General features: G+C 48.1%; 57 protein-coding genes and 1 pseudogene (1 of these 58 running past the window's edge). 22 read left to right on the plus strand and 36 right to left on the minus strand.

Annotated elements, in window-relative coordinates:
- Positions 1-119 precede the first annotated feature (119 nt).
- Positions 120-602 carry a hotdog fold thioesterase gene (locus KF839_RS03815; protein ID WP_292916509.1) on the plus strand — a complete coding sequence of 161 codons (483 nt, stop codon included), beginning with the start codon at positions 120-122 and terminating at the stop codon, positions 600-602.
- A gap of 71 nt (positions 603-673) precedes the next feature.
- Here the strand turns inward: KF839_RS03815 and KF839_RS03820 are convergent, their stop codons facing one another.
- Entirely contained in the window at positions 674-1,771 is a 1,098-nt protein-coding gene (locus tag KF839_RS03820; protein WP_292916510.1) for a C13 family peptidase, read from the minus strand.
- Between the two features lie 560 nt (positions 1,772-2,331).
- A complete protein-coding gene (locus KF839_RS03825) occupies positions 2,332-4,110 on the minus strand; it encodes an SLC13 family permease (protein WP_292916511.1) in 1,779 nt (592 codons plus the stop codon).
- Positions 4,111-4,350: 240 nt separating this feature from the next.
- On the opposite strand from KF839_RS03825, the gene KF839_RS03830 reads away from it, so the two are divergent.
- On the plus strand, positions 4,351-4,830 hold the full coding sequence (locus KF839_RS03830) for a DUF3617 domain-containing protein (RefSeq protein WP_292916512.1): 480 nt from the start codon (positions 4,351-4,353) through the stop codon (positions 4,828-4,830).
- Positions 4,831-4,991: 161 nt separating this feature from the next.
- On the opposite strand, the gene KF839_RS03835 is transcribed toward KF839_RS03830, so the two are convergent.
- Positions 4,992-5,591 (minus strand): hypothetical protein, encoded by a 600-nt coding sequence (locus KF839_RS03835; protein WP_292916513.1) that lies wholly within the window; start codon positions 5,589-5,591, stop codon positions 4,992-4,994.
- 18 nt (positions 5,592-5,609) lie between these two features.
- Positions 5,610-7,634, minus strand: a complete 2,025-nt coding sequence (locus tag KF839_RS03840) for a CopD family protein (RefSeq protein ID WP_292916514.1) — start codon at positions 7,632-7,634, stop codon at positions 5,610-5,612.
- 338 nt (positions 7,635-7,972) lie between these two features.
- Here KF839_RS03840 and KF839_RS03845 point away from each other — a divergent pair, with 338 nt between their 5' ends.
- Together KF839_RS03845 and KF839_RS03850 are read left to right on the plus strand one after the other, a co-directional pair.
- Positions 7,973-8,671 carry an SDR family oxidoreductase gene (locus KF839_RS03845; protein ID WP_292916515.1) on the plus strand — a complete coding sequence of 233 codons (699 nt, stop codon included), beginning with the start codon at positions 7,973-7,975 and terminating at the stop codon, positions 8,669-8,671.
- Positions 8,672-8,806: 135 nt separating this feature from the next.
- Complete coding sequence (locus KF839_RS03850; protein ID WP_292916516.1) at positions 8,807-9,667, plus strand: PEP-CTERM sorting domain-containing protein; 861 nt, start codon at positions 8,807-8,809, stop codon at positions 9,665-9,667.
- Positions 9,668-9,834: 167 nt separating this feature from the next.
- Here the strand turns inward: KF839_RS03850 and KF839_RS03855 are convergent, their stop codons facing one another.
- The 4 genes from KF839_RS03855 to KF839_RS03870 all read right to left on the minus strand — a co-directional run bounded on the left by KF839_RS03855 (position 9,835) and on the right by KF839_RS03870 (position 12,769).
- Positions 9,835-10,239, minus strand: coding sequence for a hypothetical protein (locus KF839_RS03855; RefSeq protein ID WP_292916517.1), 405 nt, complete (start codon positions 10,237-10,239; stop codon positions 9,835-9,837).
- Between the two features lie 147 nt (positions 10,240-10,386).
- On the minus strand, positions 10,387-11,016 hold the full coding sequence (locus tag KF839_RS03860; protein ID WP_292916518.1) for a phosphoribosyltransferase: 630 nt from the start codon (positions 11,014-11,016) through the stop codon (positions 10,387-10,389).
- Positions 11,016-11,627, minus strand: a complete 612-nt coding sequence (locus tag KF839_RS03865; RefSeq protein ID WP_292916519.1) for a PHP domain-containing protein — start codon at positions 11,625-11,627, stop codon at positions 11,016-11,018. Before KF839_RS03865 ends, KF839_RS03860 begins: the two co-directional genes overlap by 1 nt.
- Positions 11,591-12,769: a helix-hairpin-helix domain-containing protein gene (locus tag KF839_RS03870; protein WP_292916520.1), complete on the minus strand. Its 1,179-nt coding sequence runs from the start codon at positions 12,767-12,769 to the stop codon at positions 11,591-11,593. The genes KF839_RS03865 and KF839_RS03870 overlap by 37 nt, the downstream gene beginning before the upstream one ends.
- 132 nt (positions 12,770-12,901) lie before the next feature.
- Here KF839_RS03870 and KF839_RS03875 point away from each other — a divergent pair, with 132 nt between their 5' ends.
- From KF839_RS03875 to KF839_RS03895, 5 genes are all read left to right on the plus strand, one after another.
- The gene (locus KF839_RS03875; protein ID WP_292916521.1) at positions 12,902-13,309 is read left to right on the plus strand and encodes an archease; all 408 of its coding nucleotides are present in this window, start codon (positions 12,902-12,904) and stop codon (positions 13,307-13,309) included.
- Positions 13,310-13,627: 318 nt separating this feature from the next.
- Positions 13,628-14,131: a BCAM0308 family protein gene (locus KF839_RS03880; protein ID WP_292916522.1), complete on the plus strand. Its 504-nt coding sequence runs from the start codon at positions 13,628-13,630 to the stop codon at positions 14,129-14,131.
- A gap of 32 nt (positions 14,132-14,163) precedes the next feature.
- Complete coding sequence (locus KF839_RS03885; RefSeq protein ID WP_292916523.1) at positions 14,164-14,613, plus strand: CBS domain-containing protein; 450 nt, start codon at positions 14,164-14,166, stop codon at positions 14,611-14,613.
- A gap of 137 nt (positions 14,614-14,750) precedes the next feature.
- Positions 14,751-17,126 (plus strand): endopeptidase La, encoded by a 2,376-nt coding sequence (gene lon / locus KF839_RS03890; protein ID WP_292916524.1) that lies wholly within the window; start codon positions 14,751-14,753, stop codon positions 17,124-17,126.
- Positions 17,127-17,312: 186 nt separating this feature from the next.
- Entirely contained in the window at positions 17,313-17,609 is a 297-nt protein-coding gene (locus KF839_RS03895) for a hypothetical protein (protein WP_292916525.1), read from the plus strand.
- A gap of 124 nt (positions 17,610-17,733) precedes the next feature.
- Here the strand turns inward: KF839_RS03895 and KF839_RS03900 are convergent, their stop codons facing one another.
- The 7 genes and pseudogenes from KF839_RS03900 to msrB all read right to left on the minus strand — a co-directional run bounded on the left by KF839_RS03900 (position 17,734) and on the right by msrB (position 23,431).
- A complete protein-coding gene (locus tag KF839_RS03900) occupies positions 17,734-18,348 on the minus strand; it encodes a PEP-CTERM sorting domain-containing protein (RefSeq protein WP_292916526.1) in 615 nt (204 codons plus the stop codon).
- Between the two features lie 206 nt (positions 18,349-18,554).
- On the minus strand, positions 18,555-19,016 hold the full coding sequence (locus tag KF839_RS03905) for a methyltransferase family protein (protein WP_292916527.1): 462 nt from the start codon (positions 19,014-19,016) through the stop codon (positions 18,555-18,557).
- A gap of 8 nt (positions 19,017-19,024) precedes the next feature.
- Entirely contained in the window at positions 19,025-19,423 is a 399-nt protein-coding gene (locus KF839_RS03910) for a lysophosphatidic acid receptor (protein WP_292916528.1), read from the minus strand.
- Positions 19,424-19,557: 134 nt separating this feature from the next.
- Complete coding sequence (locus tag KF839_RS03915; RefSeq protein WP_292916529.1) at positions 19,558-20,556, minus strand: PEP-CTERM sorting domain-containing protein; 999 nt, start codon at positions 20,554-20,556, stop codon at positions 19,558-19,560.
- A gap of 229 nt (positions 20,557-20,785) precedes the next feature.
- Positions 20,786-20,878 (minus strand): annotated as a pseudogene (locus KF839_RS03920) (PEP-CTERM sorting domain-containing protein); the annotation flags it as partial.
- A gap of 660 nt (positions 20,879-21,538) precedes the next feature.
- Positions 21,539-22,960 carry a Na+/H+ antiporter NhaC gene (gene nhaC, locus KF839_RS03925; RefSeq protein ID WP_292916530.1) on the minus strand — a complete coding sequence of 474 codons (1,422 nt, stop codon included), beginning with the start codon at positions 22,958-22,960 and terminating at the stop codon, positions 21,539-21,541.
- A gap of 9 nt (positions 22,961-22,969) precedes the next feature.
- The gene (msrB, locus tag KF839_RS03930; protein ID WP_476739066.1) at positions 22,970-23,431 is read right to left on the minus strand and encodes a peptide-methionine (R)-S-oxide reductase MsrB; all 462 of its coding nucleotides are present in this window, start codon (positions 23,429-23,431) and stop codon (positions 22,970-22,972) included.
- A gap of 191 nt (positions 23,432-23,622) precedes the next feature.
- Between msrB and KF839_RS03935 the strand changes: the two genes are divergently transcribed.
- From KF839_RS03935 to KF839_RS03950, 4 genes are all read left to right on the plus strand, one after another.
- Positions 23,623-24,840: a class I SAM-dependent RNA methyltransferase gene (locus tag KF839_RS03935; RefSeq protein ID WP_292916531.1), complete on the plus strand. Its 1,218-nt coding sequence runs from the start codon at positions 23,623-23,625 to the stop codon at positions 24,838-24,840.
- A 202-nt stretch (positions 24,841-25,042) separates the two neighbouring features.
- Positions 25,043-25,357, plus strand: coding sequence for a hypothetical protein (locus tag KF839_RS03940; protein WP_292916532.1), 315 nt, complete (start codon positions 25,043-25,045; stop codon positions 25,355-25,357).
- Positions 25,358-25,552: 195 nt separating this feature from the next.
- The gene (locus KF839_RS03945; protein WP_292916533.1) at positions 25,553-27,040 is read left to right on the plus strand and encodes a protein adenylyltransferase SelO; all 1,488 of its coding nucleotides are present in this window, start codon (positions 25,553-25,555) and stop codon (positions 27,038-27,040) included.
- A 36-nt stretch (positions 27,041-27,076) separates the two neighbouring features.
- Entirely contained in the window at positions 27,077-27,460 is a 384-nt protein-coding gene (locus KF839_RS03950; RefSeq protein ID WP_292916534.1) for a VOC family protein, read from the plus strand.
- A gap of 40 nt (positions 27,461-27,500) precedes the next feature.
- On the opposite strand, the gene KF839_RS03955 is transcribed toward KF839_RS03950, so the two are convergent.
- On the minus strand, positions 27,501-28,115 hold the full coding sequence (locus KF839_RS03955) for a response regulator transcription factor (protein WP_292916535.1): 615 nt from the start codon (positions 28,113-28,115) through the stop codon (positions 27,501-27,503).
- Positions 28,115-29,599, minus strand: a complete 1,485-nt coding sequence (locus tag KF839_RS03960; protein ID WP_292916536.1) for a PAS domain S-box protein — start codon at positions 29,597-29,599, stop codon at positions 28,115-28,117. Before KF839_RS03960 ends, KF839_RS03955 begins: the two co-directional genes overlap by 1 nt.
- Positions 29,600-30,041: 442 nt before the next feature.
- Between KF839_RS03960 and KF839_RS03965 the strand changes: the two genes are divergently transcribed.
- The 8 genes from KF839_RS03965 (at position 30,042) to KF839_RS04000 (ending at position 40,188) form a co-directional block, all read left to right on the plus strand.
- Complete coding sequence (locus KF839_RS03965) at positions 30,042-30,185, plus strand: hypothetical protein (RefSeq protein ID WP_292916537.1); 144 nt, start codon at positions 30,042-30,044, stop codon at positions 30,183-30,185.
- A gap of 26 nt (positions 30,186-30,211) precedes the next feature.
- Positions 30,212-31,204 (plus strand): sodium-dependent bicarbonate transport family permease, encoded by a 993-nt coding sequence (locus tag KF839_RS03970; protein ID WP_292916538.1) that lies wholly within the window; start codon positions 30,212-30,214, stop codon positions 31,202-31,204.
- Positions 31,205-31,405: 201 nt separating this feature from the next.
- Positions 31,406-31,705, plus strand: coding sequence for a P-II family nitrogen regulator (locus KF839_RS03975; RefSeq protein ID WP_292916539.1), 300 nt, complete (start codon positions 31,406-31,408; stop codon positions 31,703-31,705).
- 498 nt (positions 31,706-32,203) lie between these two features.
- Positions 32,204-33,709, plus strand: a complete 1,506-nt coding sequence (locus KF839_RS03980; RefSeq protein WP_292916540.1) for an alginate export family protein — start codon at positions 32,204-32,206, stop codon at positions 33,707-33,709.
- A gap of 462 nt (positions 33,710-34,171) precedes the next feature.
- Positions 34,172-35,545, plus strand: coding sequence for an HD-GYP domain-containing protein (locus KF839_RS03985; RefSeq protein WP_292916541.1), 1,374 nt, complete (start codon positions 34,172-34,174; stop codon positions 35,543-35,545).
- A 75-nt stretch (positions 35,546-35,620) separates the two neighbouring features.
- Positions 35,621-36,787, plus strand: coding sequence for an efflux RND transporter periplasmic adaptor subunit (locus KF839_RS03990; RefSeq protein WP_292916542.1), 1,167 nt, complete (start codon positions 35,621-35,623; stop codon positions 36,785-36,787).
- Positions 36,784-39,852: an efflux RND transporter permease subunit gene (locus KF839_RS03995; RefSeq protein ID WP_292916543.1), complete on the plus strand. Its 3,069-nt coding sequence runs from the start codon at positions 36,784-36,786 to the stop codon at positions 39,850-39,852. The genes KF839_RS03990 and KF839_RS03995 overlap by 4 nt, the downstream gene beginning before the upstream one ends.
- Before the next feature lie 9 nt (positions 39,853-39,861).
- Entirely contained in the window at positions 39,862-40,188 is a 327-nt protein-coding gene (locus tag KF839_RS04000; RefSeq protein WP_292916544.1) for a P-II family nitrogen regulator, read from the plus strand.
- Between the two features lie 4 nt (positions 40,189-40,192).
- Here KF839_RS04000 and KF839_RS04005 read toward each other — a convergent pair whose 3' ends face one another.
- The 9 genes from KF839_RS04005 to KF839_RS04045 all read right to left on the minus strand — a co-directional run bounded on the left by KF839_RS04005 (position 40,193) and on the right by KF839_RS04045 (position 47,866).
- Positions 40,193-41,065, minus strand: coding sequence for a F0F1 ATP synthase subunit gamma (locus tag KF839_RS04005; protein ID WP_292916545.1), 873 nt, complete (start codon positions 41,063-41,065; stop codon positions 40,193-40,195).
- Positions 41,066-41,072: 7 nt separating this feature from the next.
- The gene (locus tag KF839_RS04010) at positions 41,073-42,563 is read right to left on the minus strand and encodes a F0F1 ATP synthase subunit alpha (protein ID WP_292916546.1); all 1,491 of its coding nucleotides are present in this window, start codon (positions 42,561-42,563) and stop codon (positions 41,073-41,075) included.
- Complete coding sequence (locus tag KF839_RS04015) at positions 42,553-43,302, minus strand: F0F1 ATP synthase subunit delta (protein WP_292916547.1); 750 nt, start codon at positions 43,300-43,302, stop codon at positions 42,553-42,555. Before KF839_RS04015 ends, KF839_RS04010 begins: the two co-directional genes overlap by 11 nt.
- 15 nt (positions 43,303-43,317) lie before the next feature.
- Positions 43,318-43,584, minus strand: a complete 267-nt coding sequence (locus tag KF839_RS04020; protein ID WP_292916548.1) for a F0F1 ATP synthase subunit C — start codon at positions 43,582-43,584, stop codon at positions 43,318-43,320.
- Positions 43,581-44,258 (minus strand): F0F1 ATP synthase subunit A, encoded by a 678-nt coding sequence (locus KF839_RS04025; protein WP_292916549.1) that lies wholly within the window; start codon positions 44,256-44,258, stop codon positions 43,581-43,583. The genes KF839_RS04020 and KF839_RS04025 overlap by 4 nt, the downstream gene beginning before the upstream one ends.
- Positions 44,258-44,530, minus strand: coding sequence for an AtpZ/AtpI family protein (locus tag KF839_RS04030; protein WP_292916550.1), 273 nt, complete (start codon positions 44,528-44,530; stop codon positions 44,258-44,260). Before KF839_RS04030 ends, KF839_RS04025 begins: the two co-directional genes overlap by 1 nt.
- 5 nt (positions 44,531-44,535) lie before the next feature.
- A complete protein-coding gene (locus tag KF839_RS04035) occupies positions 44,536-44,943 on the minus strand; it encodes a F0F1 ATP synthase subunit delta/epsilon (protein WP_292916551.1) in 408 nt (135 codons plus the stop codon).
- Positions 44,940-46,337, minus strand: a complete 1,398-nt coding sequence (gene atpD / locus KF839_RS04040; protein WP_292916552.1) for a F0F1 ATP synthase subunit beta — start codon at positions 46,335-46,337, stop codon at positions 44,940-44,942. Before atpD ends, KF839_RS04035 begins: the two co-directional genes overlap by 4 nt.
- Positions 46,338-46,555: 218 nt before the next feature.
- The gene (locus KF839_RS04045) at positions 46,556-47,866 is read right to left on the minus strand and encodes a porin (protein ID WP_292916553.1); all 1,311 of its coding nucleotides are present in this window, start codon (positions 47,864-47,866) and stop codon (positions 46,556-46,558) included.
- 174 nt (positions 47,867-48,040) lie between these two features.
- Here KF839_RS04045 and KF839_RS04050 point away from each other — a divergent pair, with 174 nt between their 5' ends.
- Positions 48,041-48,211 (plus strand): hypothetical protein, encoded by a 171-nt coding sequence (locus KF839_RS04050; protein WP_292916554.1) that lies wholly within the window; start codon positions 48,041-48,043, stop codon positions 48,209-48,211.
- Between the two features lie 144 nt (positions 48,212-48,355).
- Here KF839_RS04050 and KF839_RS04055 read toward each other — a convergent pair whose 3' ends face one another.
- The 10 genes from KF839_RS04055 to KF839_RS04100 form a co-directional block, all read right to left on the minus strand.
- Complete coding sequence (locus KF839_RS04055) at positions 48,356-48,544, minus strand: DUF3330 domain-containing protein (protein ID WP_292916555.1); 189 nt, start codon at positions 48,542-48,544, stop codon at positions 48,356-48,358.
- A 42-nt stretch (positions 48,545-48,586) separates the two neighbouring features.
- On the minus strand, positions 48,587-49,090 hold the full coding sequence (locus KF839_RS04060) for a hypothetical protein (RefSeq protein ID WP_292916556.1): 504 nt from the start codon (positions 49,088-49,090) through the stop codon (positions 48,587-48,589).
- Positions 49,091-49,108: 18 nt separating this feature from the next.
- Positions 49,109-49,513, minus strand: coding sequence for a hypothetical protein (locus KF839_RS04065; protein ID WP_292916557.1), 405 nt, complete (start codon positions 49,511-49,513; stop codon positions 49,109-49,111).
- Positions 49,514-49,642: 129 nt separating this feature from the next.
- Positions 49,643-50,080: a GNAT family N-acetyltransferase gene (locus KF839_RS04070; RefSeq protein ID WP_292916558.1), complete on the minus strand. Its 438-nt coding sequence runs from the start codon at positions 50,078-50,080 to the stop codon at positions 49,643-49,645.
- Positions 50,081-50,197: 117 nt separating this feature from the next.
- Positions 50,198-50,914 (minus strand): eCIS core domain-containing protein, encoded by a 717-nt coding sequence (locus KF839_RS04075; protein ID WP_292916559.1) that lies wholly within the window; start codon positions 50,912-50,914, stop codon positions 50,198-50,200.
- Positions 50,915-50,996: 82 nt separating this feature from the next.
- The gene (locus KF839_RS04080) at positions 50,997-52,655 is read right to left on the minus strand and encodes a hypothetical protein (RefSeq protein WP_292916560.1); all 1,659 of its coding nucleotides are present in this window, start codon (positions 52,653-52,655) and stop codon (positions 50,997-50,999) included.
- 211 nt (positions 52,656-52,866) lie between these two features.
- Positions 52,867-53,421 carry a hypothetical protein gene (locus tag KF839_RS04085; RefSeq protein WP_292916561.1) on the minus strand — a complete coding sequence of 185 codons (555 nt, stop codon included), beginning with the start codon at positions 53,419-53,421 and terminating at the stop codon, positions 52,867-52,869.
- A 32-nt stretch (positions 53,422-53,453) separates the two neighbouring features.
- Entirely contained in the window at positions 53,454-54,101 is a 648-nt protein-coding gene (locus tag KF839_RS04090; protein ID WP_292916562.1) for a class I SAM-dependent methyltransferase, read from the minus strand.
- A 28-nt stretch (positions 54,102-54,129) separates the two neighbouring features.
- Complete coding sequence (locus KF839_RS04095; protein ID WP_292916563.1) at positions 54,130-56,763, minus strand: hypothetical protein; 2,634 nt, start codon at positions 56,761-56,763, stop codon at positions 54,130-54,132.
- Between the two features lie 7 nt (positions 56,764-56,770).
- A protein-coding gene (locus KF839_RS04100; RefSeq protein WP_292916564.1) for an ATP-binding protein crosses the window boundary here: on the minus strand, positions 56,771-57,671 show its 3' portion. The gene runs 446 nt beyond the window's last position; 901 of the gene's 1,347 nt are visible here — the last part of the coding sequence; its start codon lies beyond the right edge, outside the window; the stop codon is at positions 56,771-56,773.

Raw genomic sequence — 57,671 nt, forward strand, 5'->3', positions numbered from 1 at the left:
GATGAGTAATTCGGATACATTCTGTGCTAGTTACGTTATGTCATTCCATGATGTTGTGAATTAGTTATACAATTTTAAGTTTCTCTCTTTAAGCATGCGATATTTAAGGAAAAAACACTATGAGCAATATTTGGTTTAAGGAATATTCCGTTGACTATTTAGAGGGTTTAAGAAATGCCAATATGGGCGAGCATATCGGTATCCGTTTTATTGAACTGGGCTCCGATTTCTTGAAAGGAAGAATGCCGGTAGATAAACGGACAACACAACCTTTTGGTATCCTACATGGCGGTGCTAGTTGCGTGTTGTCTGAAACATTGGGCAGTGTTTCGGGATGGATGACCATTGATCCCGAAAAATATCGCGCAGTTGGATTGGAATTGAATATCAACCATATCCGCGCAGTAACTCAGGGTCATGTAATTGGCATCTGTACACCATTGCATACAGGCCGTCGAACACAAGTCTGGCAAACCGATATTCTGGAAGAAGCTACCGGAAAACGCGTAGCTATTTCACGGTTAACACTAGCGATTATTGATCAAGGAACATTAAGTGCTCAAAAAGAACATGTGATTGTTGATAGGGTGTCACAAACATAACTACCTTAATGATTTGCCGTACTTCAGTGCATAATCGAATAGGCACCAAAGAAACTCATCTCAGTATTCCGTTAATAGGCGGCAAACCTTTCAGGTGCATATCGAACCATATCCTGTTCTAATAGTTTCAATTTCTCTTTCATTGAACTGCCGACAAATAACTGAGGGTCGGAAGGAGTCAAATTCTCAGATTGCTCACGCTGCCGTATTTTCTCAATGGCCTCGCTAAAATTCTCAATAAACTGATAGGGTCTATCTTCTATGCTCCTAAAAAGCGCTTCGCCAAAATAAGTATATTCGTTCTCATGAGTGCACCCAAAAGATGCTTTATCAGCAGCAGCTGCTGTAAGAATTAAACTATAATCATCCTGCAATGCATCGATAAACCCTCCCGAGTAACATGCCGAAATCAAAATGATACGCCACCGAATACCGGCATCGTCCAGGTAAGCCTTGATATCTTCAGGCCGCACATCATTGAGTTCGAGCGGCCACATATTGACTGAAAGTTCATGATTAATTGAGCCATGACTCGTCAGGTACAAAAGCACCACATCCTCTTCACGGTTCATCTTACTGCCTATATGATTCAAAGCGATTCTCAGATTTGAAGAAGATGCAAGCGGTATGGTATCAATGGTTTTCAGGTTATTGATTAACACCACTGAACGCCCTGATGCTCCCAGGCTCTTATTCATAGCACGCTGCACATGGCCGATTTCTTTCATAAAGACATCCTGAGCCGCATCGGAACCAAATCCCACAAAAAACAAATCTGTCACACCAACTTTACCAGGCTCGATAGGACTCAAGACGTTATTCAGTAATCTATATTGACTGTAATAAACATCTTCTTGATTAAGATAGTTCAAGTCGGCATTGATATAAGCATCCATTGTTCTTGAGTAATCAAAATCTTCATACCAAAAACTGAACGGTATATTGACCAAAGGATACGTTGCCCCCATCCAAAAGATGGCTATTAGAAATGCTCTGATTTTGCGATGATCCAACAATTGCAGCGCAAGATAAAAACAAACGAAAAAACTCCAGATGGCATAAATTGTGTACCCCATCTCCAGGAAAGAATCGGGCAACAGAGGCAAACCAACATAAGAAATCAGATATAGAAAAGGCAGAATGCTGTAGGCAAGCACCAGAAACAACAACAAATGCTCCCGATTATGCGTAATCTTTGACACCACGAACCCAACGAAAAGCACAATCAATAACTCGATACTGAGATAACTTAATCCAAACAAATCGAATATCGGTTGAGGGGTCAGCACATAGGAAAAAACCAGCGCGATTAAGCTGTAAAAAACCACGAGAAGAACCAATTGATTGTGCGTAACAATCGCTTGCGCTATTGCATCCCGGCGAAAGCCAAGCAATCGAATCCCGCAGAAAAGATTTTGAATGAATCCTTGAAATTCTCTAACGAATGTGGATTGTTTTGATTCTTTGGTGACACTGGCATATAAATCCATTTCAAACTCCGGCTCTCAATCTGCGAATATAGCTTGTTTGCTATTAACGACAAAAAAATCGATTGATAAAGTCAGCGAAGACACAATTGGTTTCTTATTGAATATTGAACAACTTCACCAACAATTCCAATCTTACGATTGGACCATGAAACAAATCTAAAGTTAATTCGGAATAAAAAAACAGAGATCTCTATCCAAAAGAGAAATCGATTCAACTTACTTCAGAAAAACTATTAAAACTATTTGGTCAATGGCCAGCCAATCAAAAGCACGGTAATAGTAACAATCCCTGCGACAATATTCATAGGTACCCCAACTTTCAAGAAATCGATGAAACGGTACTCGCCAGGACCATAAACCATCATATTGGTTTGGTAACCAAGTGGCGTAGCAAAGCTTGCGGAAGCAGCCATCATGATGGCCAATACAAAGGGAATATTGTTTAAATCCGCTTTTGCAGTGATTTCCAACACAATCGGCAGCATCAGCAGTGCTGCCGCGTTATTGGTAATCACCTCGGTTAAAAGTGAAACGGCAAGATATGTAAGAATTAACAGCAGCCAAGGCATTCCTCCACTAAATTCCACGATACCGCCAGCCAAGTATTTAGCCACACCGGTTTTTTCCAGCGCCACACCTAGCGCAAACGATGCCGCTATCGTCAGAATAACTGTCAAATCAAGACTCTTCTCGGCCTGGCTGGCTGAACAGCAACCGGTAACAATCATTAAACAAGCTCCGATCAAAGCAGCGTTGAGCATGGTAATCACCTCGAAACTGGCCAAAGTGACAATCCCTAAAAGGATGGCCCATGCAATAAAAGCCCGATCATGGCGTGGTGCTTCGGTATTCAAATCATTGATCAGTAAAAAATCCTTGTTGTAACGCTGACGCGTAACAAATGCCGGTCTGGCTTCTAGCAGTAACGTGTCACCCGGTTGCAGGATAATATTGCCAAGATTCCCCTTTATACGTTCACCATTGCGCGCCACGGCTAACACCGCTGCACCGTAGCGGGCACGAAAACGAGCCTCGCGAATCGCATACCCGATTGCCGAGCAATGCGGGGATACGACTGCTTCAACCAATCGCCTTTCAGGGTGCCTTTCGGCAAATGTCTGCACCTGTTGCCCCTCATCACTGGATGGAATAACACCGTTAATACGCAACAGATCGGAAATCGCATCGGTATCCCCCGCAAATACCAACCGATCTCCTCCTCTGAGGATTTCATCTGGAGAAGCCACCGCAAGTGTAGTGCCGTTTCTTTCGATTTCAACCAGATAAACTCGCTGCAAATGCCGGAGTCCGGCTTGTTCAACCGTTTTACCGACCAAAGGACCGTTGGGATCAATGGATACCTCGAGTGTAAATTCTCGCAAATTTGAGAAAACTTCGCCTTGTTTACGCTCGGGCAGCAATTTTGGAAAAAATAACCACATGAACAAGAAACCGGCAATCACCACAGGCAAGCCAACCGGTGTAATCGAAAACAAGGAAAAACCGGCTTCTCCGGTTAACATTTGATACTGACCGTTCACAATCAGGTTGGTACTGGTGCCGATCAACGTCACGGTGCCGCCTAGAATCGCTGTGTAGCTGAGCGGTATCATCAGCTTGGAAGGTGAAACTCCGATTTTGCGTGACCAACTGTAAATCGCCGGAATCATTGTCGCAACAACCGGTGTGTTATTAAGAAAACTACTTAAAAATGCAACCGGCCAGAACATCCGGTTCAACGCGGCACGCGATGTTTTGGGCCGGCCTAGCAATATATTGACCAGCAAATCGATTGCGCCGGAAGCATGCATACCGGCAGCAACCACGAACATCCCTGCAACCGTAATCAAGCCTGAATTGCTAAAGCCGCTGAGTACATCACCACTTTCTAATATTCCAGTTACACTGATGATCATCAACGCACCGATCATGATTAAGTGTGGGCCGATTCGGGTAAAAACCAATGTCGCCAATACCGCGCCGCACAAACTCAATGTAAACCAGCCTTGCCATTCCATAGTCTTACATTCCGCGCAAAGGTACCGAATATACAACAAACACCATATAACCAGAAATAATAATTTATTATAATGATATAGAAACTGATTATAGATATATCACGTCCCCAATGGATTTATGCAGATTTTCTTGGCAATCCGGTAAACTGATACGATAAATTTTTTGAAGCATTCAATATCACCCAGAAATATTTAGAAATCATGCGAAAAATACTCTGCACCCTGTTACTTGGCTTCATCATGATTCCTGCATACGCGCATCAGCATATCCGTCCCGGATTATGGGAAGTCACTACCCGCTCCGATCTGCTTGCACTGGTGCCGCACATTCCCGCAGAACATATGCAACAGCTCAGCGAGCTCGCCCGGCGCTATGGACTAAAACTACCCAAAATTGAAAATGGCGCCGCCACTTCGCACATTTGCATCACCGAAACAATGGCCAACGAAGAAGCTCCTGGGTATTTCTTCGAACAACGTTCCGGCTGCACCGTGCAAAATGCCACCCGTATGGGCAATCGTTATCGATTGGAACTGATTTGTAATAACCAGCATTTCCAAGGAAATGGAACCGCCGAAGGTACTTTCATCAACCCGGAAAATTTCACTGGCAGCACCGAATTTGATAGCACCGTTAGCGGCACACCGGTACATGCATCGGCACAAACCGCCGCACGTTGGATCGGCGAACGCTGCACCACAACCAAATCATTACTGTGAAATTTAATTTCATCGGAATAATAAGCAAATCGCTGCGGACGTAAAACAGCCTATCATTGTTGCTTTCGTTTGGTTAACTGAGAGGTGAACACAAAGCGTCTGCCATGGACCGATACCGTTCTATAAGAGAACACTAACAGGCATTCCCGTTGATTGATGTTTTATGGATTAGCTCTATTCTGTTTAATCATCAAAGACGTACTCGCATCCGATGCTTTCAGCAATACCGAATAATTCGCGTCCACGGTCAGCATCATGCCGTGGTTGACCATCACGCTGGCGGGTTGCGGCGGCGCGCATTTACGTTCACTTTGCAAATCCTCGTCGACGTTACACACGACGTCGTAGAGTTGCCGTACCATCGCAGCTTCTGTTTCGGGAATTGCTGCATCACGCGACGATGGGCTTTTGTTGCGGCCGCCGGTCAGACTGCGGAAGTAACCCAATTCACGTGAAACTACGGTATCGTCGATTTCAACCCGGTAAACGATGCTTCGGCCATTGGGCGCTGCTTCGCTTTTGGTATACAACGACGGATTGACTTGGGTGTAGCCTTGCGCTTGCAATATTTCCGGAATCTTGTTCGGCGAGGTATTGAGCGAAATGCCGACGATCTTGATTTCAGCCAGCAAAGCAGTTTTCGAACCGGCGGCGGCTGCGATGCCATGCGCCGCCATTAAGCAAATCGCCACAATCATCAAGACACTCATTGATGTTACCCTCGTTTTATAGCCGCTATATTGCAGTCGCTGTTTTTTCATGATCGACTCCTGAATTCATTAATGCGCATGTTCTCCCGGCGGCGGCATGATTTCGCCTTCCTGATTCAGTTGCGTGATTTGCAAAGTCAACGCACTGATGTTTTGCCAGCCGAATCCCTCGAATTGTGCCACCCAGCGCGCACGCAGATAACCGAAACGATCGGTCAGAAATTCCATGTGCTGCGGGAACATCCCTTTACCCGATAAATCCGGCACGACACGGACGCGCCGGTACCACCAATAAGTATCCTTAATCTCCTGCCAGCCTTCGGTGATGATCGGGAACGGCGCGATCGCGGTGATCTGCTGCAATTGCTCGTCGGTCAACGGATGAATCGGTACCGCCAGCAGTTCGGTATTGAGCTCGCGGAGCTGGTCATACGCGGCAGCGAGCTGAAAAAAGCGGTCTTTCGCTTGCGGCCAGGCGAACAGCACCAGCAGCACATTTTTTTGCAGACGGAAATCCTTCAGATTGCCGCTCGAACCGTCGCTGGCGGAGTAATTAAAAACCGGGGATGCAATGGAAGGTGTCTCCGGAACGATCATAGTGCCCAGCAAACGTGCATCAAAGCCGCGCGACATGGCATGCAGAAAATTGATTAAATCCCAGCGATCTTCTTCGGATAATTTGTCCGCGAATCCCGGCATCTCGGTCCCCGGTATGCCATGCGTCAACTGATGATACACATTACCGATCGTATATTCCGCGGTATGTTCTTGAGTCAACAAATCGGTCGGATCGCGCATATCGGGATCGGAAACCGGCTTGGTACCTTTACCTTGCGGACCGTGACAGCTGCTGCAATGCTCCGCGAATAATTGCGCACCGGCGGCAATGGAAATCACATCAATCGGCACTGTCGATTTCTTATACGTTTCCGGATATGCCTTGACTGCCAATGGCGGCAATGCCAGCACAAGCGCACTGATTCCCAGCACACCCGGCATCAGGATTTTCAAGGAATAACCACCGATATTTTCCCTAACCGAAAACCAAGCTATCGCAATCGCAAGCGTAAGCAATGCCAGACCGAACCATACTTTTTCCTGCACATCCGGTAATTCCCAAGTCGCATCTATCGAAAAACGGAAGGGATACGGCCAATTCTCAATCATTGTATGCTTGGCTGGCAGTGTATTTGCCAAAATTGTCGCTACCAGCACCAAGATCAACGCCAATATAAACTCGATACGCACCCACCGATCTAAATGCACGATGCTATCGTTACGCTGTTGCTTCTGCTCGGATGTCAGCTTCGGAAGCCAATGGCTGCGCGCCTGATTCGCAATGATCAGAATAACAAAAAGAATCATAATCTTGCCATTCAGCAACCAGCCGTAAGGACTGGATACCAACGTGTAGTATTTCTCATCGACCAAACGGTCAGTCACGATCAAGCCGGTAAACACAATCAAAACCATCACAGGCAGCGCAACTACAGAAAATTTTTTTAAATACTCGATCGCAGTTTGCATTGCAGTTCTGCCAAGATCTTGGTGCAAATTCAACAGTATCAGCAAGAACGCCGGCAACGCGCCAAACCAAATCCCTGCCAGCAAGATATGAATGGCATATGGCGCGACCGCTTCAAACGACATCTCATCGGCGCTTGAATGACTCATCAGAGTACCGGCGACAAGCGGTAATGCCGCAATCAACGCACACAGCATATAGTGCCAGCGGGTGCGATCCACGCGCTGTATCGCTATCACCGCACATAACAGAATAATGGCAAACAGTTCCCTGGCTGCCCAGATATGACCAATTTGCGTACGCTGCACGATTTCCATCCATGCGGCAGGATTCAGCACATTACCTGCATCACCGGTAGCCTCGCCGGCAGTCGTCGCCAAAATACCGATCAGCCCTACAACGGTAACCCCGGCCAGCCACGGAAAAAGATTTTCCAGTTTTGCCATCCAGGGTGTTTCCTGAATGTTTTTTGCTTGCCAAATCATGGCAAGAAATACACAACTGCCAAAAACAATTAAATTGGCCGTTAATTGTGACCAGCGAGCTATTGCAGCAATGATTTCAACCATAGTTACTCGATAAAAACATTAAGGTTATCTCGATAATACTTGTGAGGTTGATTGCAACTGGAAATGAACACCAACCAAACCAGCGGAATATGCAGGATTTTCCTTTTCGGAATCACGTTCGAAAGACATTTTACCTTGCACCCGCAGATATTAAAATCACCGATCCACAATTAAATGATGATACGCTGAGAACAAACTACGTGAAGTCCGAGTAACGCACAGCCACGCATTTTGAAATACTCAAAGCTACAATCAGCCCGGCAATTCACTAAGCGCTAGCGCCACAGTCGCAGTAAAATAACCGCAACAAATCTGATTACTCAACTCAAGGAGCACCTATGAAAACTGCGTTAGTCACTGGCAGCAACCGCGGAATCGGACTTGAATTCGTGCGCCAATACGCCAGCATCGGCTGGCGTGTTTTCGCTGGCTGCCGCAATCCAGCGGCTGCGGATGCGCTTAATCGCCTTGCAACTCAATTTCAGGAACAGATTCAAGTATATACACTGGATGTCGCCGATCACCGGCAAATCGAACAATTATCGCAAACACTAGCCGATCAGCCGATTGACTTGTTGATCAACAATGCCGGTGTCTATCCACCGGATCGCGGCGATACTTTCGGTAAAACCGATTATGAAGCTTGGCGACACGCATTTGAAGTCAATACCATGGCACCACTGAAAATGACCGAAGCGTTTATCCGGCACGTATCTCGCAGCAAACTCAAAACCATCGTCACCATTACCAGCAAAATGGGCAGTATCGCCGACAATCGCGGCGGTGGCAGTTACATTTACCGTTCGAGCAAAGCGGGCGTCAATATCGTTATGAAAAGTTTATCGATCGACCTCAGTTCACAAAAAATCATCGCCGTCGTATTGCACCCTGGCTGGGTTAAGACCGACATGGGCGGCCCCGGTGCATTGATCACTACCGAACAGAGCGTCACCGGCATGCGCCGCGTGATCGATAATCTTACACTGGCTGATTCCGGTAAGTTTTATGCGTTCGATGATCAGGAAATACCGTGGTGAGATCCGAAACTGATTAACAATTTAGCATATCAAGTAGTCAGGCAATCTTTCCACTTCGGGGATGTAAAATTGCGATTGATCTAAAATTCATCCTGTTAATGTTAATTATCCTAGATTGATTCGCATGGCGATGCGATGACGAATTTATATTGTGTAAATTCCCAAATCAAAATACAATTTATTTGTAAAAATAGTCACAAAATTTTTACATTAATATTTAATTTCCGCCTTAATTTTAAAAGGAAAATAAGAATGAAATCATCTTCACTAGTGACAACTGTGGCTATCGCAACCTTGTTTTCGATAGGCGAAAGAGTAGAAGCCGCACTGGTTAATCTCGGCCCAGGTTCTTTTACACCCGCGGCTACAGCTATTGACTTTTCTACACCGGGTATCAACGGTTCAACCAATCCAATTTACAATTTCACCGGACTTCCTGGAATTGGTGACATAACTGTCAGTTTTGGAGGTCACTTCGCTGGACAAACTATAAGTGGTGGCTTCCCCAATACTATTACCGGTACCCCAACTGGTCCTCTGAGTCTAGTGACGGATGATGGGTATGATGTATTTATTACCGACGATGGCGCCCCAGGTGCAACCAGTCCGATATTATCCGGTTCACCAACATTTAATGGTCCGATTTCGATTCTTTTCAGTACCCCAGTTGCTGCTGTTGGATTGAAAGGCGGATTCTTTGATGCAATCGGTGGAACTACGATTGAGGCCTTTAATGGAAGCGGTGTGTCATTAGGCTCAATTACTAACAGTACACTGGGCTTTGAGTTTTATGGTTTATTCGATAATACAGGTAATAACATTTCAGGTTTATCATTCTACATCACCGGTGATGAACCAGCAGGATTCGAAATTGATGACCTCACATTTGGGTCCGCTTCTGTAGTCCTAGTTCCAGAACCAGAAACCTATGCCATGCTACTAACTGGTTTGGGATTATTAGGATTTATGGCTTATCGCCGGAAACAAAACGCTTGATCAAATCGCGAGACTTTAGACTAGCAATTGAGTTCAGTTAGCCTAAAGCTATTATTTTTATTTGAAGAGAATTCAATAAAAGTAAATTTTTATTACAAATCAAGTCATTAACATAGATTCTGATCGATCAATCCCGCTCATAGAGCGGGATTTTTTAGATGATAAGTTCAAGCCGAACCAAGGGACAGTTCCGATAGCACGCTTTTAGGATTCTTCAAACTGCGCTCGGCAATCCGCAGTTTATTCAATAAAATTGTCAACTGGAAATAAAACTGATCGCTGGCAATCATTTTCTGCCATTCATCACCATCCGGATCATCTTCATCGAGGTTGCGCCAGAAAAGGTTGCAGAAACTGCGGAAAGAAACCGGTTGCCCTGCGAGTAATTCAGCTTTAATGGGTTGATCAATCCAGCGTTGCCGTCTCTCGATCAATCCTTCCGCTCCACCGCATACGACAACAGATAAATAATCGTATAAATCCGTTGTACAGCGGAGTTCCGGAAATTTTCTTTTATGAATGGCGCTGGCAATCAACTTTTGCAAAGCAATGGTTGAAACTTTAAGACTCACGCCTGTTTGCAATATGTATATTTTATCGAGGCACATATATCAATTATTTAGTTAGTAACAGCCGTAGCTAATGAGCGATTCGATTAAGAATCCTAATTAAGGTTCATTATTGCCGAAATAACCTCAAAAAAATACCCTGCACTCAAATCAAGTGTTAGCAGTCAAGTAAGCAATCACTTCATCATCGCTAACTTGCGGAAAATCGCTGTAGAATTGCCCCACTGCATAAAAATTGGTGGGAGTCGACAAGCAAACGATGCGATCCGCTTTGTTGTGCAATTTCTGCAGGGTTTCAGGCGGCGCCACCGGCACGGCACAGATCAATTGTGCGGGATTCCGGTTACGCAATGCATGCAATGCCGCGATCATGGTTGAACCGGTTGCCAGACCGTCGTCAACGACAATGACGATACGTCCTGCGGGGTCGGCCGGCGAGCGTGCGGGTGTATATTGCGTGCGTCGCCGCCGGATCGTTTCCAGTTGAGCGGCCACTTCCTGTTGGATATAGTGGTCATCCACTCCTGCTCTGGTGGTATATTCCGACAAGTAGACCCAACCGTTTTCATCCACCGAGCCGATGGCGAATTCGGGATTACCAGGCGCACGAAGTTTACGCACCAGAACCACATCCAGATCACCATGCAGTTGTTCGGCGATCAATTTTGCCATCGGCACCGCACCTCGGGGAATCGCCAGCACTAAGGGGTGTTTATCACGATAATCAGCAAGTGCTTCTGAAAGTTTTGCGGCAGCAGCGATGCGATCGGCAAATATCATCAATTTCTCCTTGAATTATGTTGCATGGTATGACTGATCAGTAAACGTAGTTGCTGCAACGGCCGGGTATTCAATACATCCTTTTTCTCCAACCAGCCACGCCGTGCCTGACCAATACCAAAACGCAAATTAGTAAAGTCATAGACGCTATGTGCGTCTGAATTAATGCTAATCAATACCCCTTCTTCCTTCGCTAGTTGACAATGCGTATCAAGTAAATCCAATCTCTCCGGATGCGCGTTCAATTCCAAAAAACAACCGCGCTGCTTAGCCTCACGGATAATGCTCAACATATCGATATCGTAGGGAGCGCGGTGTTGCAGCAAGCGGCCTGTCGGGTGTGCCAGCAGCGTGAAGCAAGGGTGTTGCATCGCACGTAATATGCGTTCAGTCTGTTTGGCACGCGATAAGTTAAAGTTGCTATGAACCGCGCCAACAACCATATCGAGTCGTTCCAACGTACTATCCGGCAAATCCAAGCGACCATCCTCCAGAATATCCACCTCGATGCTTTTCAGTATGGTGATTCCTTGTAACTCGGCATTTAGCGCATCAATCTCATCGCACTGCTGCATCAATCGCCGCGAATCGAGTCCATGCGCAAATGCCATTCGGCGAGAATGCTCGTAATCGCCAGATATTCAAATCCCTGAGACAAACCGGCAAGCGCCATTTCCCGAAGCGAGTGATGACCGTCGGTAGCTTTGGTATGCACATGCAGATCACCGCGTAAGTCATTGCGCTCAATCAGTTGCGGTAATTTTCCAGATTTGGCAACCGCGATTTCGCCACGATTCTCACGCAATTCCGGTGGAATGTATGCAAGACCAACTGCGGCATAGACCGATGCTTCGGTTTCACCGGCGATGCAAGCATCATTGCGGAACACACCGTACTCATTGATCTTCAATCCTTGCTTTTGCCCCAGAATGCGGATAGCGATGTTATGTGCTTTCGATCCGGTAAAATAATGCAACGCCGCGCCGTACGATTCTTCTTTGACCACGCGCAAATCGACTTGCAAACCGCATTTAAGAATGATGCTGGCGCGCGTCGTACCCGCGGACAGGATATCAGCCACCTCATCATAGCCGGTAAACCGTTGAACAACTTGACGGACCACTGCAGCTGTCGGGGCTGTAACCAGCACATCCAAATCGCCCACTGTTTCCCGCATACGCCGGTAACTGCCCGCAACGGTTACATGCTGCACTTCCGGGATAGCGAGCAGATATTTTTCCAGTGCTTCCGCATACTGCGCCGCAACCGCCAACTTGAATCGCTGCGTCTGATTGGCATGCGCTTCGATCGCTTGCAGGATATTATCTTCGATTTTCTCGCCAAATCCTGGTAAAGCCCGGATCCGACCATCGCGCGCAGCCCGATATAATTGTTCCAGTGTTTGCACGTCAAGGTCATGATACAGTGTCTTGACACGCTTAGGCCCGAGTCCGGGGATTTTCAGCAGATCGGTAATCGCAGGCGGTAATTCGGTATGTAATCGGTCGAGCAGGCGGCAATGTCCGGTGGTGACAATTTCCTTGATCTTTGCCGCCAGATCATCGCCAATACCTGGTAATTGCGTCAGATCCATACCCTTTTCCAATAAACGGGATATTTCTTGAGGCAATTCACCTACCACCCGCGCGGCATTGCGGTAAGCACGGATGCGAAACGGATTAGCCCCCTGGATTTCCAGCAAATCGGCAATTTCCTCAAAACCGGCAGCAATATCGGCATTATGCTTTGGCATGCAATCCTCCATTTTTAACTGTATTGCCCTAATCACCGAACGAATTGATCTAACGCAATAAAACCCCAGATTAATACATCCGGATCAGTAAAACTACTACAATAAAAATACATACAGTCAACATAGAGAAACATGAGTTCTTCATATTTTGAATATGGTGCGGACATCGGGATTATCGGCCGTGGCCTGACCCTCGAGCAATCATTCGAAGCCGCAGCGCATGCGGTATTTGCAGTCATTACCAATATCGAAGCAGTGCAGCCGCTGACAAGCTTGGAAATCGAATTTGAAGAATCCGATCCGGAGTTGGCACTGGTTGTTTGGTTAAATCAAATCCTGAGAAAATCGCGCGACTCCGGCATGGTATTCGGTCACTTTTATGTGCATCGGGAAAACAATCACTGGCATGGCAAAATCCTTGGGGAACCGTGGCGGGATGGACTGGAGCGCGGTGTCGAAATCAAAAGAGCGACATTGGCCATGCTATCGATCAAACAAGCCGGGCCGATCTGGGAGTCACGTTGCGTGGTAGGTGTATGAATAGTAAATAATTACAAGTGCTGTAACGATGGAAGCCGCCTTACCAATCACCACGCGGAATACTCCGCATTCTGTTGTCCTCGAAAATTAATCAACTGGTAGTAAGCAATTCTTACGTAATCAAAAAATCGCGCAGCCAATAAAATGATTCGCATCGTTCGGCTTGTCAATGCTTATGCAAAAGCTTGACAAAATTATCAAACGGAGCAAGATGAAAGGCGTGTAATGAGACGAGGAAATGGTTGCCGCTTGAGCACTCGAAATATAATTTTCTGTTCATAATTAGCCAATCACATAAAAGAAAAGGAGAGCATGATCATGGGTACTCAAAGCATTCATCCTGATTACCGTCAAATTACTCGCCACGATGCTATTTTTAAGGAACGCGTGCACGATTCCTATAAAATCAAAGAAAAACTTCCTGAACCGACCGTTTGCCCGCATTGCGACGCGGTTTTTCATAACGGACGGTGGCAATGGCTGGCGGCACCCGCCAATGCGCACCAGCATAATTGCCCGGCGTGCCAGCGCATACTGGACCACTACCCGGCTGGCTTTATAACCTTGAAAGGGGAATTCTTCCGCAGCCATCGCGATGAAATTCTGCATTTGGTGCAAAATTTTGAGAAAAAGGAAAAATCGGAACACCCGTTGCAACGCATTATCTCGACCGAGAAGCAAAATGATTCCTTTTTAATTACAACCACCGATATCCATCTGGCGCGCGGTATCGGGGAAGCGATTCATGATGCGTATCAAGGCGAATTGGATTTTCACTATAACCAGGCTGAGAATTTACTGCGCGTGCATTGGTCGCGCTAAACCACCATACTTAAAAAATAAAGGAGATTGCTATGACCGTCGGCGAAATTTGCAACCGTGAAGTAATTGTCATTCAGCGCGACGAACCTGTTGTAGAAGCAGCCAAACTGATGCGCCAATATCATATCGGTGCTGTCATTGTCATTGATAAACCCAGCGGTTCCGCAATTCCGGTCGGCATCGTTACGGATCGCGACTTAGTCGTGGAAGTACTGGCCACCGAATTGGACGAGGCGGTTATTACCGTCGGCGACATCATGGCGCCAGAGTTGTTTACCGTGAAAGAAAGTACCGCGACGCATGAAGCGATCGAATTTATGCGCCGCAAAACCATCCGCCGGCTGCCAATCGTTGACGATGCCGGGGAATTGGTCGGAATCTTGACGCTGGATGATGTTTTGGAAATACTCTCGGAAGAATTGCTCGATCTCGCGAAACTGGTACGGTACGAACAGAAGAAAGAAACACGGCATCGCCGGTAAGCGATAATTCTCGAATCCGCCGGTTGAATGCAGCGAACCGGCGGTTATCCGGCCTCATACTTCAAGAGATTCCCTCTTGAATTTCCAGCGAAACGCTCAATATTAAAGTCAATTAATGATCTTTAGAGATGCGTATTATGGAACAATCTACCGCCACTCCGCTCGAATTGCCCACCGACGTTATCGCTTTGGTGCCGATGCGCAATGTCGTGTTATTTCCGCATGTGTTAATGCCGATCACTGTTGGCCGGACAAGATCGATTGCGACCATCCAGCATGCATTACAAACGAAAACTCCTATCGGCATTGTGTTGCAAAAAGACGCCACAATCGATGAGCCGGCCCTCGAAACGCTATGCTCAGTCGGAACGATCGCCAATATTGTCAGACATATTGCTTCCGAAGACGGAACGCACCATGCCGTTTGCCTCGGCGTCGAGCGTTTTCAGATCGAAGAAATAGTCGATGGCTATCCATTCATCGCCGCTCGGATAAAACGACTTCAAGAAACAACAGTCGTTACCACGCAAATTGAAGCACTAACGCTGCAATTGCGCGAACGCGCAATCGAAATTTTGTCGTTACTGCCGGGAGTACCGGCCGAATTGGCGCACGCATTGCAAGCGACACGAACACCTTCCGATCTGGCCGATATTACTGCCAGTCTGCTGGATACCGAGATCAGCGAAAAACAAAAATTGCTGGAAACGATCGATACCGAAGAACGTTTGCTGAAAGTCCTGCAAATTCTCACGCGGCGCATCGAGGTACTGCGACTCTCGCAAGAGATTGGCGAGCGCACAAAAGAACAAATGGAAGATCGTGAACGTAAGTTTCTGCTGCGCGAGCAATTAAAAGCGATTCAGAAAGAACTCGGTGAAGACGGCGAGAACGATCAGGAAATTGCAAAATTACAAAACGCGATTGCCACTGTCGGCATGCCCAGTGATATCGAAGCGCAAACCCGCAAAGAATTGCAGCGGCTGCAACGGATGCCTGCAGCATCGAGTGAATATTCGATGCTGCACACCTATCTTGAATGGATGACGGAGTTGCCGTGGCAGCTACCGGAAGAAAAACCGATCGATCTCCACGTCGCACGCGAAATCCTGGAAGCCGACCATTTCGGATTGGAACGCATCAAGCAACGCATCGTCGAATTTCTTGCGGTACAAAAGCTAAAACCGCAGGGCCGGGCACCGATCCTGTGTTTCGTCGGCCCGCCGGGAGTCGGCAAGACTTCACTCGGTCAAAGCATTGCACGCGCATTGCAACGCCCATTTGTCAGGGTGTCGCTAGGCGGTGTACACGATGAAGCGGAAATGCGCGGCCATCGCCGCACTTATGTCGGCGCCATGCCGGGCAATATCGTGCAAGGCCTGCGCAAGGCCGGTGCGCGTAATTGCGTGATGATGCTTGATGAAATCGACAAAATGACCGCCAGTGCACATGGCGACCCGTCCGCGGCATTGCTGGAGATCCTCGATCCGGAACAGAACTCGACGTTTCGCGACAACTATCTGGGTGTGCCGTTCGACTTAAGCCGGGTGATTTTTATCGCCACCGCCAATGTTATCGATAATGTTTCACCACCAGTGCGCGATCGTATGGAAATCATCGATCTTCCGGGATATACGCAAGAAGAAAAATTACAGATCGCACAGCGTTATCTGGTGCAACGTCAGAGTGAAGCCAACGGCCTGCAAACCGATCAGTGTGCGCTAACGCCCGCCGCCCTGCGAAGCATCGTCGCCAATTACACGCGCGAAGCCGGTGTGCGTCAATTCGAACGGGAAATCGGCCGGGTTATGCGGCATGCCGCATTGCGTATCGCGCAAGGAGAATTGCAGCAGGTGCAAATTAACGCCGCTAATTTGGGCGACATCTTGGGGCCGGAAAAATTCGAACATGAACTGGCATTACTGACCGATATGCCCGGCGTTGCAACCGGCTTGGCTTGGACGCCAGTCGGCGGCGATATACTGTTCATTGAAGCCACGCGCGTGAATGGCAGCGGCCGCCTGATCCTGACCGGGCAGCTCGGCGATGTCATGAAAGAGAGCGCACAAGCCGCGCTCACGCTGGTAAAAGCACGCGCCAGCACTTTGAATATTCCGGTATCGGTATTTGACGGTATCGACGTGCATTTGCACGTCCCAGCCGGCGCCATCCCGAAAGACGGGCCGAGCGCCGGCGTAGCCATGTTCATTGCCTTAGCTTCATTATTCACCAACCGGACGGTGCGTCACGATGTCGCCATGACCGGTGAGATCAGTTTGCGCGGCTTCGTATTGCCGGTCGGCGGCATCAAGGAAAAAATATTGGCAGCGCAACGCGCCGGTATTCGCAAAGTGCTGCTGCCAGCACGAAACCGGAAAGATTTGCACGACGTCCCCGACACAACACGTCAGGCGATGCAGTTTATTTTTCTGGAAACCGCTGATGATGCTGTCCGGGCAGCGTTAAATCCAATCAACAACTATGCCGCCGCGGCAGACCTGATGCTGGTTTAACCGGTCGTTGAAAAACTATCCGCAGTGCCGCTACGGTGTTAAAAGCCGTAGCGACAATTTGCCGCATTGTAGTTTTATTCTTCATCAGTTACATTGAATGACAAATTTGGTTTCAATAATCATGCAATATTGTTGTCATTTGCCATTGCTATCCTTGATTAACGCCAGATAAAAGGAGTTAATACCATGCGATATCCCGAAGCACCAATCCACGTTAATGCCGTCTATCAGCCCAAACGGCCTGAAAGCAATCCGCCAATCTATGAAGCGGGTCAGTTAAGGCGCGCAAAAATGCATGCGGCGCAATTGATTGAAGTCTTGGACGACAAGAAAGTCCTGACGCCTTCCCTGTACCGGTTGCTGGAAACCAGTATTATCCTGGAAACGACCGATTCGAAAATTCTCGCCGGATGGTTAAAACGAACACCTGCCGCGGTTCGATCAGACCTGCAGAAAATATGCGTTTCGCTCGCAAGCTACTGACAGATCATAAAAAAATGCATTCGATGAAATCGATGCCAGGTCAAAACAGGTGAAACGGCGCAGTTTTAATGAAAAATCCCCTGAATAACATGTTATTCAGGGGATTCGACGAAAAGACAGGGATTTATCTAACCGGCTGCTTACGCAACGAAAAACCTATCAAACCGACTCCGATGATTAGCATCGCGTAGGTTTCCGGTTCCGGAACCGCGCTGACACCGATCACAAAATCATCCCAATCGCCCAGTTTCTTAGAACCGGCACTATCGTTGTACCCCAGCACGTAGTCGTATACGACCGAACCGACCAGCATGTTGGTTCCAATTAACCCGATCGAGGTGTTTTTATCCCAATCGCCGCCATTGATGGCGAATTTGCCAACAGTGCCTTCAAACTCGAAGCTGAGCGGACCGGTGACACTTACCACGGAACTGACCGATGTTCCAACCGGATTGGATTCAAGTAACTGATGACCGCTCAACAAATCATGAAACTCATCTTTGAATGTCGACTCTTGACCCAGATAGGTATAAGTAACCGTCTGTGAGCCAAATCCCGTGAAATCGAGATGCCCCAGACTGACCATAGAACCGACCGGCAGCGTCGCAAACCCCGGAACATCAAATGCTTCGGTTCGTTTAGCCGTATCCGTCTCCACAAACACCAGTGCAGCATTGGCAAAGCTTGCGCCAAGCAGCAACCCCGCAGCGACGATTGTGGCATAGTAAATTTTCTTCATGCTTAATCTCCGAAAAAGTTTATCGAAAAAAGTAATTCAATGAACGAATTACTTTTACCCTTTGCTGAAAAAAACCAGCACGACTATTTCGAACGATCAACCACGAGAGTTTAGATAATTTTTGCCCTATCTACGATTACTATTTGAATAAATAGCTATTTTGACGAGTTACAATTTTTCAAAAGATAGAATATTCTGAGAGATTCTCACAACCAGCGGCGCACCGAATTCAAGTAATTGATATAATCGTCGCCAAATTTCGATCGCAATACTTTTTCCTCCGGAATGATCTGAAAACGATTTAAACACCATACAAACAGCGGCAACAGCAGTAGCGGCAAACCATTTTCCAGATAAACATTCCATGCCGCCAGCATCAACAAAAACCCGACATACATCGGATTGCGGCTAAACCGGTAGATCCCGTGCGTTACCAGCGAGGTCGATTGTTCCGGTGCAAACGGATTGGCGGTTGTCCGCACGGCAATAAACGTCGCTATTCCGCACGCTATCAATCCAAATCCCGTTAACCATAACGCCAGCGGAATCCACGCCTTACCCGGAATGACTATCGCAGCCCACGGCGCCAGTTCCGCAGCGCCCCACATCAACCCGGCAAACACCAGCACCAGCACCGCCGGGGGAATCTTCAATTCGAGACGATGCATGAGGTTCCTCATGAAGAAGCACGCTCTTGCGAAGCAGCGATTTGAGCCCTCCGCGCCCATTTCCCCCAGAAATAACCCGCCAGCATCCCGAACAACCAACTCAAAACAACCAGAATCGGCAGCAAATGCGATCCGCTGGTATCGCGGAATTGCATCATCAGCAGCCCAAGCGGCATCGCACCAATCACCAATAACATCGCCGGCAAAACAGCACCGCTACTCCAATACGAAAGCCCATAGGACAATGCCGTAAAAAACAGCAACGCCAGAACCATTTGAACAGCCCAGGAGATACCGCTCCACAACAAACCGAAACCGAGAAACGACAATAAGAAGCCGCCACCAAGAGCAGAGATCCAAATCAGTAGATTTTTCCCTGTAGTACGTTGATCCAGTTCATTTTGCATCGTCATTACCATTGAATGTTTACTTAGATTGGAGATTCCAGGTCAAGCTTATTGCAGCTTACATTGAAGCGATCACAAAAAGTGAAAAAAACGGGAGCATACGCTCCCGTTTCGGGTGAAAGAATCAATGTTTATTATACGACTGATTCTTTTCTACGACGCACCATGAAACCCAATAAACCTAGACCTGCCAACAACATGGCGTAGGTTTCAGGCTCCGGAACCGGTGGCGGTACGCCAATTCCACAATCGATTCCGCACGATAAACGATAGATACTGTCTGCAGCAACGAGGAACAATGTACCATTAGAAACATCGGGAGACGTATAGTCGCCCCGTGTTCCGCCGGTTGCAATCAATGTGCTGTCACCTGTCACCGGATCAATTAAAACGACATCGCCAGAATTCATGTTTGCAATAATGCTGCCATTAAGTGCATCATGACTGCTAATCACGCCCGTACCATCAACGCCGAAACCGAAACCTGGGGAATACGATTTTATAAAATCACCGGTCGCTATATCATACGCACTGATATTGCCTGAAGCGACATATGCAGTAGTGCCGTCTGGTGAAACCGACACGCCATCTCCAAACACACCTGCGTTAATCACACGGAAAGAACCTGCGCCACCGTCGGCCAAAGGATCAATATCGATCAAACCGGAACCGCTGGTTGCAATGATGTGACCATCGACAGGATTACCCCACATTCCCAGGTACCCGCTGGTCGTAACGCCAGTTAGTTCGTGATCCACCGAACCATCAGCGGCCATTTGAAAAAATGGACCATACGCTTTTCCACCAGCCGTCGCATAACCACCGGTAAAGGTGAATGAAGGTACGGACGCAACAGCATCGGCCAGCGTCTGATTATCGACATCATTGAAAACATAGCGTGTACTGGAACCGGCTACATTCACCATGACATGGCCGCTGGCTGCGTCCATTGCGACACCGAATGGGCCACTGCAGCAACCATCGTAACCCGGGTTAGTCGATACAAATTGTGACAGCGTGAAACCCAAAGCTGTACCGTCAGCTGTCAGCGTCAATGCAGCATGAGCATGTGTAGTGCCCAGTACACTTAAAGCAATGAGCACCGCACGGTGATTTTTCTTAAAATTAAACATGTTATTTCCTTCTGGAAAAAATTAAAAATATAGACCCCGTATGCTATTTATTTTTAGGAACTGCAGGTGCATCATATTCTCACAAACAAGCAATTATCCTGGCGTTCCATTTGCCTGGTTAAAAACCAGTAAAAGTACATTTCTAGAATGTACTTTTGGAATTATATTTGAAATAAGTGAAAAAAACGGGAGCATATGCTCCCGTTTTGGATGAAAGAATCAAAATTTATTATACCGCTAATTCTTTTCTACGACGCACCATGAAACCCAATAAACCTAGACCTGCCAGCAACATGGCGTAGGTCTCAGGTTCCGGAACCGGCGGTGGTACGCCAATTGCACAATCGATTCCGCACGATAAACGATAGACACCTTCTAAAGAAGTGAGGAAAAATGTACCATTAGAAACATCGGGAGAAGTATAAGAGTAATTCGGTATTCCGCCGGCTGCAATCATATAGGCCCTGTATGCTATTTATTTTTATTAGGAACTTCAGCGCCATATTCTCACAAACGAGCAATTATCCTGGCGTTCCATTTACCTGATTAAAAACCAGAGAAAGTACATTTCTAGAATATATTATAAAGTATATTGAAAATAATACAGCCCGATCAAAAATTGCCGCTCCCAGAATCAAATATTCTTGTTCCTACAGAGAATGGTCCCAATCGTCGTCGGTTGTTTTAACAGAAGCTCTCGGCTCACTCATTGTCTTATGTGAGCGAGAGCAAGAGAAACCGATCCAGAATAAAGAATCTATCCGAAACTTAAGGAAACGCTGATTAATTGATTGCACGAGCGAACGACTTCGTTGCATAGCACTCGTTCCATCACCTATCTTGTTGATATGTCTAGGTTGTTACGTTCCGCGCACCTCGCGCTTCATCTCGTTCGTCGAATTAATCAGTGCTCCCTTAACTTCTAAGCTCTTTGCAGTCGACTGCCATTCGATCGCGCAATGAGGAAAAAACACGAGTAATCCTAGCGGTCCGATCGCATCCGCAACAACCCGATCCCTAAAACCGCCATCGTAATGGAAACAAACGGATTCAGCACATTCAACAAGGCGTACACAGCGTAATCAAGCGTCGGCACACCCAAGGTTGCGGCGTAGAAAGTCCCGGCGGTGGTCCACGGAATCAAACCGGTGGTCAGGGTCGAGCCTTCCTCGACCGAACGCGACAGCACCGCCGGGTCCAGGTCTTTTTCGCGGTAGGCATCTTTGAACAGTTGGCAATTCAGGATGATGGAGATATACGCTTCGCCCATCGCCAGGTTCCCAGCCAGGCCGGATGCAATGGTGGCGGCGATCAAGCTGCTGGTACGGTGAATCGCGGTGATCATTCGCAGCAACAGCACCCGCAGAAATCCGGCCTGGTGCAAAATGCCGCCGAGCGCCAATGCCATGATCGACAACAGCAATGTCCAAGCCATGCTGTACAAGCCGCCGCGTCCGAGCAGTTCGTCAATGCTGGCAATGCCGGTATGCCCGGGTGAGTTCAACCACAGCGCATTGAGCGCATCGACGCCGTCCTTGCCCTGATAGCCGATAGCAATCGCCAATGCCAGCAGGATACTGCACGACATGCTGACTTCGGCGGCGTAACGCTTGATGCTCAGGCCGAACATCAACACCAGCGGCAACAACGTGATCCACCCATCCAGCCGGTAAGAACCCGCCAAGGCATTGCGGATCTCGGTCAGATGCTCGTCGGGCAAATGGTTTTCGCCATATTGCAAGCCCCACACGGTAAAAATAATCAGCACAATGACGAAGGTCGGCAGCGTGGTATAGAGCATCGAACCGATATGCCGGTATAGATTCGTGCCCGCGCTCATTGCCGCGAGATTGGTGGTATCCGATATCGGCGATAGCTTATCTCCGAACGTCGCGCCGGACACGATCATCCCCGCCACCAGCGGCAGCGGAATCCCCATCGCATCGCCAATCCCGATCAACACCACGCCGATGGTGCCGGTCGTGCCCCAGGATGTGCCGGTCGCAACCGACATCAGGCTGCATAACACAAATCCGGCTGTCAGGAATATACCGGGATCGAGCCAATCCAGGCCGAGATACAGCAAGGTTGCGATGGTGCCACTGTGCATGAAGCTCGCGATCACCATGCCGATCAGCATGAAAATATAAATCGCCGGCAACGCTTTGGTGATGCCGTCATTCATCATGCCGCGGATGGCGGCAAACGAAAATCCCAGAACACGCGCGTGCAATCCGACCCAAACCAACGCCAGAAAAATCAATGCGTGCAAACTGGCTTGGAACGCAAACAACCCCAGCGAAATCAACAGCAACACGCCACCGAAGCACGCCGCCGCTTGCCAAAAAGACGGCAACAACTGTGTTGTTGGTAATTCTTCTAACGCTGATCGTTCACCGCTCATCGATACCGCCTAGCTTTGCGCATCGCTTTCAAACAATGCCAGCCATTCGCCATAGCCTGCCGCTTGCATATCCTGCTTGGCGATGAATTTCAGCGACGCGGAATTGATACAATAGCGCAAGCCGGTCGGCGCCGGGCCGTCGTTGAATACATGACCCAGATGACTGTCGGCATAACGGCTGCGCACTTCGGTGCGCGGCATCCACAGCTCGTAATCGGTTTTGAATTGCATATACTGTTCGCTGATCGGCCGGTAAAAACTCGGCCAGCCGGTGCCGGAATTGAATTTATGCACCGACGCAAACAGCGGTTCGCCCGATACAATGTCGACATAGATGCCTTCGGCGTGGTGATCCCAGTACTCGTTCCGGAAAGGCGGCTCGGTACCGGCGTGTTGCGTAACCTCGTACTGTAACGGCGTCAATGCTTGTTTCAGAGATTCGGAATCTTTTTTAAGGAAACGCTGATTAATTGACTGCACGAGCGAATCACTTTGTTGTGCGGTACTCGCATCCTCGCCTATCATGTTGACATGTCTCGGTTGCTGCGTTCCGTGCGCCTTGTGCTTCCTCTCGTTCGCCGAATTAATCAGCGTTTCCTTAAAATGCTCGGAAGGGTTGTTGCTCATTGCATTGCTTCCTTTACTAACACTCAAAATTAATCATGAAATTTACCGGTACCATTTCTCATCTGTCGCAAAAAGGCCTGGGAGTCGTCAAAAACACCCAGAACAACTTGTCGTATTTCGTCTATGGCGCCTGGCCGGGCGATCACGGCGAATTCGAAGTGATCGACAAACCGCTCAACAATAAAAAATTCGCCTACGCCAAACTCGTTCGGCTGCTGCAATCGTCCGGTCAGCGGCAAACGCCGCCCTGCCATTATGTCACGGCGGAAGATCATGCCTGCACCGGCTGCCCGTGGATGATTGCCGATTATACAAGCCAGCTCGAACAAAAACGCAACCGCGTGGTTTATGCGATGCGGCGCGTTGGATTCGACACCGCGCAACTGGCGATCAGTCACGTCCATCCATCGCCGAAACAATTGGGCTACCGCAATCGCTGCCAAATCAAAACCGACGGCATGCAGCTCGGCTTCGTCTCCGAGGATTCGCATCAAATCGCACCGATCGAGGATTGCCTGGTGCTCAACGATGCCTGCCGCGCATTGCTGAAATCGGTGCAACAACAATTGCCGAATCCCGAGTGGCAAGATGGCTTGACACAACCATGGCATTTTATCGATCTGGACGACGACTTGCAGCCGCAGGAAATCGCCATCGACCACAAGCGCCCCTTCAAACAAGGCAATACCGCGCAAAGCGAATGGATGCAAAATTGGCTTGAAGAAAAACTCGCCGCCCGCCCGCTTGCGGCCAAAGCGGTGGAGCTATTCTGCGGTTCCGGCAATTTCACGTCGATCATCGCCACATCGAATTGCACCGAAGTGCTGGCGTACGAAGCCGACGCCACCGCGATCGAGCAATTGAAAGCCCGACATCTTCCCAAAGTGAAACCGCGAATCGCCGATCTGTACGACCCGCGCATTTGGAAACAACTGCAACCGCAAGCCGGCAATGCGCAAATCCTGGTGCTCGACCCACCACGCGCGGGGCTAAAAAAACATCAGGGATTCTTCGAGTGCTTTAAAGCATTGCAGGCGATTTACTACATCTCCTGCAATCCAGAAACCTTCGCACGCGACGCCTGGTTCTTTTGCCAGCACGGCTGGACCATCGACGACATCCAGCTCGCCGATCTGTTTCCGCATACGTCGCATGTCGAAACGCTGGCTGTGTTCAGCAGCGATAGTGCGGTCGGTCGGCTCCATCGCCCAACAAGTACAGGGATTCGAATGGAAAATCTGGACGATGACTGAGCAGAGTGCTTTATAGCAATTTTCTGGCGGCGCGGTGCGTTACGGTATGATTTATTTAAGAAATGAGTCATAATTTTGCAAATGATGCATTTATTTTTTAAAACAGAATAATAATTAACGATTCCCATAAACACGTGGCAGTTGGCTGTATCTACAAAATTTTGAACAAAGTGTCTTATATATTACGTAAGGGAGCATTCAAATGATGAAACTATGCAAGTCACTTTGTGTTTATACCGCACTCATCCTTATTGCTGAACCGATATTTGCAAACCCATCTCTCGGTGAACGTTATCCAGGTCCTTGGAAAGAGGATTTCAATGTTGATATTACAAAGGCGCTGGTGACGAAAGGAATCAAAGGATGTGGCGAATATAAATACCGCCCCAGCTCGCTCAATCGAGACGAGTATCTTGTCCATTGCACACACGATGGTAAACGTTGGTCGGCTTATCTGGTATGGCCGAAGATAAAGGAAATAATGGGTCCCTATGCGCCAGACCCCTCGGTTGAGTAGATTCCCTAGCTAGTTGTTCCCAGCCGACGTTATATGTTTTTTTAAGTTAAGCACGGTAGGCCGAGCTGTCGAAAAAAACCCAACACGCAATGGCCATGATTCACAGGTACACCCAAACCTATCCGTTTTGTGCATGTCCCATACTAAATCCCCTACAATACGTTCGTTTATAAGCTTCCCTGAAAAAATCGCGATATGACTCTGAAACCCGATAGGCAGTACTCCCCCGCTAACGTGGGCTGGCGCTTCGACAATAGCTACGCGCGGCTGCCCGATTATTTTTACGCGCAATTGTGCCCGGTGCCGGTGCGTGCACCGCAAGCTGTGCTATTGAATCACGCATTGGCGGAATCGCTGGGGCTGGATTTGCACGCGTTATCCACCGAGGAAGCGGCAGCTTTGTTTGCCGGTAACGCCCTGCCCGACGGCGCGCAGCCGATCGCGCAAGCTTACGCTGGGCATCAATTCGGCCATTTCACCATGCTCGGCGACGGCCGCGCGATTTTGCTCGGCGAACATTTGACGCCGGATGGCAGACGTGTCGACATTCAATTCAAGGGCTCCGGGCAGACGCCGTTTTCCCGCCGCGGCGATGGTCGCGCTGCGCTGGCGCCGATGCTGCGCGAATACATCATCAGCGAGGCGATGCATGCGCTCGGCATTCCATCGACGCGCAGTCTGGCAGTCGTGACCACCGGCGAACAAGTGCGGCGCGAAACCATGTTGCCCGGCGCGGTGCTGACGCGCGTCGCCGCCAGTCATATCCGCGTCGGCACGTTCGAATACGCGATCGGACACGGCGGCAAAGAAGCCGTGCAGATTCTGGCGGATTACACCCTTCAGCGCCATTACCCGGAATTGCAAGCCAGCGAAAACCCCTATTTCGCGCTGTTAAACCGCGTCATCGAGCGGCAAGCGGCGTTGGTTGCCCAATGGCTGATGGTAGGTTTCATTCACGGCGTGATGAACACCGATAACACCAGCATCAGCGGCGAAACCATCGACTACGGCCCGTGCGCGTTCATGGATGCGTACAACCCGGATACCGTGTTCAGCTCGATTGACCAGAACGGCCGTTACCGCTACCGCCACCAACCAATGATGGTACAGTGGAACCTCGCGCGCTTTGCCGAAACCTTGTTACCGTTGTTCGACCCATCACAGGAGCAAGCTGTGGCGATGGCCGAAACCAGCATTCGCGCATTCCCGGAGATTTACCAAACACAGTGGATCGGCGGCATGCGCAAAAAATTGGGATTATTCACCGCAGAAGACGGCGATAGCGAATTGATTGCCGACCTGATCACCTGGATGGATCAACACCGGACCGATTACACCAACACCTTCCGCGCATTAGCCGAACCGGCATTGCCGCAAGATGCGATGTTTCGCGAAGCTGGTTTTATGGAATGGCATCATCGCTGGCAGCAACGGTTGGTCCGCCAACCGCAACCGGCGTTCGAATCACTGCAACTGATGCAGGCGCATAATCCGGTCATCATTCCGCGTAACCACCGTGTCGAAGAAGCGCTGACAGCCGCAACCGAACAGGGCGACTATACGGTATTACAACACCTGCTCGCCGCGCTGGCGCAGCCCTACGAAGATAACCCGGAATACTTCGACTACCGCACCCCGCCCGCGCCGTCCGAGCGCGTTTATCAAACGTTTTGCGGAACGTAAAACCGCCGCATCTCACCACCAGAAAGGAAAACAACCATGCCCATCACATTGAATCACACCATCGTGCCGAGTTTCGATAAAGTCGAGTCGGCAAAATTTTACAGCCGGGTGTTCGGGTTTGAGTACGTCGGTGCGTTCTCGCACTTTATCGTGGTTCGCGTCAACGGCACGCTATGCCTGGATTTCGACAATAAAATGCAATTTGAGCCGCACCACTATGCGTTTAAAGTTTCGGAACGCGAGTTCGACGACATTTTCGCGCGATTGCAAGCGGAGAAAATTCCGTACGGAAGCGGCCCCGGCAGCGCTGACGACGGGACGATCAATCACAATCACGGCGGCCGCGGTGTGTATTTCCGCGATCCGAACCGGCATCTGCTGGAAATGCTGACAGCGGATTACGTCATGCCGACGCCATAATTCGATCGAAGCCGTTTTTTACAAGAAATGACCGATGCGGTCATTCAAGCAAATCATTTTCACGGGCAATGCGTGCGAGGTCGAGCAAGTTGGTCGCACCGGTTTTTTGCATGATCTTTGATTTGTGAATTTCCACGGTACGATGACTGATTTCCAGGAAAGATGCGATTTCTTTGTTGGTGTGACCTTGCACCGCCAGTTGCATAACCTCGCGCTCGCGTCTTGTCAGCTTGACCAGGCTTGAATGAACCACCTGATGACCGGTGGCATCGCTGATACGTTTTTTGGCTTCGGCAAAAGCAGCGCGCACGCAAATCAGCAGTTTTTCGCGGATCACCGGCTTGGTGAGAAAATCGATCGCACCACCTTTGATCGCCCGCACGCTCATCGGAATATCGCCGTGTCCGGTCAGAAAAATGACCGGCAACCGGATCTTGTTCCAAGTCAATTCTTCCTGCAATTGCAAACCATCCATGCTAGGCATTTTCACATCGATAATGATGCAACCGAAAAAATCCGGCCGGTAGGCATTCAGAAACATTTTGGCATTCTCGAATGATTGTACGTATATACCCGCTTGTTCGATCATCAGCGTGAGCGAATCCCGTACTGCCGCATCATCATCCACAATATAAACAGTCGGTTCCTGCATCATTAAGACTCAAGTGGTAGCGTGAAATGAAATTTCGCGCCTGTTTCGGCGTCGGCGTCTATCCATAACTGGCCGCCATTGGCTTCGATCAAGGCGCGACTGATTGCCAACCCCATGCCGATACCGGTCGGCTTGGTGGTGAAAAACGGTTCAAAGATCCGTTTCACCAGACTTTGGTCGAATCCCGGACCGTTGTCCTGCACGATTACTTCGGCCATCTTTTGTTCGTCGATGACTCCCATCCGGGTGATAATTGTCAGATCAGGTGAATCCAGATTGCGCATCGCTTCAATCGCATTTCTGAAAAGATTGACCAGCACTTTCTGAATTTGTGTTCGATTACAGCGCACTTCCGGCAGGTTGTCCTGCAATCGCAGCACTGGGTGGAATCTGCCGTAACCATCGTTGTAGACGACATTTAACGCCTCATAAACGATTTCAGTCAAGCTGGAGCGTTCGGTCACCAGTTCGCCTTTCTGCAAAAAGGCGAGCAGCTCGTGCAGACTGCGCCCGGCACGCTGCGCCTGTTCCACACACCCTTCCAGCGCTCTTTTTAGATGACTATAGCTAGTACTACCGCTGTCCAGCGCATGCAACACCACTTCGCTGTATGCGGATATCGCGGCCAGCGGCTGATTAAGCTCGTGCGCGATCGCGGACGCCGTCCGCGCAGCCACTTGCTGCTTGAGGATGTTTTCGGTTTCGTCGCGATGCAGTTGCAATTTTTTTTGGATTTGTTTTTGTTCGGTTACGTCGCGCGTCACCCCGATGAGACGATTCGGATGCCCGAACTCAAAATAAACACGTCCGTGCGCCGAAATCCAACGCTCCATTCCATTCTGTGGATTAACAATGCGGTATTGCGCCTTGAATTCGCCATTGCTGGTTGGATCCATCGCTTTCTCAATTGCCAATCGTCGCTCTTCGCGATCCTCCGGATGAATCGCCGCCACAAATTCTTCGTAACTGACGGTTTTTTCGGAATCCCGCCCCCATAGCTTGCGCATTTGCTTATCCCAGTAAATAATATTACGCTTGAAGTTGTAGTCAAAAATACCTAACCCCGCCGCCTGCTTTGCCAGGCGCAAACGCTCTTCACTGATGCGCAGGGCTTCCTCGGTGTCCAGCCGCCGTCGCGCGGCATTGAAGATAATCAGCACCAACAATTGCTGTTTCTTTCTGATCGGACTAAGGCTGATATCGAGTAATATTTCCTTGCCGTCACGATTCTGCACGATTAATTCGTTACCTGCGCTCATGGCACGCTTCGCCGGGCGTTTCAAAAAAAGATCCTGGTAGTAGCGATACTGTTTCCGGTAGCGAGGCGCGATCAGCATTTCCACCGTTATACCTTGCAATTCACTATCGGTATAACCAAACAGCCGTTGTGCTGTGGGATTGACGACCGCGATGCGGCCCGCGTCATCTGCCAGAATCATGGCATCCGCTGCGGCTTCGAACACTGTCGAGAAAGCTAAGCCTCTCACTGCACTATTCAAATGTTTCCCTCATCCATCAATTCATAATTGAAACGCTAAACAGCTTACGACAGAAATCGACAATTTACTATCAATTTGTTGATACGTAAGGGTTTGTACTTACGTGTCCGCCCGGATATTTCCTTACGGGGTTCTCTTGTAGGATTTGCCCGGTAGGAAATGGCACCGGTTGCTTCAACCGGGATGCGCAGAAAATTTCTGCGACCGGCGGCTAGCAATTTTCATCTGGCGGTGTGTCGTTTTCACTCGGGGGAAAGATGATTAATTGCTTGCGCAAGCGATCTGCTGTGTTGGATAGCACTCAAAAACTCGCCTATCTTCATGATATGTATCGTTTCTTGCGTTCCATTCACCTTTCATTTTATCTCGTTCGGCAAATTAATCAGGGTTTTCTTAAAAAGAAAGATTTTTAACTGTTTGGAGAAACACGATGAACAAAAAAATTTTCATAGGCGGATTGACGATGGCGGCTTTAACAATAACACCGCACAAATCGCTATTGAGCGATCCACTGAAAATGGCTTCGAAACCTGCGGTGCAGCAAGATCAAGCACGCAATACTTTAGTTGTTTAACCTGTTACGTATAGAGGAATTCCATTATGTCTCTTTCCAGTCTTCTCGTACCGGCGATTCTGTTTTTTGCATTGGGAATGTTTGCTTGCCTGATCAAATCCGATCTGAAATTCCCGCCCGACATGCACAAAATGATCGTCATTTATCTACTCATCGGTATCGGACTTCATGGCGGTAAAGCGCTTGCCGGGTCCGATATGGCATCCGCGATACCGGCGGTCTGGGCGGCGCTCGGATTCGGCGTCGGCTTGCCGATTGTCGCTTACGTGATTTTACGTATGGTCGGTAAAATTGATCCGCTCAACGCCGCAGCCATTTCCGCGCACTACGGCTCAGTCAGCGCCGGCACCTACATGACCGCGGTTGCATTTCTCGGCGGTATCGGCGTGACGTATGAAGCTTATCCGGTGATTATGCTGGCAATCATGGAATCGCCAGCGATCATGATCGGCCTGGTGCTTGCCGGGTATTCCCGAAAAGTCATGGGAGGCGCAACCAAAGCTGACAAAGGAATGTATAAGCACTTGATCATCGAAGCCTTTACCAACGGCAGTATTCTGCTCTTATTCGGCTCGATGGCGATCGGCGCTGCCGTCTCGGAGGCCAGCTATCATAAAATCGAACCGTTCTTTGAACTGATCTTCATGGGCGCATTGTGTATCTTCTTATGCGACATGGGTATGGAAGCCGGGAAACGATTGTCGGAATTTAAGTCTGTCGGCATTTTCCTGGTCAGCTTCGGTATTGTGATGCCGCTCATCGGTGCAGCCAGCGGTCTGTTTGTCGGCCACTTCCTGCTGGGTTATTCGGTCGGCGGTATCACGCTGGTCACAGTGCTGGCCGCCAGCTGCTCGTATATCGCCGTCCCCCCCGCGATGCGCCTGGCGGTCCCGGAAGCGAATCCGTCGTTCTATCTGACGCTATCGCTCGGCTGCACCTTCCCGTTCAATGTCGTAGTCGGTATTCCCATGTATTACGCCGCTGCGCAATATCTGCATGCTACTTACTACCCCTGGTAAGCGGCGCGTCAGCCGGTCGGGGTCATGGCTGTAAGCCGCTTCGGCCTGCTCCTGATGCTTTCCTCCTTTAGCAACAGGAGCACACTTGCGGCGGCGCTGACCTCCGGTGCCGCCACAAGTTATCAACACTTTCATATCCGATTACCACATTATTAGTTATGGAGATACATCATTATGTTAGAAAAGGAAATATTGAAACCCATGAAGCGAATTGAGATTGTCATCGACGAAAACTCGCTGGATGATCTGCTGAAACTGCTGCGCGATGCCAATGTACGCGGTTATACCGTCATTAAAAAAGCGGGAGGACTCGGATCGACCGGCGAACGTAATCCGGACGATTACGCGCTGGAACTTCCCAATGCCATTATGGTGCTGGCCTGCGAAGAAAACCAGGCTGCAAGAATCATCAGTATACTGCAGCCAAACTTAAGAGACTTCGGCGGCATGTGCCTGGTCACCGATTGCCAGTGGGTCATGGGGCCGGCTGCTTCGTATTAAACACCAACCGCAACATACGTATACTTATCTTTCAATCCTCTAAATAAATCCTGGCTGCATTCAGCCAGGATCACAAACACGCTAACCATTCGCAGCATTTTTGTGACCGGATTCTGTCACTGTATCACAATTGCAACAACAAACAATGCAGCAGCAATTAGACAACCCAATGATTAAACGATACAATTAATATTGATCCAAGATAGATATGGGTTTGCTCTTAGGTGTCTGCACGTATTTTGCACAGAATTGCATCCATCTAAGTGTTTGCACGTATTTTTCCAGTAACGATCGCCCGGTAAAATTTTGATCGATTCACCCGGATTCTCTTTGGCCAACTACTACTTGTTAAGTGCTCGCGCGTATTTTTCCAGTAACGATCGCCCGGTATATTAGTAAAAACTGATTAATCCCCCGGATTTTCTTTGATCGATTACTTACTTAACGAGGAAATAGAAAATGTCTTGGAGAAAATATTACTTGATGAGGAAACAAAAAATGACTTGGAGAAATATTCAATACACCTGTTGGCTGGTATTTTTCTGCATCGGCTGCGTGTTATGGAGCAAGTACCTGTTAGCTGCCGAACCACCGAAAACAGAAGCTCAGAAGAAAGAAGAAGTTCAGAGCAATAAAGAATCACCCACAATTATCAAGATTAACAATCCGCTCACCAGCGGCACCAGCACACCTTTCAGCGCTCAGGAAACACCGGGGCACACTCGTTTCGACTTCGACAATCTGACAAAGCTGATGGAAGAGCATAAAACACCGCTAGCCGCCATGGCGCCGGATTGGCTTAATCTCGCGGTGGAACATCGCACGCGTTACGACGTGTTCGATAACGGTTTCACCCGAAGCATACCGGGATTCAACGACCAGATTCACCAGCGTACCCGTTTCTTGATGGAAATCAAAAACATCATCGATCCGCTTAAGTTTACTCTTGAACTGACCGATATCCGCGCGCCGATGGCTAAATATGGACAAGATCACTCGCCTGTTTTCGCCAACCATTTTGATTTCACGCAACTGCACCTCGGTCTCCATAGCAAAGATTTTCTGGGTACGGGGTATGCCGCGAAATTTGAAGTCGGACGTTTTATGATGGATTTAGGCGAAGCCCGTCTGGTAGGCGGACACCGTTGGGGAACCTTCTCGCCTGCGTTCGATGGCTTGCATTTCATGGTCGGTAACGAACAGGAGAAATGGAGCTTGCGCGTCTTTGGCGCTCGTCCGGTTCAACGCGATCCAAACTCTATGGATTGGAACACACCTGAAACTTACTTCTCCGGCGCTCAAGTCACCAATCGCGATCTGCGCTGGGCCAACTTCGACGGCTACTTCTTTCAGTTGAACGAAGGTAATAACCTCAGAAAACGCAACTTGTCGACCACCGGCTTCCGCTTATTTGCCAAGCCTACGAAAAAGAGCATGGATTATGAAATTGAATCGATGTATCAATTTGGTGATACCCGCGACAAAAGTGTATTCGCTCATCGCCACCACGGAGAGATTGGGTATAGTTTCGACACGGCAATGCCTCTGAGAGCTGTTTATTTATTTGACTTTTCGTCAGGTAACCGCGATCCGGACAAAAACTTCGATATTCTGTACGCAAAACGCCGCGTCGAATATGGTCCAACCGGTATGTTCGGACCTTTCTTTCCGTCCAACTTGTTATCGCCTGTCGGCTTTCGCGCAACGCTTTTACCTCTTCCAAATGTCAGACTCATGATGTCACATCGTGCCTACTGGCTGGCTAATAAACACGGTGCTTATGTTGGTAGCGGCTTGCAAGACCCGACCGGCCGCGCCGGCAGTTTCCTCGGCAACATGCTCGATGTCAGTGTCGGCTGGGATCCGCAATTCAGTTATCTGAAGCGCGTCAGCTTCGATATCGGCTATAGCCATATCTTTAAGGGGGATTACTTCAATAAAGTAGCGGATGGCCTATCGGCTGATACCAATTATGGCTACACCATGGCAACATTTAAGTTTTAAATAAGCAAGTATCCGGGAAGCACTGATCGATACGCACAAACATCGAATGCAACAAATGGTAATCCATGCTGACAAACGAATTTCCGTACCTCACGTTGTTTGCATAATTACCCGATCTCAGTGCTTTCCCGGAGTTGTTTCTCACATCCGATAACACAACAATTCACGTCTTAGTGAATCGTTCTTCGATTTAGTAAAGTACGATAGAACCTTTAATAGTACTTTACTGTTCTAATAAGCAAGACGGAACTAACCCGCATAGAGGCTTGGAGCGACGCATTGCATCAGAAACGTTCCCGGTCAACCATGCGGTCAGTCTCTCAGTTTATCGCTTCATTGCATTTTTTTAATTGAATCGCACTGCAAAATCCCATTCACGCAAAAATGTGAATACTTGATCGCAGTATTCTGCTACTTTGATGGATATTTAAAGTTTCCGGGCTTCTCATCAGGGAATCAACAATGACTGAATCAGAATTAAATACTCAGAGAGTGGTTAACGTTAAAGCGGATTCGCAAGAAGCCCTAACGATCAGCCGGGTTGTGTATCGAAAAATTCTGCTACGCTTGTTTTTAGGATGGTTGTTTCTCAGCCTCACGATCGGCGGCATTGTTTTATGGTTGGAGATTTCCCGTTTCCAGCATTTCGTTTACGAACTTGCGCTAAAAGAATCTGCAGTACTCAGTCAGGCATCCACTTTCGATCTTGAGCTATTGGATGCCTCGGCTTCCAAATCCCTAACCCGACAGGCACAACAACTGGTGAATCATAATTTCCTTGTTGTTGAGCTTTATGATCGCAACAAACAGCTTAAGATTGAAGCATTCCGTCAAGGGCAAAAAACGACGGAACACTGGACAAACCTGCATCGTCATACATTCCCGGAACGGAAAGAGTTCTCTCATGAATTTCACTTAATTCAAGGTAAATTGCTGCTCGTTATCTTGGTTCCGATTCAAGGCTCTCAGCAATCCCTCGTCGGTTATTTCGAAGGGATTTACCAGGTCAATCAAGAAACTCAAGACACGATCACGAATGAGCTACTGCGCACGCAACTATTTATAGCCCTCGGTATTACCTTTACCACCTTCCTGATGTATCCGGTCATCCTGATGCTAAACCGGGAATTGATCAAGTTATCGACTGATCTTTTAACCGGAAATCTGGAGTTGATGAACGTAATGGGTTGCGCCATTGCAGAACGTGATTCCGATACCAACAGCCATAATTACCGGGTTACTTTTTATGCGCTACGGCTTGGAGAAGCAATCGGGCTCTCGCGCGAAAACATTCTCAATCTTATAACCGGCGCTTTTTTACACGATGTCGGCAAGATTGGAATCCGCGATCCCATTCTGCTGAAACCCGGAAAATTAACGCCGCAAGAATTTGAAATCATGAAGTCACACGTCACGTTGGGTGTGGAGATTTTAAAAAAATCAAGCTGGCTGGTCGGTGCCTGCGATGTCGTGGAATTCCATCATGAAAAATACGATGGTACCGGTTATCAAAAAGGACTCAAAGGCAAAGAAATTCCCTTACATGCGCGAATATTTTCCATTGCCGATGTATTTGATGCATTAACCTCCAAACGCCCCTATAAGGAATCATGGACTGTCCACGATGCCATTGCCTCGCTCAAACACCAGGGTGACAGCCATTTTGATCCGGAATTATTGGATGTTTTTGTGACAATGGCGCCAGACCTTTATCAGGAAGTCAACGCTTTCGACGAGAACGAAATGATCATTATGGTGCAACGCTGCATTACACATCATTTCCTGGCAAACGCAACGCAAGCCAAGCCGGCTCGTAATATAGCTCGACTTGAATAAACTTTCCTATTATTGCCGCTCTGACATGTGATGTAATATAAACGCATTCGATCCTCATCAAGAAAGAATAGAATGATGCACATGTTCATTGAAGATTTTCTTTGCGGCATTCGAACCCGCGGCTGGCTGTTCGGTTTATTTTTGACAGCTTGCCAGTTACAAAGCAGTCAACCCATTGAGCAACCAGTCGCTTATCCTGCGAACAAAGTAATCCTTACACCCGATTCACCCAAGCTCGCATATATAAAAGAATCTGCGGTAGAGCTCGTGCAACGGCCGATTATGGCGCCGGTAACCGGGAGGATTGTCTATGATGAAACCCGCACCAGCCGCGTCACCTCTCCCATCTCAGGCCGTGTAGTCGGTGCTATCGCAGAACTCGGCACTTCTGTACAAAAAAATGATGCATTGACAGAGTTGGATAGCCCTGAGCTAGGACAAGCACAGTCGGCTTACGCAAGCGCATTGTCCGAATTTAATCTGGCTGAGCGGACATTTGAGAGAAAACAAAGCCTTTATCAATACGATACCATTCCTCTTAAAGATCTGGAGCAGGCCAAGGCTGATTTAGCCAGAGCCCGCAATGAATCGGAGAGAGCTCGTCTAAAGCTCGCCAATTTGGGCGTGCATACAATGCGCCTCGACGATCATTTCGTTTTGCGCGCGCCCATTTCCGGAACCATCGTGGAACGCAACATCAATCCAGGTATGGAAATACGATCCGATCAAACATTGCCGCTGTTTGTAATTTCTAATTTAAGCCAATTGTGGGCGCAAATGGATATTTTTGAGAAGGATATCGGTTTAATCCACGTTGGTGCGCAAGTGCAGGTGCAAGTACCGGCCTATCCTGACAAGCGATTTCCTGCGACGGTCAGCTACATTGGACAAGTCGTCGACGAAGTTTCACGTACTGTGAAAGTTCGCTGTGATCTGCCGAATCCTGGAAATCAGCTACTACCTGCCATGTTCGCAGCGATCGAAATACAAAGTAAACCGGAAGATCTTGCAATTGTGGTGCCGTTGACAGCCCTATTTACCGAAGGGCAATCCGTCTGGGTCTATGTCAACCATGGCAACTATCACTATCAAAAGCGATTGGTCAAAACAGGCCTACGCCTCAAAGATCGCGCGGTCATCCTGGATGGATTGAAACCAGGAGAACATTTGGTGACTGACGGCGCGTTACTGCTACGTGCTGAACAAAACTTTCAACATCAAAGCAAAACAACCTTGCAATGATCAATCAAATTATTGCATTCAGTCTGCAGCAACGGCTTTTTGTCATAGGTGCAGCGATACTGCTAATTATAGTCGGTGTCGTGTCTTTTGAACGCTTGCCGGTACAAGCTTTTCCTGACGTACAGAATGTATTTGTACAAGTCGTGACTCAATATCCCGGCCAGGCTCCGGAAGAAGTGGAAAAGCTCATCACGCAGCCTATTGAAAGGGAGATGAATGGTTTACCGCACCTGATCAATATGCGGTCAGTATCCATTTTTGGCTTATCGGTCGTCACCCTGACTTTCGATGATGACGCGGAAGATTATTTTTCACGGCAACAAGTATTGGAGCGGTTAAAGAATGTCCGATTGCCGCAACAAACCAGTCCGGTGCTGGCGCCGTTGACAACCGGGGTGGGAGAAATTTACCGATATCGCTTGGAAGCGCCTGGCCTTCCATTGAAAGAACAGCGCGCACTACAAGATTGGCTGATCGAACGTACCCTTCGTTCGGTGCAGGGTGTCGCCGATGTTGTCGGATTTGGCGGCGGCGTTAAAGAATATCAAGTTCAAGTGGACCCCAATAAGCTAAAAGATTACAAGCTGACGCTACCCGAAATTTATCAAGCCATCAACGCCAATAACGCCAATACCGGTGGCGGTTATATCGAGCAGGGATACGAGGCATTAATCGTGCGGGGCACCGGTTTATTGGCATCGCCCGAAGAGATCGGCAATATCGTCGTCTCCAGCCAAGACGGCATCCCCATTTTTGTTAAAAATGTTGCCGATATCGTCATAGGTACACAACCGCGCATTGGGATCGTCGGTTATAACGAGTTCGATGACATCGTGCAAGGCATCGTTCTAATGATCAAAGGCCAGGATGCCATCGAAGTCATCAATGGAATCAAAGAAAAAATCGAATACCTGAATAATCACGGTTTACCGCCGGGCGTCAAGATTATTCCCATCTATGACCGTACCGAATTGGTGCAGCATACGGTGAATACCGTTGAACACAATATGCTGGAAGGCGCCGTATTGATTTTTATCATTCTGGTTATTTTTCTTCGCCGGACATGGGCCGCTATGGTGGTTATTGTGGTCATACCCTTGTCTTTACTGTTCGCTTTCATTTTGATAAACGCCGCGCATGTTTCCGCCAATCTGATTTCTTTAGGCGCCATCGACTTTGGCATTATCGTTGATAGTGCAGTGGTAATGGTTGAAGCGATCATGGTCAAAATGACACTGGAAATGCAGCGGCAGGAAAGTGAAGCGCACATGCGTCAATCCATGCTCATGACCGCAACGGAAATGGCCCGCCCCATTTTGTTTTCCAAAGCCATTCTTATTATGGCCTTTTTACCTATTTTCACCTTCCAGCGCGTGGAAGAGAAAATCTTTTCTCCGATGGCCATGACACTGAGCTTTGCATTGCTCGGCTCACTCATCATAAGTTTAACTTTGGTGCCGGTGTTGCTCAGCTATTTACTCGGACCCAAACTTACCGAATCGCATAATCCGCTTGTACAAAACATGGAGCAGTATTATCGAAGATTCCTGCAAGCTGTTTTGCGCCATCCGCGCAGATTATTTGTAAGCGCCGGCTTCGCTCTTGTATTAACGCTTTCTTCAGTGCCTTGGATTGGAACCGAATTCATGCCTAAACTGGACGAAGGGAATATTTGGTTAACAATCACTTTACCCACTTCTATCTCGCTTAGTAAAGCAAAAGCGTTGGAGACAGCTATCCGCTCCGATTTAAGGGAATTCAGCGAAATTAAATCCGTATTGACTCACCTTGGACGCCCCGAGGATGGTATTGATCCTAAAGGATTCAATAATCTCGAAATCCTCATTGATCTAACACCCAAGGAAACTTGGCGTTTCCGCGACAAAGATGCACTGATCACAGCAATACAAAGAAAATTGTCGGTATTTCCCGGATTACAACTCAATTTCTCACAGGTCATCCAGGACAATGTCGAAGAAGCTATTTCCGGAGTTAAAGGCGAGATCGCGATTAAGATCTTTGGAGATGATCTCGGCATCCTTCAGGAAAAAGCAGACCAAATCACAACTATTTTACATACCATCAAAGGCGCCACCGATATCGCAGCAGAACAACAATCCGGTTTGGCGCAGATGGTTATTGCTATCGACCGGGACAAAATCGCCCGCTACGGCATTAATGTCAGCGACGTCGAAGATTTGATCTCGATGGCCATCGGTGGCAAAGCTGCGACTCAAATGCTGGAAGGTGAACGCCGCTTTGACATTACGGTGCGTTTAGTCGAATCGATGCGGAACTCGGCCGTTGCCATAGAGAATCTTACGGTAGGGTCTCCCGGTGGCGGTCGCATCCCTTTGGCTGAATTAGCCGATATCCGGATTAATCAAGGTGCTTCCCGAATTAGCCGCGAAGATAATATGCGCCGCATAGCCATTAAATGCAACTTGCTCGGTCGTGATCAGGGAAGTTTTGTCGCTGAAGCACAGAAAAAAGTCGCGCAACAAGTGACATTGCAGCCAGGCTATCATATTGTATGGAGCGGTCAGTTCGAGAATCAGCAGCGTGCTATGAAGCGGCTCTCATTCATTATTCCGGTCAGCCTGGTTTTAATATTTGTACTTTTGTTCTGGGCATTCCATTCTGTCAAAAATGCAGTGCTCATTGTAATGACCGTACCTTTCGCGCTCATTGGCGGACTCATTGCTTTGTTGCTGACGGGCATTCATTTAAGCATATCCGCTGCCGTAGGATTTATCGCACTTTTTGGCATTGCCGTTCAGAACGGCGTCATCCTGTTATCGCGAATTAATTCACTCAGACGCGAAGGCGCTTCGACACACAAAGCAATCATACAAGGCGCCGTCAGCCGGTTGCGTCCGGTCGTTATGACGGCAATTATGGCAATGCTGGGATTGTTGCCTGCGGCGGTTTCGACCAGTGTCGGTTCCGAAACCGTCAAACCTTTTGCAGTCGTGATTATCGGAGGTCTGATTTCAGCTACATTACTAACTTTAACGATGCTTCCCGCTTTGTATCACAATTTTGAAGAACAAAACGAAACGTAAGGTACGCCAATGAAAGAAATTCGTGCTTATATTCAGCCGTTCATGTTGCCGAAACTCACGCAAATACTCCTTGAAATTCCAAATTTCCCCGGGATGAGCGTATCCGATTGTGAAGGTTTTGGGCGAGAGAAATTACTTCACAGACAAGACTACACCTTGTATGCGCCCAGAAAGCGTATAGAAATTTTTGCTCCGGATGAAATGGTGGAAGGCATATTCAATGCGATCATGACCACAGCCAATACACACCAACAAGGCGCCGGCAAGGTCTACATCATTGATGCGGAGAAAGGCGGATATATCTGTACCGGTGAGCAGGGAGAAGAACTGGCCTAAAAAATTAATGCCGGGAAATCGCCGATCTTCCCGGTCGGTCCTCGTCGCTCAATGCTTCCGCACTCAGCAAAATAATTTCTATTTCCTCAGTAATCTCCTCTTGGCGAAGATTGTTGTAGCTCATGCTTAATTGAGCCTGATTTTGCTGCAAATGACGAATGGCTTTATTCATATGCTCAAGCCGCTTGCGATTCTCCACCATCAAGGCTGCATAAAACACTTCATGCAGTACAGCATAAAGATAGTGATCCGTTAATTGGGAAAGAAGCTGACCCGGCTCAAGATTAAGTACAGGCGGATAAGAGAAGGCCGGTTTTACTTTGGATGCCGTTAATGGCAATAATTGCCGCAACTGAATGGCGTCGGTTGCATCATCAAAATAGACAGCGCTGATACGCCCGATTTTTGCCAATTCCAACTGTTGTTGCAGTTGATTAAGTACACCCGTTAAATGAAGCAATGTTCCTTGTATTTCCTCGGCAACGCTATGCCCCTCGATAAAGGCGGTGATACGCGCGTCATCATGCAATTTAACTTCAAGTTCCCGCCCCACCGCCAGCAATAGGATGTTTGATTGCAAAGTGTGCGTATCCAGAAAATGCAATAAGGATTCATTAAAATCGCCACAAAAGCCACGCTCCGAACCTATCACGATCCAAAGTTGCTGCAAATCACCGGCGCCTGATTGCAAGTGAGGAAAAAAACTCATGAAGTCCTGCGCCGCCGCTTCAATACTGGCAACTGACCGGCGTTGCGTTGCCAGAAAAACATCCAGTTTATGTATTTCCAGCAAAGCAAGATTCTTCATAGCATTCATAATGCCCTGAATTTCATCCAAGGTTACCAAATGCTCTTTTATTTCACGCCGCTTGGACATTTCAAATCTATTTTAACCAGGCACGAACCAAAGTTTTCCATTGATCACGGCTTTGATCAATGTTTAAACCGGCACTTGCAACTTGTTTCTGAAGACGCACCAGAAGCGGCTTGATCTGTTCCACATCCAAATCATCAAATAGCCCTTCGTTATAAGCCACCAACCAGGCCATTTGAAATTCAACGGGCTGCGGTGAAAGCAAATCCTGTTTGAGGATTTCACGTAGAATCCTCCCCCGCTTTATTCTCTCTTCCATGCTGGCTTCCAGCCGCGACCCAAATCGAGTAAACACCTCCAGTTCCAAGAATTGCAGAAAATCCAATTTCATACGCCCGGCCTCTTTTCTGATTGCCGCATGCTGAGCATTGCCGCCAATGCGTGAAACCGAGCGGGTCACATCAATTGCAGGCAAAAAACCGCGTGCAAAAAGCTGGCGATCAAAATAAATCTGACCATCGGTGATCGAAATTAAGTTAGTGGGAATATAGGCCGCAATTTCACCCTGCTCCGTTTCGATGATCGGCAGGGCCGTCATACTGCCGCCACCTTGTTTTGCGGATAAACGGGTAGAACGTTCCAACAGACGTGAATGCAAGTAAAAAATATCCCCCGGATAAGCTTCCCGGCCCGGGGGTCTGCGCAATAATAACGATAGTTCGCGATAACTACGCGCGTGAGTGCTCAAATCATCGTAAACAATCAATGTATCTCGTCCTGCAGCCATCCAGGCTTCCGCCACCGTGCAACCTGCAAACGGCGCCAGATATTTAAGGCCCGGCATAGCGGTCGCTTCCGCCACCACGATCACAGTATAAGTCAACGCTCCATTACGGCGCAGCGTTTCGATGACATTGACCACGGTGGAACGCTTCTGTCCGATTAAGACATACACGCAATTAACATTCTTATCGCGTTGGTTAATGACGGTATCGATCGCCAATGTACTTTTACCGCTCCCATTATCTCCAATAATCAATTGTCTTTGACCTTTGCCGATTGGAATCATGGTATCGACAATTTTATTACCGGTATACATCGGCTGCGCTACAAAATCACGCGCGATAATTGGCGGCGAGCGCACATCCAGCAGACGATAAGCGCTAAAAGAAATAGATCCGATATCATCGAGAGGAACCCCCAATGGATCAATCACCCGCCCGAGCAGCGCATCACCGACACCAATGCTGAGCCGATTCCCCGTCAGAAAAACCTGAGTGCCAGCCGTCAACTGTTTCGTCTGATGCAGCAAGATGGCTCCGATTCGATCGCGCGCCAGATGAAATACCAGAGCACTGCTACCGTCTTCCAACTGCACCACTTCATCCATACAGGCAGAGGGCAACCCACTAATCCAAGCGATACCATCGCCAACAGAAATAACAGTCCCTTGTTCCGACAAACGCAAGCGATATTGATAACGCGACACCCAATCGGTTTGTTTGGTTAATGGAGAGTCAGATCGAGTATCGGCAGAAGCAATACTCACCTCATCCGGCATGCTGCAGCACCTCGCTAAACGACTTTAATTCATCACGTAAATTGGCGTGTAAAACCCACGAGCCAATATTTATTTGAAATCCGGAAATCAATTCCGGGTTTGTATTGAATACAATGGGTAATATTTTCCCCGTCATTTCCTGCAATAACCGTGTTAATTCTTCACGTTTATTGGTATCCAGCAGAAATGCGCTTTGTATTTTGATCTGCAATCCCGGTTCTTCTGCAGCTGCGGCGATTGCATGCTTGTCTCGTTCGCGCAGCTTCTGCAAATCTTCCGCGAGTATTAAGAAAAGCCTGTTTTCCAGCTCCGGAGAAGCCAAACGCGAAAGCAACTTGCTTGTAAATGCAACGCCTTGCGCGATGCCTTTCTCTTCCATCAATTGCTCAAATTCATGACGGTTCCGTTCGTCCAGAATGCGGCGGCGTTCCGCTTCTTCATTCATTTTAGCTTCAAGCTCAGCCAACTTGCTCTCGCGCATAGAGGCCAATTCGGCATTCAATTGTTCTTGGGCGGCTTCTTTTTTCGCCTCCCATTCGGTCAAGTATTGTTCATTTTTATGCTTAAGCTCGTTGGCTTCTTTTTTAATTTGTAGCGCATCCGATAACGACTTTTCTATATCCGCGCGACGCTTGGCAACGACGCTGAGTACTGGTTGGTATAGGAATCGCTTCAAGATCCATACCAGGATCAAGAAATTAATTATCTCAAGAACGAAGGTAGTCCAATCGAAGTCCATGGATTTTATGAGCTTCTAATGAATCAGATATTCCAGCAACGGATTGCGAAACAGGATGATTAGCACGACCACCAATACATAAATTGCCAGTGATTCAATCATGGCCAATCCAATAAATAATGTACGCATGATGGATTTCTCGGCTTCCGGCTGCCGCGCCAATGCGTCCAGCGCTTGACTGATTGCACGACCCATCGCCAATGCCGGAAACATCATGCCAATAGCCACAGCTAACGCTGCAGCTATCGTTGAAAGAACTGTAAACAAAGTCATATCGCTCATATATGGTTTCCTTTTTCACTTCCTTGTTGCGATTGCATGGCGCCCGCAACATAAATCAACGCCAACATCCCAAATATATAGGCTTGCACTAAAGCCTCGACAACATGCAGCATCAACAAAGGTACCGGCACCAGCAAGCCTGCCACCAGTAAAACCAGCAATGCCACCAATTCAAGACTCATAATATTGCCGAATAAGCGTACCGCCAGCGCAATGGTTCGTGTCACTTCACTAATCAAGTGGAAAGGCAACAGCAACGGTGTTGGACTCAGATAATGCTTTAAATATTGGCGAATGCCGCCGCTTCGTATCCCGAACCAATGAACCGACAAAAATACCAATGACGCTAAACCAGCCGTTACGGATAAATTACCAGTTGGAGAATGGAGCTGCGGTATCAAACCGGTAAGATTCGCAATCACTATATATATCCATAGCGTTGCAATAAACGGCAGTACCTGCTGCGCATATTCCGGTATGACGGCTTTAATACTATCCTCTATCGCCAAAACGAGACCTTCCAACACCGTTTGCAGCCTTCCGGGAATAAGTGTAAGGCGCCGGGTTGCGAACCAGCAAAAAACACCTAATGTCATCATAATACCCCAAGTCGTCACCACGATAGAGGTGACACCAAAGGGACCGATATAAAATACCACAGCAGGCATATCCATTAGCGATGCTCCCGCACGTATAAATAAACATTCATAATACCCAGAACAAGACCCGCAATAATTAACCCGATCGTCCATCGAATTGAGTAGCCTTCGGTTTTATCATCCAGCCAAGTGCCCAAATAGGCCCCAACAATGACCGGTAACACGAAGAGCAATGATAATGTCCCCATGAATATTGATTGAGCCAGCAGGGTTGGACGCTCTTTCTCGGCCCGTTGCATGCGCTTTATTTGTTGCTCGACAGATTTGCGCAATTGCTTGTCATCCATGATCGCTATCCCTTAATCTCGCTACGCTCCATTTGCCATAAGCGGCGAAACATCTCTTGTTCCAATTGCCGTAAGCTATCTTTGATTTTTTTTAATTGCGTTTCCTCGACCAAGAGCTGTTCCAGTAATTCGGTGCTGATACGCTGATAGTCAGGATCAGAAAGATAACGGCGTGTGCTGATGTAGAGCTGGTTATTCACGAAATATAGTATTCCGCCGGGGAAAGCCAAGTAACGCCACTCGTCATTCTGTAAGCGATAACGCGCCAATCCATAATTAAGCGCCGTTATCATACGGGCATGTCCTGAAAGGATGCCAAAACTACCCGAGCTATCCGCACCGACAAAACAGGTCAACTCTTCCACTAAGGTGTATTGCGTTGCGCTTTGAATATGCAAAGCAAACGATTTCATTTCACCTCCTGCATTGATCCACGCATGTAACAATCCTCTTCTGGAACCGCATCATAATCGCCCCGGAGAAAGGCTTCGCAATCAGTCAATGTTTGATCCAATCTGACAGAGACCCCTTGAATCCCGCTATGCGCATCCATCACATGGAACGGCTGTGTCAGATAGCGTTGCAGCTTCCGCGCACGCATGACGATGAGCTGATCTTTCTCTGACAATGCTTCCAAACCCAGCATTGCAATAATATCTTCCAATTCCTGGTAGCGAGCAAGGTGTTCACGCACCCCCTTAGCAACCTGATAATGACGGTCTCCTAGAAAAGTACGATCCATCATTTTGCTGGATGACTGCAGTGGATCCACTGTGGGATATATGCCTTTGGCTGCCTGGTTACGGGATAAAATAACCGTCGTATCCAAATGAGCCAGAATCGTACTCACTGCCGGGTCTGTCATATCGTCCGCTGGCACATATACCGCCTCCACCGCGGTGATATTACCCGTACGAGTCGAGATAATTCGCTCTTGTAATTCCGCCACTTCGCTCATCAGAGTAGGCTGATAACCTACCGTCGCGGGCAAGCGCCCGAGAAGCCCGGAAATTTCACTGCCTGCCTGGACAAAACGAAATACGTTATCCATCAACAATAAAACTTCCTTACCCAAAGTATCGCGAAGATATTCGGCATACGTCAATGCAGACAGCCCCACGCGAAACCGAACCCCAGGCGATTCATCCATTTGCCCAAACAGCATCAACGTACGCGGCATCACGCCGGCATCTTGCATTTCATGCCATAATTCGTGGCCTTCACGGATGCGTTCGCCGACACCGGCAAAAACCGAGACCCCTTGGTGCAAATTGACAATGGCATGCATAAATTCCATTATCAGAACCGTTTTTCCAACACCGGCACCACCAAATAGCCCCGTCTTACCACCTTTGACAAAAGGGCAAAGCAAATCAATGACCTTAATGCCAGATTCCAGAATACCCTCGGCAGGCACCGTGTCAGTCAGCAAAGCGGGAAGCGCGATAATATTGCGCATTTCCGATGTCTGCAGTGGCGCTTCACCATCAAGCGGCGCACCAAACATATCCAGCATACGATTCAGACAATCAGGCGTAACCGGGATACGCAAAGGCCCGCCACTGTCGAACACTGTCAGGCCTCGCCGGAGCCCACCCGTTGAATGCAAGGCAATTGCACGCACACGGCGTGCATCAAGATGGCGATGGACTTCGAATATATAATTCTGATGATCGACCATGCAGAATAAAGCTTGGTGCAACGGCGGCAATCTTTCGCAAACCACATCAATCACCGGCCCGTGAATCTCCTCTATGACACCGACCGGGTCACTCGATAATTCTATTGCCTGCACCATTTGATCCATACAATCACCCCAATATCCGGGTACCATTGTATATCAATGAAAATGCAATGCGCCATAATAGGACCCACAATTCAGTTACCTGAAATGCATTGGCTTCGATATCGGCTACAGCCATATCTTCAAGGGGGATTATTTTGAGAAAGCCGCCAATAGCCCTGGTATGATCATACCAATATGGCTATTGACGGCAATGTTTAAGCTTTAAGGAAATGCTTATTTTAGAAAGGAATCACTGCATCCAACGAGAATAAAAACTGATCCTTTTTGCCGTCGAACGGGCGAAACGCCATATCGATGCCATCAGCCCGGTCGTAGCGGATATTCTTGCGGACAATGATGTTGCGGATCGGCTTCCAGCCTTTGTCCCAGTGCATCGCCGGTTTCCAGTTCATGCCCACGGTTACGGCGTAATAATTCGTGGGGGCGCTGATGAACGGCACATTGCCAGCATAGCTGACGCCCTTGTTGTTCAAGGCGGACAAGATACGGTAAGGAGAGAATACCCGCCAGCCGTTGCGGTCGTGAAAACGTTCGGCGCGAATACCGATCGACAGGTTCTGTCGCAGATCGTAAGTCAGGTGGGTATTGACACTATACCAAGCGGCGTTGCGGACGCCTTCGGGAAGACTGATATTGGCGGCCCAGCCGTTCGTATGTTGCAACACCGCGTGCATCTTAGGCGTCAACCAATGTTGCAACACCGCGCTATACATCATCCAAGGCTCACCCACCGCACTTTGGCCATAGGTGCCACCCAGCGACACGTTAGTACGCTTATCATCGCTGTTCCACACCAGATTGGCCAGCCCGCCCCAATTGTCGAGCTGCTTGTCGAAAACACCATCCCAACCGCCGGTTGCGCTACCGGTAGTCGCCGCGCCGAGGATGGTCCAGTTTTGATTAATGATATAAGTACCTAAAAAACCCGTGTGCGTGAAAGGTTCACCGCTGTTCAGAATATAGGCGCGGGTATAAAAGAAATTGTCGGGAGCGGGCACGCTTTCATAACCCAGCGGTGTATAAAAATGCCCGGCTTTGACATTCAGGCCGTTACCCACCGGCACATGCACTTCAAGATAAGCCTGCGGTAGCGCGATACCATACGTACGCGTCGATTTGCAGCAAAGATTCAGATCCCAATTCCCCCTATTCGACGGTTCACCGGTATTCTCATCGAATGCGGATATGCCAAAAGCCTGGGTGTAAATGGCATCGGTTCCGAACATAAAATCGAAGCGCCCGCCGATACTCCAATGATTGGAGTCCGTTTCGACACTGCGCTCGATAAAGAGGTTAAGCTGATTTAATTGAAAACGGTTGGCGCGATCGGCAAATGTCACCGTGCCATTAAAACCATCCGCTGGATTGTTTGCATTATAGTTTGCTCCGCCGTTGATCCAGCCGCCGATTTCCAAACCATTACGTTTGAGAAATTCCGGCGTGACATTGGCGGTCGCGTGATTAGCCGCAATGATCGCAACGGCAATCATTCCCGCTAGAACGATGAGGTTATTGATTCGGTAATTCATTATTCTTTTCAAGGTTATTTATATATATAAAAGTAAAATGATGGGACCGAACCTTAGCGCAACTGAAGTTATAAAAGCTATAAGAATAACCTCCATTTAGTGGAAGAATATTCCTACATGATTGATACTATGGAAGTGAAAACAGTATTGCGCCACTACCGGTAGCGGAATTCGATGAAATTCGACCAGTTATCGGTTTCTTGCGAAGAGTTTATCCGGAATGACTCAATCGATACTGAATGGCGCATTGCAGGTACACGTTGCGTACGTCCGTTGATTTTTAACAGCAGTGCCGCTCATAATGAAGAACTGAAAAAATTCGCAGGACCGAAATCCGCGATTTAGGAAAGTATTGATTTATTTGCCGAGCAAAATGCTATGCAAAGCGAATGGAGCACAAGAAACGGGACATATCATCAAGACAGGCAAGCTCCTGAGTACCATCCAACGCGGAGAATCCCTTGCGCGAACTAGTGAATCAGTGCACCCTCAGCTTTTTTTCTCAGAGTCCGCAGACTCAGCTTGCTGTTGCTTCCAGCGATCATAACACTCAAGGCCGCAATAATAAACGATGTAATCGGTAGCTTTGACGCTGGTCGCCTCTGACAGTGGAATTTCTTTGAAACACACTTCGCACGATACTTTTTCAGGTTCTTGGATATTCTTTTGCTCAATCATATCGTTTGCTCCTTTAAAAAGAAAACCGACCTAGCGGTTGCTTTAATGTAATGGCGGAGGTGGCGGATTGCCTGCGGGTGGCGGTGGCGGCTTAAAACCGGCTGGCGGTGAGATAATTTTGGGGCCGGCCGATTCTACATCAGCCTGATCGCCGGTCATTCTTCCCAACATCGGTACGCGGTGACCTTTGGCATACATGCACTGAATATAGTGGATATCATATTGCCGTTGACCCCCATCCATCGCGGCAGTCGCCGGGACTTGCTCGAATGCTCCCCCCAAAGCGGCGCCTGGTATACCGGATGTGCCGTCTTGACCGGTAGCGGCCACGGCACCCTCAACTCTTTTTGAATGTGAGGCTAGCGGGGAGCCCTTGCCTTCCAGTTGTTGAAACGCAAATACCCTGCAATCGTAATCATCCGCACGAAACTGCTCGAAGCTGACACCCTTACCCGGCAGAGTAATCACACTCGGCGCGGTTGGCGTACTGGCACAAGCCGTCAGTATCATCAATATAATCCATAGAAAAAGTAATCGGCTTACCATCTTTTCTTCCTGATGGTATTACTCTGCTGGCCGCGGCGATACCGGCAACCATCCACCCGGGCAATTCTTGACATAAGGATAGTAACCATCGGGGTCGCGGCAATAGTACCAGTAATTCGCTTGCGATTGCGCCGGTTGACTCGATTGCGCTTCTTGCCGTTCAATATATACTGGCGGCGTTGTCGGCACGATTGGCGCTGTTGGTACGACGGGTGTCGGGTACGCGTACCAAGGCGAATAATAGTAGGGATAGCCGTATCCATACCCTCCAAATCCATATCCGCCATACCCGCCATAAAATCCCGGACCGTAATACCCCAAACCGATACCGAAGTGACTATGATGATGCCCGCGCGCCCAAGCCGCACTGCAATCTAGGGCAAGCAGAAGAACTATTGGTAAATATTTCCATTGAATACGCATAGCAGCCTCACCGCAATTTTAATCGTAATTGTTCATTGGACTGCCGCCATTTCCCAGAATTCCGTCGAATCGCAGCAATCGCAGCTAAGTCTACGAAAATTTCAACACCTCTGATAGATCAATCACCAATCATTTTAGCGCCATCACAATATGATGTTTCGCTTCTTCGATCCGGCGAAAACCTAATCGGCAGTATAACCGGTGCGCACCACGGTTGGCGCGCAGTACGCGAAGGTGAACCGGCAACTGACGATCCCGGGCGATGGCAATTAATTCTTTGATCACGATGGTACCGATACCTTGATTCTGGAACTGCGGATCGATTTGAATCTCATCGAGCCACAACCGGCCGGTTTCTTCGAAAATCATCAACATACCGATACGCTGGCCGTTACGCATCAGAATTTGAATCTTTTGCGTTTGCCACGCTTCGGTGAATAACTCGAATTCCTCGTCTTCGTCCCAACAACCAAACGCTTTGATGATCAAATTCCGGTACACGGTATGATGCAACCGTAATAGCCAATCGTAATCGGAATTCTGCGCGGGACGCCGGTGGATCTGCATATAGAAACAGAAAATCTTAAGAAAATGCCGAACAATCGGCTACGCCAGCGAGCTTCTGCGATGGATGGTATATTCGGGAAAGCCTATCGCTACAAAACCGATTGAATCGCGTTATCATCAACCACCAGCGGGTATTTGCAACGCTCTTTCGCCCATCACATCCGCTTCTCTTTCAAGCCCTTGATCATCGTTGATCGGCACGCCATCTTTCATCTGCATCGTCGGCTGCACCCGGCCTTGCGCTTGTTGCACCACATGCCAGGCTTCGTGCGGCAAATGTTGCTCCTGCCCTGGCGCCACATGAATGTCAGTACCCTGCGCATAAGCCAGCGCGTTGAGTTGCGCCGGTTGCGATGAGTTGTAATGAACCCGCACGGAATCCATCGACAGTCCGGAAAGCGATTCGATACCTGATTTGAGATTATCCGGCAGGCCGGTGTTGCTCGCAGTGTTATGTGGCTGGGCAGAAGATTGCTCTTTCAATTGCGCGGGAGCATCCGTGGCTGCTTTTTTCTGTAATTCTTCCTCTTCAACCCGCTGGATCGGCTCGGATTTCTTTTGCAATGATTCATCTTCCTCAATGCGCTGCACGGATTCACCGGATATCAGCTTGCGCTGCGCCAACATGCGCGAACTGCCGTGCATTTGCCGACTGATCTTCCGTTGCGCAATGGCTTGCGGGGAGTTGGTCATGGCGGTGATCATTTGTCGCTGCGCTATTGCGAATTCACGGTTATCAATCAATGCTTGAGTGACAACCGCCGACATGTTTTTCGAATCCATTGTAATACGCGCCTGTTGCTGTTCGACATCTTTCGATAACGATTGCTTCATAATTTGCTCTCCCTCTATCTCATCACACTGGAATGCACAAAATTATTGACGATTTAGATACACTTGTAACAACATGCCGTGATTAAAAACTTTTTACAATTTTATCCACATCATCATCGGAAAATACGCCACCTTCCAGTGCACTCAGATCAAGATGACCGGCTTTACTCAATTGATCTTTAAAACGCTCGCTATTTTTACGGAGTGTCTCATCCTTGTCTTGCCGGTGTTGATCAATGCCAGAAGTTTTTGCAACAAATTTCTCGTAAAATTCTTTTCTTTGCGCATTGCCGATCACAGCCGACAAGTCCAGCTTAAGCCACTGACGGACAATGTTATCCATCAACGTTGCTTGATCGACGCTTGGGCCACGTTTTCCGCCGTAATATTTCCCGTTCGACTGCATCCAGGATAGTGCTTTTGAAATAACTCCTCCCAAACCACCAACGCCGGATACTACCACTTTATTCATCGCATTATTTTTCCCCATACCAACAGTGCGACCGGCCTGACTATTACCTTCCTCTTCAAAATAAACTGTCTTGATTCCCATTGCTGCAATCGGCTCAAGATGCCCGCTCCGTCCGCCAAAGTGCGTCATCTTGTCGCTATATTGATAAAAGAAACCATATTGCTTGCCTAAATTGGTATAGCCCGCTTCATTGAGCTTATCCACGGTAAATTGGTTATCGCTCGTCAGATTACCGGCTAATGCGACTTTCATTCCATCGGCCAATGAACCGGCAATAGCATATTTTGATCCTTTGGCAATTTTGGAAATAATCGTGTTACCCGCTCCAGCGCTCAGCCAATGCTCTGTTTTAGCAGTTTGGAGTGAATTGATCGCACCGCTTTCCGACGGATCACCCTTAAACCAAAGAACTGCATTACCGGCACTATTCAAAGATTTTAATTTCTTACCCAGACTAGTTTCCACATCATCGTGCCCATAATTCTTAATTAACTGATCTTTAAGTGAATTACCGTATTTAGACTGCTCATACCAATTGATCAATTCTTCGATTTTTCCGGTTTGATAAACATGCGGTTCACTCTCGCTTTTTCCTTTCCAAGTATTCAAAGACTCTTGACGGCTTTCATGCGGATTACTGGCAGCCGTCGCATAGACTTCGGTTTTATCTTTTACGCTATGTGTCGACAACAAACCGTATAATTTCTGATCGATATAGTCGGCATCGGTTGATTTATCATGCTCAGTATCTTTAGGAACCGATACCATCAGTCCATTGTACACATAATTCTTTGTTTCATTTTGATTGGCCAATCCAACACCAGCGACTGCCATGCGCGAATCACCACTCATTTGAATATTGAAATGAACCCAGTTGTTAAATCTTTTCTTACGCAAGGCCCCTAAACTAGGAGCAGCCGCGGTAATTTTCTTGAATTGCATCAGCATTTTCGGATCTGATTGCAGCTGCAAAGCTTGTAATTGAACTGGCTGATACTGATATCCATAACGCTGCGCCATTCCAACAGGGAAACCGGATAACATCTCACGATGAGCTTGAATTCTCTCGCTGTTGTGCAACTGATGTTTCAACAATCGTTGCCTCACCATACGCGGTGAATTAGCCATAGCGGCTTTTAATTGCCGCTGCGTTACTGTTGAACCTCGGTTATCGGCAAATACTTGCTGCACAGGAACGATCTGACTTAGCGGATCATTGAAGCAGCATGCCCGGCTTTTCTCTGGCTCCATCGGCGATACTCGTTTCATGTGCACACCCCCGGTTTTGTTTATTCAAAAGCAGAATTGTATTGTGATTTAGCGCTAGGTAAGCCATACCTTCCAGCGGCCTCTGCCATATTGATGTACAGAATTATGAAACACATTCTCACAATAACGCCAATCTTGATAAGTCTTTTGTCCCAAATAACTGTTACCGCGGTTGAACTGCGGATTTTGTGGAAATACCCAACCTTTGTCATCACCTAGCCCCCCCGTTTTGGCGACCGAGCGAGTGGCCCGCATCCCAGTTCTGCCCGATTTTCATGGGATTGGGATTTGCTGCGGAGCCGGAGTCCTGATCGACTTGCTTATCCCCTTGGCCGACATCATAAATCTCATAGGAATAATTGACTGTTCCCGGGATAGCTGCCCAGCTATTGACGTACTCCCTGGTTTCTTTTGTGGTATTGGTTCCTTTGTTTAAATCGCTTTTTAGCACCGTGAAGTCATAACCAGGATTGGCTTCACTACCGGTGGAATGTATCGTCACCAATTGCGCAACCGCTTTAATCGATGATCTGGGCACGACTCTTTGCAACCGGTGTCGCAAACCGCCTTGCATCACCGCCGCCGTCTTACGTTGCAACACAACACGGGGACTATTGTTAAGAATCTCTTTGAGTTTTCGCTGCGCGATCACGTGCGGACGGTTATCCACAATTCGTTGTCTGGCGATAGGCGAAGAATCTCCGGCAACAATCTTTTGCATTGAGTCCGCAGGACGGCGAGATTTGGTCATTAACGACTGCTTCATGCAACCCCCTTCCAAGAATATTCAACAAGCGACTAACGAAACTCTGTTCCAGAGTTTCGCTGATCATTCATCGCATTCCGATACATCAACACCGTAAAATCATCTTCCAAATAATCATTGAAACATTCTACGCGCGGCGACAGTGCTCGGCAAAACACCAGAATTTCCTCGCGATTATGCCCGATCAGCAAATCATGCTGCGGGAAACGGCTTTTATTCAGCATGTTAAAAGCCAGCGCAATTCCAGCGCTGTGATACAGTTTACCGATCATGTCGGTATAAAAATTTTCATTTTTACAGCGATACCCCAATACGCCGCTGGCGATGACATAATCGACCGGCGGTAATTCTGCGGTGATGAAGTCTGTTTGAAAAAAGTTGGTTCGCGCGTATCCATCATAACGCTTCCTGGCTTCGGCGATAAATTCGGGCATTTGATCGATGCCGGTATATTCAAAATCCGGAAAGTGCAAATCGAGAAAAGCTTTCAGATCGCCATAGCCGCAACCGATATCCAGAATCTTCGCACCGTTCAGATTTCCGACCTTCATCAAGGTTTGAAAACGCAACCGCTGACTGTCGGCACTGCGCCAACCGAGCGCTTCAACGGTACCATGTCGAAATTGCTCGATGCGGTACCGATGGTAATGCAAGATCGTTGCTTTCTCGATGAGATTCATGATCACTGTTCCGATCTAAATCAACCCGCTAACTCCCGGTTTGATTACTGAGTACCGATGATATTCTTGGCCGCGCCGGTTTTTTCATTTGTTTTTTCCGCCTTTGATACACGATAATACTGATTGCAACACCGCCAAAAAGCAGCATGATTAATGGCAAATTACCTTCCGAAATCGGTTCCAGAGCCGGATCATACGTCAACAACAGTAACGCGACAACCAGGGTTGAAATCACAATCAAAATCAAATAGAACATATACATATTTCTAATTTTGCTGCGAACCCGGCATGAATAAAAATACAGACCGGTATAAATCAAGCAAAGTGTAACCAACAGACCCAATGCCATTCGGAACAAAGAACGATTATCGCAAACCACTCTTTCCAGCATCGATTCGGGTTCTCCCTGCCACGTTGCAGCTTGAAAAAAACGAGTCAAACAGCCGCCCACCGATCGAATTTCATCGCAATGGAACGGCATTTCCGCGGCAACTTCCGCTTCATTCGTCAACAGCGGCCAGAAACCAATACCGCCGAAATTATCCTTGAAATAAACTACGTCATCTTCCAATTGCTTCCAATTTTTACCATCAAATTCGATGACCGGGATAATATTTCTTAATAACACCCCGCGCTCTATTCCGTGTAATTCGCTGTTCTCTATTTCCAATCGTAATTTTTTCTTTGAGTCGGTCGTCGGTTCCTCGATAAAAACCAGAATTTTGGTATTCACTGTTTCCTGGGAGGGAATATTCGCCGCTGTCGCTATCCCGGTTGAAGACTTTGTTTGGTCGATCCATGCCAGCAAATTGGAGTACCGATAAATACCGGTTCCCAGCTTGGATTGGGAAACCAGGATATTGGCGAAGTAATCATTGTTTTCAGCGTGCAATCGTTTCTGCAGATCCGAAAAAAACCGATTGAATAACCCGACCGATTCGTAATCATCCGGAAAATCATTAAAGTAAAGTGTTACGCCATCCCCGCGTGTTGCCGGTTTGATAGCGCCGAATGTCACTTTTTGCGCAAATCTCGAAGTACTGTCGGTCAATCTTTCGGTCAGCAGGTTAACGATGCTGTCCGCCAGCGTCTCAAGAACCGTCACTCTGGCGGCATACGCTAGAGATCTCCATCGGTCCCAATAGGGTTTGTCGCTATGCACGACCCAATCGGCTTTGCTATTGTGTTTGCGGGCTGTTCGAATGAACGCTGCCTGAAGATTTTGACCGGCATCGTTTACGGACAACACTGTAATATCATTATGAGGATTATTGGTTTGCTTGATGATACCGTCTTCATCGAACGATAACCCATAGTATGCCACTCGGGACAATACGCTGAAATTAACCGTTTGCGTTTCACCATTGGCGACCCAGAACGGATAAAAACCATAAACTGTCCCCGACAAATCATCCAGAACACAACCGCAGCCGTTGCCATCCCATCGTATAAACGTTGTCGCGTTATAATCGGGCTTCTTCTTATAATGCAACTGAATAGCCGGATGAACGACGTTCTCATAAAGGCCGTTTACAAATTCATTGGTCAGCGTCAGATCTTCCGTTTCACAATCGCCCTTGCGGCGTATACGCAACAAATCAATTTGCCTTAACTGCTCCGAGAAATCGGGTATTCCTTGATAAGGGCCGGTCAATAAATCTTCGGTCAATTTATGAAAATCGTCATCGCTCCACTTTAAACGGGAAATATATTCATTCTGTTGATCAAGATCCCGGCAAGCGCCAATCCCCGCGGAGATTTTGGATTTTACCGTCTGAGCAAACAAATATGGATCCGGATAGGCGATACCACTGATCGTATTCTCCAGCAACTTAACGAGGATATGATTGAGCGAGGCAAACAACGTATCACCCATGAGGATCTCAAGAAAACTCTGACTGATAACCGGATCCGCGTAACGATAGTAGCGCTCGATCACCGGTACCAATTTATCAACCAACTCCGGATATTCACCAAGAACGCCCGTGACCGCTTCCTTGAGCGCTTCGACATTGTCAAATCGCTTGTTGACCAGCTTCGCCAGCTGCGCTTGTACCTGATTCTTACCTTGCAATACCTTGAAATCTTCCGCCGATAATTGGTAATAATAGGCCGTGAGTGGATTTTTATTGGATTTTCCCGGATCCGGCGGCGGTTCAACCACCTGTAAATATAAATACACCAGATCCAGCAATGCTTGATCGCTGCCCGTCCGTCTCACACCAAAATACTGGTTCTTTTGCTTATCCGGCTGATCATCGTTCCATTCCGAAAAGTCTGAACTGATGAGGATTTTCAATTCTTCCGGAAACATCCCTGCAAACGATGCAATGCGTTCCAATCGCAGAATCGTTTCGTCCACATAGCGGCGGCCGATGGGTTCGATCTTGAAATCGTAAATAAAGCGCTGCAACCAGAATAAGGTAACCGGTCCGAGCATCCCGTCCGTCAACGGATGTTGACTAAGAGCGGCATCGTGCGCCCAGTCACGGTCATACTGATAGATCACTGCAAGATTCTGCTGCATCCTCTTTACAGTGGATCTATCCAAGTGACTGAATTTCTCTTGATCCAGTAACCGATCATAATAAACTTCCGCCGCCGATACGACCGATACGCAACAACACCACACAATGAAAATAATATAAAAGTTTCTATTCATCGCATACTCACAAGGTTCGACCTTCCTTAAGCAGCTCTTTTGTTACACCCTGAATCAAATCGTGCTGAAGAATCTTTTTACGATCCGTGCGTATCGCCTGAATGGCGGCATAACGCACTGCGTTGGTAATAGCACCGCCAGTCAGTTCGTATCTTTCCGCCAATTTCATTAAATCCACATCGGCTGATAACAATGCACGATCCGCAAACATCCCCTGCCATAATCGAAGGCGTTGATCGGCATCCGGCATTGCAAAGTGTATCGAAGCCTGAAAGCGCCGGGCAAAAGCCTCATCAATGTTAGCTTTCAGATTGGTTGCCAGGATCACGACACCGGGATAGTCTTCAACCCGCTGCAAAAGGTACGATACCTCTTGGTTGGCATAGCGATCGTTGGAGTTACTGGTCTGTGTTCTTTTACCGAATAGCGCATCCGCTTCATCAAAAAATAAAATCCAGTTTTTATTGATGGCTTGATCGAATACATTGGCAAGGTTCTTTTCCGTTTCACCGATATACTTCGACACAACCATCGACAGATCGATGCGATACACATCAACGCCACTACCAAGCCCAATTAAGGTCGCGGTCAAAGTTTTTCCAGTGCCCGGCGGTCCGTAAAACAGCGCTCGATATCCCGGTTTAATGTTTCTTTCTAATTTCCATTGCTGCAAAATCGTTTGCGAATGCTGCAACCACGTATTGATATTCTCAACTTCATCCATCACCTCGGGGTCCAGCACCAAGTCATCCCATGTCAACGAAGTGGTAATCAGTTTTGCTGGAAAATGAATGCCATAATCGGTTTTATCACGGCGACCGAGCGTTACCCGATTCAGGCATTCGGAAGTTATCATCAGCATGGCGCTCAAAAACGGCTCCCCGCTGGCATTGTGTTCTATCCGGATC

The organism is Nitrosomonas sp., assembly GCF_019635155.1.
Lineage (GTDB): Bacteria > Pseudomonadota > Gammaproteobacteria > Burkholderiales > Nitrosomonadaceae > Nitrosomonas.

Excerpts from the sequence above, each read along its gene's own strand:
- KF839_RS04025 (WP_292916549.1), bottom strand. The coding sequence starts at position 44,258 with ATGGATATGCCTGCTGTGGTATTTTATATCGGTCCCTTTGGTGTCACC.
- KF839_RS03825 (WP_292916511.1), bottom strand. The coding sequence starts at position 4,110 with ATGGAATGGCAAGGCTGGTTTACATTGAGTTTGTGCGGCGCGGTATTG.
- KF839_RS03935 (WP_292916531.1), top strand. The coding sequence starts at position 23,623 with ATGAAATTTACCGGTACCATTTCTCATCTGTCGCAAAAAGGCCTGGGA.
- KF839_RS04005 (WP_292916545.1), bottom strand. The coding sequence starts at position 41,065 with ATGTCCAAGCGGCGTGAAATAAAAGAGCATTTGGTAACCTTGGATGAA.
- KF839_RS04055 (WP_292916555.1), bottom strand. The coding sequence starts at position 48,544 with ATGATTGAGCAAAAGAATATCCAAGAACCTGAAAAAGTATCGTGCGAA.
- KF839_RS04060 (WP_292916556.1), bottom strand. The coding sequence starts at position 49,090 with ATGGTAAGCCGATTACTTTTTCTATGGATTATATTGATGATACTGACG.
- KF839_RS03865 (WP_292916519.1), bottom strand. The coding sequence starts at position 11,627 with ATGGCATTTGCGCATGGACTCGATTCGCGGCGATTGATGCAGCAGTGC.
- KF839_RS03945 (WP_292916533.1), top strand. The coding sequence starts at position 25,553 with ATGACTCTGAAACCCGATAGGCAGTACTCCCCCGCTAACGTGGGCTGG.
- KF839_RS03815 (WP_292916509.1), top strand. The coding sequence starts at position 120 with ATGAGCAATATTTGGTTTAAGGAATATTCCGTTGACTATTTAGAGGGT.
- KF839_RS03955 (WP_292916535.1), bottom strand. The coding sequence starts at position 28,115 with ATGATGCAGGAACCGACTGTTTATATTGTGGATGATGATGCGGCAGTA.
- KF839_RS03970 (WP_292916538.1), top strand. The coding sequence starts at position 30,212 with ATGTCTCTTTCCAGTCTTCTCGTACCGGCGATTCTGTTTTTTGCATTG.
- KF839_RS04085 (WP_292916561.1), bottom strand. The coding sequence starts at position 53,421 with ATGAAGCAGTCGTTAATGACCAAATCTCGCCGTCCTGCGGACTCAATG.
- KF839_RS03940 (WP_292916532.1), top strand. The coding sequence starts at position 25,043 with ATGATGAAACTATGCAAGTCACTTTGTGTTTATACCGCACTCATCCTT.
- KF839_RS03905 (WP_292916527.1), bottom strand. The coding sequence starts at position 19,016 with ATGCATCGTCTCGAATTGAAGATTCCCCCGGCGGTGCTGGTGCTGGTG.
- KF839_RS03835 (WP_292916513.1), bottom strand. The coding sequence starts at position 5,591 with ATGAAAAAACAGCGACTGCAATATAGCGGCTATAAAACGAGGGTAACA.
- KF839_RS03980 (WP_292916540.1), top strand. The coding sequence starts at position 32,204 with ATGACTTGGAGAAATATTCAATACACCTGTTGGCTGGTATTTTTCTGC.
- KF839_RS04045 (WP_292916553.1), bottom strand. The coding sequence starts at position 47,866 with ATGAATTACCGAATCAATAACCTCATCGTTCTAGCGGGAATGATTGCC.
- KF839_RS04075 (WP_292916559.1), bottom strand. The coding sequence starts at position 50,914 with ATGAAGCAATCGTTATCGAAAGATGTCGAACAGCAACAGGCGCGTATT.
- KF839_RS04095 (WP_292916563.1), bottom strand. The coding sequence starts at position 56,763 with ATGAATAGAAACTTTTATATTATTTTCATTGTGTGGTGTTGTTGCGTA.
- KF839_RS04000 (WP_292916544.1), top strand. The coding sequence starts at position 39,862 with ATGAAAGAAATTCGTGCTTATATTCAGCCGTTCATGTTGCCGAAACTC.
- lon (WP_292916524.1), top strand. The coding sequence starts at position 14,751 with ATGGAACAATCTACCGCCACTCCGCTCGAATTGCCCACCGACGTTATC.
- KF839_RS03850 (WP_292916516.1), top strand. The coding sequence starts at position 8,807 with ATGACGAATTTATATTGTGTAAATTCCCAAATCAAAATACAATTTATT.
- KF839_RS03985 (WP_292916541.1), top strand. The coding sequence starts at position 34,172 with ATGACTGAATCAGAATTAAATACTCAGAGAGTGGTTAACGTTAAAGCG.
- KF839_RS04015 (WP_292916547.1), bottom strand. The coding sequence starts at position 43,302 with ATGGACTTCGATTGGACTACCTTCGTTCTTGAGATAATTAATTTCTTG.
- KF839_RS04070 (WP_292916558.1), bottom strand. The coding sequence starts at position 50,080 with ATGCAGATCCACCGGCGTCCCGCGCAGAATTCCGATTACGATTGGCTA.
- KF839_RS03885 (WP_292916523.1), top strand. The coding sequence starts at position 14,164 with ATGACCGTCGGCGAAATTTGCAACCGTGAAGTAATTGTCATTCAGCGC.
- KF839_RS03845 (WP_292916515.1), top strand. The coding sequence starts at position 7,973 with ATGAAAACTGCGTTAGTCACTGGCAGCAACCGCGGAATCGGACTTGAA.
- KF839_RS03910 (WP_292916528.1), bottom strand. The coding sequence starts at position 19,423 with ATGCAAAATGAACTGGATCAACGTACTACAGGGAAAAATCTACTGATT.
- KF839_RS04020 (WP_292916548.1), bottom strand. The coding sequence starts at position 43,584 with ATGAGCGATATGACTTTGTTTACAGTTCTTTCAACGATAGCTGCAGCG.
- KF839_RS04010 (WP_292916546.1), bottom strand. The coding sequence starts at position 42,563 with ATGCCGGATGAGGTGAGTATTGCTTCTGCCGATACTCGATCTGACTCT.
- KF839_RS03915 (WP_292916529.1), bottom strand. The coding sequence starts at position 20,556 with ATGTTTAATTTTAAGAAAAATCACCGTGCGGTGCTCATTGCTTTAAGT.
- KF839_RS03880 (WP_292916522.1), top strand. The coding sequence starts at position 13,628 with ATGGGTACTCAAAGCATTCATCCTGATTACCGTCAAATTACTCGCCAC.
- KF839_RS04050 (WP_292916554.1), top strand. The coding sequence starts at position 48,041 with ATGAAATTCGACCAGTTATCGGTTTCTTGCGAAGAGTTTATCCGGAAT.
- KF839_RS04065 (WP_292916557.1), bottom strand. The coding sequence starts at position 49,513 with ATGCGTATTCAATGGAAATATTTACCAATAGTTCTTCTGCTTGCCCTA.
- atpD (WP_292916552.1), bottom strand. The coding sequence starts at position 46,337 with ATGGATCAAATGGTGCAGGCAATAGAATTATCGAGTGACCCGGTCGGT.
- KF839_RS03895 (WP_292916525.1), top strand. The coding sequence starts at position 17,313 with ATGCGATATCCCGAAGCACCAATCCACGTTAATGCCGTCTATCAGCCC.
- KF839_RS03840 (WP_292916514.1), bottom strand. The coding sequence starts at position 7,634 with ATGGTTGAAATCATTGCTGCAATAGCTCGCTGGTCACAATTAACGGCC.
- KF839_RS03875 (WP_292916521.1), top strand. The coding sequence starts at position 12,902 with ATGAGTTCTTCATATTTTGAATATGGTGCGGACATCGGGATTATCGGC.
- KF839_RS04080 (WP_292916560.1), bottom strand. The coding sequence starts at position 52,655 with ATGAAACGAGTATCGCCGATGGAGCCAGAGAAAAGCCGGGCATGCTGC.
- KF839_RS03830 (WP_292916512.1), top strand. The coding sequence starts at position 4,351 with ATGATTCCTGCATACGCGCATCAGCATATCCGTCCCGGATTATGGGAA.
- KF839_RS03860 (WP_292916518.1), bottom strand. The coding sequence starts at position 11,016 with ATGATATTTGCCGATCGCATCGCTGCTGCCGCAAAACTTTCAGAAGCA.
- KF839_RS03965 (WP_292916537.1), top strand. The coding sequence starts at position 30,042 with ATGAACAAAAAAATTTTCATAGGCGGATTGACGATGGCGGCTTTAACA.
- KF839_RS04035 (WP_292916551.1), bottom strand. The coding sequence starts at position 44,943 with ATGAAATCGTTTGCTTTGCATATTCAAAGCGCAACGCAATACACCTTA.
- KF839_RS03990 (WP_292916542.1), top strand. The coding sequence starts at position 35,621 with ATGCACATGTTCATTGAAGATTTTCTTTGCGGCATTCGAACCCGCGGC.
- KF839_RS03900 (WP_292916526.1), bottom strand. The coding sequence starts at position 18,348 with ATGAAGAAAATTTACTATGCCACAATCGTCGCTGCGGGGTTGCTGCTT.
- KF839_RS03995 (WP_292916543.1), top strand. The coding sequence starts at position 36,784 with ATGATCAATCAAATTATTGCATTCAGTCTGCAGCAACGGCTTTTTGTC.
- KF839_RS03870 (WP_292916520.1), bottom strand. The coding sequence starts at position 12,769 with ATGCCAAAGCATAATGCCGATATTGCTGCCGGTTTTGAGGAAATTGCC.
- nhaC (WP_292916530.1), bottom strand. The coding sequence starts at position 22,960 with ATGAGCGGTGAACGATCAGCGTTAGAAGAATTACCAACAACACAGTTG.
- KF839_RS03950 (WP_292916534.1), top strand. The coding sequence starts at position 27,077 with ATGCCCATCACATTGAATCACACCATCGTGCCGAGTTTCGATAAAGTC.
- KF839_RS04030 (WP_292916550.1), bottom strand. The coding sequence starts at position 44,530 with ATGGATGACAAGCAATTGCGCAAATCTGTCGAGCAACAAATAAAGCGC.
- KF839_RS03975 (WP_292916539.1), top strand. The coding sequence starts at position 31,406 with ATGAAGCGAATTGAGATTGTCATCGACGAAAACTCGCTGGATGATCTG.
- KF839_RS04090 (WP_292916562.1), bottom strand. The coding sequence starts at position 54,101 with ATGAATCTCATCGAGAAAGCAACGATCTTGCATTACCATCGGTACCGC.